Below are 56,245 nucleotides of genomic sequence, written 5' to 3'. Positions count from 1 at the left end.
CATGATAGGATTCTGAGTGGAAGCCAATAATTAGTCTGGTGGCATTATTATCATCAATGGCTCTTGCTTGAATAGCAATGCTGAGGATTACAAGTAAAAATATTCTTAATGACATGTTAATCATTTTTTAGGTTTTTCTTTATTTAACTCATCTTATGGGTATTGATTAATTTAATTCTTAATGCCGCTTTTACTTAGATATGGTGTCCATATCACATGTTAATGTTGTTAGTTTGACATTGAACAGTCTGTCCAGTGATTTCGACTGTTGAATGCGGGCAGATAAGATTTGGAATTCACCTAAGAAAAAAGTATGGTTGAAGGATATAGAGGCTTCAAAGTATTTTGGATGATTGATGGCTGAGCTGATATTGGATGTCACTAAGCACCCTCTGATACTGGCAGGTTTGATTTTACTGTCAACTTATCTTCTGGAAGATGCTGCCATTATTTCGGCGGCATTGATCAGTCTTGATGGTTTTATCTCACCAGAACTGGCTTTTCTGGCACTTTTTATTGGTATTTTTACTGGGGATCTTGGTCTCTATGGACTGGGGCGACTTTTAGGGCGATGGGCGTGGTTAGACGAAAGAATACCCAGGGGTAAGATCAACAAGGCCGGCAAGTGGCTTAAACGGCGTGCTGTTTGGACGATTTTAGTCGTCCGCCTGGTGCCGGGTCTCAGGCTTCCCTCTTATGTTGCTTGTGGCTTCTTCCGCTATTCATTTTTTTCTTTTTCGGGTTGGGTCTTTCTGGCTTCTCTGGTCTGGACTGGTGTTATTTTTCTTGGGCTTTACTGGTTTGGTTCGATGTTCTGGAGCGAACTCTCTTCAGTAAAGTGGGGATTGCTGCCCTTTGTCATTATTGTCATCCTGTTATTACACCGAAAGTTCAAACCTTCCATCGAGAAGATGGATATGAATGGTGTAGAAGAAGAAACAGAACATATTGAGAAAAGCCAGTTTTGATATTGTGAGTAAATCAGCCCATGGAAGGTGGTCAGAGTAGGTATGGAAGTGTTAGTTCACGAAAAAAACAGTGCATCAACTCAATTATTTGTTGAGCGAACATCACCTGATAAGCCAATACATCCGGGTATGCCAGACTTGGAACCAGTTGATAAGCCTATTTCTTTTTTTGAGTTCTGGCCTGGGTACATTTTCTATATTCCTGTTGCTTTTCAATGGCTTTGGCAGTCAATTCGATTGCGGGGGGGAGGGTTGCCACTGATCGCCAATCCTTCAATTCCTCTGGGTGGTATGGTGGGAGAATCAAAGTCCGATATTTTTTCCAGAGCATCGGGTGAAGCTAAAGCCAGAATTGCACCCTGGGCTTTACTGGATGGGTGGGAAGATGCTGATCAGGGGGCTAGCCGGGCACAACGACTCTTCAAACATGCCGGGTTGAGCTTACCGCTGGTGGCCAAACCTGATATCGGTTGTCGTGGTGCCGGTGTTCAGTTGATCAGAAGTAAGGATGAATTGGTCAGGTACATCAATAAATTTCCTTCGGATGGGAAAATCCTTTTCCAGCAATTAGTTCCCCATGAAGCCGAAGCCGGTGTTTTCTATATTCGCTATCCAGGGACTGAAAATGGAGAAATTGTTTCTATAACGTTGAAATACCAACCTTATGTTATCGGGAATGGCAAAAGCACGCTGAAGGAACTGATTATTAAGGATCCCCGGGCAGGTAAACTCACTCACCTTTATCTTCCCCGGCATCAGGATCAACTGGATACAGTCCTGCCCAAGGGGCAACCTTTCCGTCTTGCATTTACCGGTAGCCACAGCAGAGGGTGCATCTTCAGAGATGGTCGGAAATTTATTACTCCTGAGCTAACCAAAGCCTTTGACCGACTTTGTGATGATTTGCCGGAATTTTACTATGGGCGTTTTGATATCCGTTTTAAAGACATAGAGTCTCTAATGAAGGGAGATGATTACTATATACTTGAAATTAATGGTGCCAGCAGTGAAGCTGCACATATATGGGATTGCAGAGGCTCACTGACAGATGCCTTCAAGACACTCTTTTTTCAATATCGAACGCTGTTTAAACTGGGAGCAATAAACCGCCGTAGAGGGTTTTCTACTCCTCCGTTGAGAGAGTTGATTAAGGCATGGAGAAAGGAAAAAAAGCTGGTCAGCCGATATCCCGAGACAGAATAGGGTAGACAACTGAAGAGGATGGAGCCTCATGAATAAATTGCTAAGGATTGCTACGGTCTTGTTGATGGCATTCAGTGTCAACTCCTTTGCTGACAAGCATATTTATACTGGCTGGTTTAGCAGTAAGGCCGTGAGTGGTTATGATGCCGTTGCTTATTTCACTGAAGGAAAGCCAGTAAAAGGGAGTGCCAAGTATAAATTTGAGCACTTGGGTGTGGAGTGGTATTTCTCTTCTGAAAAACATTTGAGCCTTTTCAAGGAAAGCCCTGAGCAGTATATGCCTCAATACGGTGGTTACTGCGCATGGGCTGTTGCTGCAAAAAAACAACGGGCACCGGGAGACCCGAAATACTGGAAAATTGTCGATAACAAACTGTATTTGAATTACGACAGTAGCGTTCAGGAAAAATGGCTAAAAGATATTCCGGGCTTTATTGAGGCTGCAGATAAGCACTGGCCGGAAATGAACTGAGTTTACTATGCCAGGAGGCACAGATGGTTTATAAGGGATTTACCTGGGCGCTAAGCCTTTATATTGCAGTGGTATTTGTTCAGTCATTGTTTTTTAAGTTTACCGACGCTTATGAAACCTTGCATATTTTTGGCGTTCTGGGGGCATGGTCCGGGTTTCAATGGTTTGCTGATTATGGCGCTTATGGCGTTGGGGTTGTTGAGCTGATTGCTTCAATATTACTTTTGACCCCTTTGCGCCTGTATGGAGCAGCTATCGCTTCCGGGGTAATGACCGGTGCTGTTTTTTTCCACTTATGCACCCCGCTAGGTATTGCGATGCCTGAGTTTGATGATATGGGGAATATCATTGGTGATGATGGTGGTCTGCTATTTTATAACGCCTGCGGCTTGCTGGTTTCCGGAATTATTTTGACGATCTTGGAGTTTATAAATACTGATAACAAGGTTAAACAATACCTGCAGAGTTAGTTTTTTGTTGAAGGCTGGCTGTTTCCTATCAGGCGACAGTGAGTCTTCATTCCCTCCTTCATAAAAATATCACTTCATTTTCACTTTTTTGTCATTTCCCATGAATATTCTGGTTGTCCATTGAAGGTTGCTTCGACATTATAGAAAGAAAGACCTGTGGTCATTGCCATGGATATTAGCACTTAAAAGCATCTTTCAATGTTCGGTGTTAAGGCAACATATTTCTTAGCCTCTGTAATAGACAGAGCTCTGAGCATCTGACACAGGCATAATAAAAATGAGTGTAATTGAGCTTGGAAAAAACTCAAGGATAGAGGACAACATGCTGAACTCACCTTTTCGTTTACCACGGCGCACACGTTTAGGGTTGATTGAAACTGCAATCGAGAGGTTTCTTGGCCTACGCACTCTTGAGAAACTTTATGAGCCAGAATACAAGTGTCAGTTTAATGGAAAAGCATTTCTCCGGCGGGTTCTGAACATTTTTGATGTGGACTATAAGGTTACAAAAGGCTCTATTGCGTCAATACCTACTTCCGGTTCGTCCATTGTTGTTGCCAACCATCCTTTTGGTGGAATTGAGGGCGTTGCTCTGGCTGACCTGTTACGGGTGCTCTCTCAATTTGATAACTGACTCATAGGTTAGCTTCAACCTTTCCAGTCATGAACTCAGACCAAAGTTGTTCCCAGCGCCCCTTACTCTGGATCAGTGCTCTTGTTGTCAAAAGCACTTCCGCTCCTGTTGCTTTCCACCTCATTCCAGAACCACATAATCGTTGCTTTACCAGAGTCTTACAAGCCGCTTCAGTAACTCCTGAACCTATTGGCCAATGGCGTTTAAGCGCCTGATGATAATTCATTAACTGGTGATTGTTTGTAAAATAGCTCACAGCTTTGTAGCGCTTCTCTGTCAGTGCGATTGTCTTTTTCGGGAGCTCGGCTGATTCAATTTCCTGAAGGATTTTTTTGGCTGCTCCACGCTTGTTTTTCAAACTATGTAGCCTGTCTTCAAGCCACTGGTGTCGCTTCGCCTTACTGGTTGGAAACAGTGCTTCCGCTGCTCCAGCTAAATATTCAGATGCATGATAAAAATCGAGTATCTGCCCAGAGGTATGTTGTTTCAAATAACTCCAGTTTTCTCTAGCCCCGTCAGCTACCCCGATGTATGTGGCATTTGGGTAGAGTCGTTTTAGATCTGCAATCTCCTCGTCGAGCTTGCTCATAAAGCTTTGTTTACCATACTCTGGCGAACTGGCTGTATATATCGTGTGGAGCCTGTCTCCATCTGCAGAATATAGGCTCAATGTCCCACACATGGCTTCCCTCCAGCCTTCTTCACAAAGCAGCATGCAGGTTCCATCCAGACCAATGGCTATTGTTTCAACAGGCTCTTTTAGTGGAGGAAGGTGGTAGTGAGTGTCTTGCTGGTCTTCAATTAATGCACCTACTCTGTCCGATAAATGCTTGATATAAGAATTTGAAAGCGTCCTTTGATGGTTGGTCTCAAAATCTTCTTTTACCGCAGGCGCTGGCATCTGGCTGTATTTCCAGGCGATAGACTTGGCAAATTTGGGGGTAGCTGAACCAATAATACCGGCACGAAGATCAAGTGCTGCCAGAGTACTGCCACCTCTGACACCCTGATATACGGAGCGCTCCAAAGGTATACGACCGTATAAGGTTTCATAGTGCTTAAGAACCTTTCCTTTGTAGTTCCACTTCTGCTGATTAACGACGATAGGTTCTTTATTGGGTGATTCAAATAGCCCCAATAACTCTTTTGTTCCAAGCTGCCCGGCTTCATTGAGTGCACGCTGTAAACTATCTTCAAGATTCAGCATGTTGCCTGAATCTATAGAAACTTCAATTTGCAAAACGATGCTTTTGGTAGAGCTGGAAATAACAGAAGCGGGCATGACAGTTAACTATTATGAGTGGTGTTCCCATAGTAGCTGTGAAAATAGAGCACTATTGTTTCAATCATTCAGAGAGAGCACCCCCTGTTACTGCAAAGGCGAAGTGACGTAAAAGTTCTCACTAATGAGCTGCTTTGCCGAATTCCAGAGTTTGAGGATGTTTTTATTGGTGTTGATGTCTTAAGCAAACAGGCAAAAGAAAAAAATAAAAAGGCTATATCAGAAGCTCAGGCATGGGTTGATGATGGTCATCAACTGCTTATTTTCCCTGCTGGTGAAGTATCCAGTTATAACAAATCGTTAGGGGCTATCTGTGACCCAGAGTGGAGAAATACGGCAAGCTCAATCGCGTTAAATACCTGCGCCAGTATTACACCCATTTTTGTGGAAGGAAGTAACAGTAAGCTCTTTCACTGGCTTGGCAGACTTCATCCACGATTGAGAACCGTTAGACTGGTTCGTGAACTGATTAATAAGCAGGGGTCTACATTAGCTTTCAGAATTGGAAAAACGCTGGATACAAAAGAGTTACACTCTTTTTCATCAAAGAAGGCTCTGACTCATTATCTTCGTTTATGTACTTATCTGCTTTCTCCGCAGCAGAATCATTCTGGGCCGTTAAAGGAAATAAAGCCTCAGCGTGAAGAAGAGGCTATAGCGGATGCCGTTTCCAGTCTTGCTATGAAGGCAGAAATTGAAAGCCTGCCAGAGTACACCTTGCTTCTTGAAAAAGGAGAGATGGCTGTATATTGCGCTCCTGCTAGTGACGTGCCATATGTTCTCAGCGAGATTGGCCGCTTGAGGGAGATTACCTTTCGTCAGGTGGGTGAAGGCAGCGGCCGATCACTTGATCTTGATCAGTATGATCAATACTACCTTCACCTTTTTCTCTGGAATAGAGAGAGGTCCGAGGTTGTTGGAGCCTATCGAATAGGATGTGTTGATCAAATACTCAGTAATCATGGTATTTATGGGCTTTATTCAAGGAGCCTGTTCAATTACAAGGAACCGTTTCTTCATAAGCTGGGCTGTTGTCTGGAAATGGGGCGATCCTTTGTTCGTCCGGAATATCAGAAAAGTCTCAATGCACTCCTTATGTTGTGGAAGGGAATTGGGGCTTATGTTGCAGCGAATCCGCAGTATCGTGTTTTGTTTGGCCCGGTAAGCATCAGCAGTGACTATAGCGAAGTGTCGCGTCAATTAATGGCAGGCTGCCTTGGAGCGAATAATTGTGATCAGGCACTGGCCGATCTGGTAACGCCGACAATGCCATTAAAGAACTCTGGCCAGCTTTGGTCCAGAGGGGACTTGCAGGGTATTAACACTATTGAGCAGCTGTCTTCTCTGGTTCAGCAGATTGAAAAAGATAACAAGGGCGTTCCAGTTTTGCTCCGCCAATACTTAAAATTACAGGGAGAACTGGCTGCATTTAATGTTGACCCCGACTTTAATAATGCCTTGGACGGATTGATCATTGTTGATTTATTGAAAGTTGATGAAAAGATGCTGTCAAAATATATGGGTGCTGAGCGTTGCAGTGACTTTGTTAAGTACCATAGAAAGGCGGCCTAGTTTTCTGAAGACGCCTCCTGCTGCTTTCGATAAATCAGCGTTGAGGTGGCAACGCCAAGATCCTTGGGGGGGGAATGACCTGATTGTTGCAACAGCAGGTTGATCATTGCCATGTGATGTGTGGCGTGACTTTGCAAAAATAAAAGCTCGCGAATTACGGATGTTTCAGTATTAACGGCATTTCCAGTGGTATCAATGTTGGCATTGAACGTTAGATTAACCTCTCTCAAGGTGCTTGTTGTGAGCTTTGCCAGACACTCCTTAATACTCAGTATAGTATCTACCGCAGAAGAAACACTCCTCTCACATTCAGGGTCTCTTGTCCTGTTGTCGTAGTTAATGTAGCTACTTTCAAGACCTGATAAAAAACAGTGATAAAACTCAATGATATGACGTACATGAGCCCCTATAGTTTGAGGATTGTCAGGAGCGGCAGGCTTCTGATAAGCCTCTGAGTGAAGTGTTTCAATGGCCTGAATCAACTCAGACAACAGCTGTTCATTACAATGGCAGGCATTTTGTAGTGACATTCGATCCTGAACCTTATCACTTAATTTACTGTGAAACTGCGTCGTAGTCGCTCAATTCCAGACTCACGGCTTACTTCGGGCTATCCTGCCCTGCCACTTCAGTGTTGCATAGGCTCTAGGTTTTTGTATAGACGAAAATTAGATCAGAATAACCATCGGATGTTTTATTAAATCAGCTATCCGGGGAGGTGCTATGTAAACTTCTCATTAAACTCGTTAGAATGCTCGTGCCAGTCAGTCATGAGCTCTTCAACAGTAATGAGCCAATAAACAGCGTTTAACTTCACCGCATTGTCTTCTGGGAGGGGGCAATAGGGTGAGGCGCCTTAGCTTTACAGTGAGTCAACCGAGGATAAATAGATGAGCAATATACCTTCTGAGTTACGGTATCTGCGTTCCCATGAATGGGTCAGGTTGGAGGAAGACGGTACCGTCACCATTGGTATTACAGATCATGCCCAGGAAGCCCTGGGTGACGTGGTTTTTGTTGAGCTGCCAGAGCCCGGTGCTGTTCTCGCTGCAGGTGACGAAGCTGGAGCTGTCGAGTCTGTAAAAGCTGCTTCGGAGATCTATGTACCACTGACAGGGGAAGTTCTGGAAGTTAATGGCATACTGGAAGAAACTCCAGAAACTGTTAACAGTGACCCTTATAATGATGGTTGGTTCTTCAAAATGAAGCTTGAAGATGACGGTGAACTCAGTGATCTGATGGATGCAGAAGCCTATGGGGAGTTTGTTGAGTCAGAGTCTTGAGTCTGTGAACGCTGGCCCCTGCATCTAAAATCGTTACCTTTTACGAATAACCCACTGCAAATTGGCAGTGGGTGTGTCATCGGATTGATTCTCTCCTTATACTTCACTCTTTTAAAAAATATCTTGCTTCTTTATGGCCACGGGCAGTCTATCTCTCAAGCTTTTTTTGTTAAGGACAGCAACCGCTAATGAATGATGAGCAGTTACTCCGTTATAGCCGACAAATTATGCTCCCTCAGATTGATATCGAAGGGCAGGAGCGGCTGTTGTCATCCAGAGTGTTAATTCTTGGTCTAGGTGGCTTAGGCTGTCCGGCAGCTCAGTATCTGGCTGCCGCTGGCGTGGGGGAAATTGTGCTAGTTGATCCTGACACCGTTGATACTACTAACCTGCAGAGGCAGTTACTTTATTCTGTAGATGATCAGGGAACTGCAAAAGTAACAGCTGCAAAGGCCCGGCTGGCAGCAGTTAATGATGGTATCGAGATTGAGACTGTCCATGGATGTCTGGAAGGAGAGGCGCTATTCGCTCAGGTGAGAAGAGCTACTGTTGTGTTGGACTGCACGGATAACTTTACCAGTCGGTTTGCAATTAATGCTGCCTGCGTCAAGGCTTCTGTTCCTCTGGTTAGTGGTGCGGCAATCAGGCTCAATGGTCAGCTTACGGTCTATGACCATCGTCAGCCTGCAGCTCCCTGCTATCGGTGTTTATATGATGAGCAGAGCAATGAAAACCTCAGCTGTTCTGAATCAGGAATTCTGGGCCCTGTCGTAGGAACAATAGGAACAATGCAGGCATTGGAAGCTATCAAGCTGATGACAGGATTTGGAAAAACATTGAATGGGCACCTGATGATTTTTGACGCAATGACTATGGAGTGGCAGACAATGGGGCTGCAGGCAGACCCAGAGTGCCCTGTCTGCGGCCAGGCTTAAAAAATGCTGGGTATGTAGAACTTGGGATCAAGATGGAGGAGGGCTGTCTTCGACGGCTTCCAAAAGGCGGGTTTTATAGTCCGGATCAAGGTCATTCCAATGAGCTCCAATTAAGGCTCCTTCCAGAGCATAGAGCAAAACTTTTGAAACCTTAAAACCACGATCACGAACTTTACAGTAAGCTGCGACAGAGCCTACCTCATGAAGTTGCTCGAGAGTTCTGATGCCTACAGCGTTTAACCATTGTACGGATGTTTTGCCAAGGTTTTTTAATTCGATCAGATCAGTTGCCATGTACTGGATCCCTAACTCAACTCTAGCGTCCGTACCAGAGACAGCATGATTATTGAAAGTCAGAAGTCATTTTCTCTTAAGAATAGACCAGACTTTTGAAGTCCTCCCATAGAGTTATCAGTTATTACTGGAGCAATGGTATTTTGACACCTTGTTGGTACTTATTAGCAAATTCCCAGAGGTGTCAGCTGCTCTTTTAACCTGCCCTGCCAATTTGGGAAGTCAGTGTTCAGCCTGATCAGAAAAGGCTTCTCTGGAGCGCAGGGTTCTTCAAGCCACTCTTTTTGCTGCTCCATAACCTTAACTGTGGCCTCTGAAGGTTCTTCAGGTTGCTGGAGGCGGTTATGCAGCCTTGTTTTGATCGTATCTTCTCTGGCCATACAGTAGATAATGACAAAGGAGGTGTTGAGAGCTTTAGCCAGGGTTATAAATTGTTGCCGATCCAAGCTACGTAGTGCGGCGGAGTCGATGACGACTGGGTATCCTGAGCACAGGAGCTTCTCCGTTAGAGCAGTTAATTGTGAGAATGTTCTTTTATGAGCACCTGCCGAGTAAATATCCAGCCCGGATTCTGCCGAAGACTGCTCTGGATTAAGGCCATAAAGGCATTTCCGAACGACATCGGAGCATAACCATGCAGCCTGTAACTCGAATGTGAGCCAACGGCTTACGGTACTTTTGCCAGAGCCAGACAGTCCCATCATGATGATCAGGAAAGGATTAGTCCTTCTTGACAAACTAAACGGCTGATAGAGCCACTTTTTATCCACCGGAAGAGACATTTATCCAGCCTTTTCTAATAAACCGTCATTATCAGTATCAATATACGTCCCAAAGGGAAAGAATATATAGGACTTTCGCATTGACAGGCAGCTGTAAAAATTGCTAGATCAGCAAAAAATAGCGGATGTCGTCGTGCGTAGAAAGATAACAAGACCTACAACAGCTGGGTGTGATTTGCCGAAATATACAGGGTTTCTATTGTGTGAGCCGAAATCAGCAACCTGTACTCGCCTTAGTGAGATCGGAGATATGTCACACCACAGCGTTAACCGTTTTCTACAACGTGAAGACTTTGCTCCCAATGACCTTTTCATGGAAGTAGCCGCAAGGCTGATTCTTGATGGGGGCACGCTATCGGTTGATGATACGGTGCTGGATAAGCCGTACAGTAACTACACGGCATTCATCGGCTATCATTACTCGGGCAAGCATCATAAAGCCGTCAAGGGCATTAATCTCATAACGCTCTATTACACCGATATCAAAGGCTATAGCCTTCCTGTCAATTTCCGTATCTATGACTCTGCGGACGGAAAGTCCAAAAATGATTATTTTCTCGAGATGCTGAAAGAAGTACTTGTATGGGGCTTACGACCTGCATTTGTTACGGGGGATTCCTGGTATAGCAGTGCCGCAAACCTGAAGACTGTGAAAAACAACGGTCTGGGTTTTATGTTTGCCGTTAAAAGCAACCGTACTGTTTCTATCCAAAAGGGTGACTACCAACAAGTGCAGAGCCTGGAGATTCCTGAAGAGGGAATAACCGTTTGGCTACGTAATTTTGGTTCTGTGCGTTTGTACCGGACGCGGCTAAAAAACGAGCTGCGCCATTACGTCGTCTACACACCCCATGCTGGATCAGAGGTATCACCACAGGTAGGCTTTAATGAACTTCACCTGCACCATTGGGCGATCGAAGAGTATCACCGGGCGCTGAAACAACTCTGCAGTATTGAGCGCTTTCAGGTGAGAGGAAAGCAGCAGGTCAGGAACCATATTTTTGCCTCTATCTTTGGGTATGCCTGCCTTCAGGCCAAGAAAGTATCTGAATCTCTCAGTAGCATCTATCGCGTTAAGAATGATGCGCTCAAGGATGCTATTTGGGACTTCATTAAGAGCTTCTCTGATGGTAAAGACTGGCTGAGACCATCTTTTATCAGAGCTGTCAATGCGTAAGTTCTAATATAGAAATTTCTCGATCGCTTTCGTTTTCCGAAAAAGATCATAAACAGGCTCTAGCGTATAATCGCCAACATGGTAAAGAAATCGACGACTAAAAAAGGCAAGCCTGCCAAAAAGACCAAATCATCCTCAAAGCAAAAACAGGGTAATCCGGTATCTTGGAGATCCATCCTGTTCAAGCTCGGCTTGACGCTGGTGGCCCTGGTTTCCGCTTACGCTGTCTATCTGGATGCCGTAGTCACTAAGCAATTTGAAGGCAAAAAGTGGGCAATACCAGCCAAGGTATTTGCACGTCCTGTTGAATTGTATGTGGGTAAGCTGATAACGCCAGGTGATCTACAGTCCCAGCTCAGGCGTCAGGGCTATCAGGCGGTTCAGGATGTGAGCCGCCCAGGTACTTTTGCCCGGAATGGCAGTCAGTTTGTTATTTATAGCCGGGGGTTTCACTTTCCTGATGGGGCTGAACCATCGCGTTATGTGAAGGTTAACTTTCAAGGCAGTGAGGTTATTCGCCTCGCAGGGCGAGATGGTAAGAGCCTGCCTCTGTTAAGGCTTGATCCTCAGCCCATTGGTGGTATTTATCCAGCCAGTTATGAAGATCGTTTATTGATTCGAACCGCTCAGGCTCCCCGATATCTGATTCCTGCACTACTGGCCATTGAAGACAGGGACTATTACGACCATTTTGGTATCTCTCCCACCTCCATTGCCCGAGCCATGGTCGCCAACCTGAAAGCTGGCGGTGTCGTCCAGGGGGGCAGCACTATTACACAGCAATTGGTGAAAAACTTCTTTCTGACCAATGAGCGCACTTTGGTTCGGAAAGGTAAAGAAGCCATTATGGCGCTGCTGCTTGAGCTGCATTACGACAAAGAAGAGATTCTTGAAACCTATCTAAATGAAGTTTACCTGGGGCAGCATGGGCGCAGGGCTATTCATGGCTTTGGTCTGGCCAGCCAGTTTTACTTTGCCCAGCCTCTCAAGGAGTTAGACCTGGCAAGGACCGCCTTGCTGGTGGCCATGGTCAAAGGACCCTCCTATTACGACCCAAGGCGATATCCTGAGCGCGCCCTTGAGAGAAGAAACCTGGTGCTGGATGTCCTGGCTGAGCGCTCGATTGTCCCAGTTGCGGAAGTTGAACGCTCCAAAAAGCTCCCATTAGGCGTTGTCAGTCGAGAGCTGGTCAGTACCAACGATTTTCCTGCCTATATCGATATGGTTAAGGAGCAGCTGCGCAAGGATTATGATGAGAAGGATCTGACCTCCGAGGGACTCAGGATTTTCACCAACCTGGACCCGGTGATTCAGCGGGAGGCACAGAACAGTGTTACCCGTACGTTAAAGGCTTTGGGTAAGGACAATCAGCTTCAGGGGGCGATGGTGGTTAGCTCTGCTCAGACGGGCGACCTTCTTGCTGTTGTGGGAGATCGGAACCCGGGGTATGCCGGATTCAACCGTGCCATTGAAGCTCGCCGACCGGTTGGTTCCCTTTTGAAGCCAGCTATCTACCTGACAGCCCTTGAACGGCCCAGGCAATACACATTAACGACTCCCGTCAATGATACGCCGGTAAAAATCAGTGATGGTCGTGGTGGTTACTGGGAGCCACAGAATTACAGTCGTGAATCTCATGGGCAGGTGCCACTCTATCTGGCACTGGCGAAATCCTATAATCAGGCAGCAGCCAATACCGGTATGGCTGTTGGTTTGTCATCGGTACTGGATACCCTTAAGAGACTGGGTATTGAGCAGGAGTTACCACCTTATCCATCGGTATTGCTTGGCTCTCCATCAATGGCTCCGATTGAGGTTGCCAAAATGTACCAAACCATTGCCAGTGGTGGCTTCCGTATGCCGTTGCGGGCGATTGATGCTGTGGTTGACAGTCAGGGTAGGCCACTCAGCCGTTACAGCATTTCCGTAGAGCGGGTTTTTGAGCCGGGACCAATGGAATTGCTGCGTACTGCTTTGGGTATTGTCATGAAAGACGGCACGGGGCGCAGGGTATACCAGTATGTGGATAATGATATTAAGCTGGGTGGTAAAACAGGAACCACCAATGATCTCAGAGATAGCTGGTTTGCCGGTTACTCTGGTGATCTGGTGGCGGTGACCTGGATTGGTCACGATGACAATAGCCCGACAAAATTGACTGGCAGCAGTGGTGCGTTGAAGATCTGGGGTAACTTTATGTCGAACGTGCCGGTTCAGTCCGTAAAATCATTGGGTGCCAGTAATGTGACAAGCATCTGGGTGAACCCATCTGCAAATGGTCGCAGTCATCGTTACTGTGAAGGCGCTATGCAGTTACCCTATATCAAGGGTTCGGAACCGCAGGCTTACGCCGGTTGCAAGGCCGATGTGAAGGATTCCCTGTTTGACAAAATTAAAGGGTGGTTTGAATGACGTATTACACCATCTCCCGTACTGAACGGTGTGGAGAAGCGGTATCTTTTCCACCCCGGCTTTTAGTTGCCCTGCTCTTTGCTGGAGCTCTGGCGGGTTGCTCTACACCAGTATTGATAAAGGAAGAGCAGCCTGAAGTGTCATCGTCACCCTATGAACAGCGTCAGGATGCACTGGGCACATTATTGAATCAGGCCTGGAATGCCCGAGAAGCTGGCAGTTTTGATGAAGCTGAAAGCGCACTTGGACGCGCGATGCGCATCAGCCCAACGGCTCCGGAAGTTTATTACCAGCTGGCCTTGCTTCGACAGGATCAGGGGCGCTTTGAACAGTCCCGACAACTGGCTGAGCGAGCATTGAGTCTGGGGCCAGGTTTTATGCTGGAACGAAAAATCAATCATTTGTTACGTGCGTTAAATAGTTGATATGTCTGAAGAAGTTATTGTTTTGCTGGAAGCCATTGAGTCAGAGCTGCGCAGGCAGGATGTCTGGCTTCCCATGCCTCCATCCGTTGAAGCCATGGCCAGTACCACACCTTTTTGCATGGATACCATGGCATTCAGCCAGTGGTTACAGTGGATTTTTGTTCCCCGTGTCAGGGCGATTATCGATGGGGGAGGCTCGTTGCCAAAGGGTTCAAACATCAAGTCCTATGCAGAAGAGGCTTTGCCTCTTGAGCGGCTGGAAGGTGAGAAGCTGTTGCTGATTATTGAGCAGTTTGATTTGTTGATGAGCTGACCTGCTGCCAAGCAGGCCAAAGACTTTATGCCATCAACCGGCAACGCAGAATCTTATGTTCCGGCTGCTGGATGAGGTTTAGTCAGTCGTTCTCTAATACCTGTAATACCACAGCAGCTAAATAGAGATGAGTCCCTTCTGGACTCTTCAACATCTGTTTCTGGGGCTTTTGGCAGCTCGACAATGTCATCCTCAGAGGCTGCTTTGTTACCGACTGCCTCTGGTTGTGAGCCTGAAGCTGAGGTTTCTTTATCCTTGGCTTCTGTAGGCTTCTCACCTGTTGTAGTTGATGACTTTTCTGGTAGGTCGGCTACACGAGTCATCGAAAGAGAAACCTCTGCTGAAGTGTTAGTTGGAATTGGGTGTAAGTACGCAGCAACATGATTTGCATCATTTTTAAGGTCAATGTCTACATAATGCTCATTTGCATCAGAATCCCATCTAATGGGTATAGGATTTTTACCTGCTATATGGGTAGATTTTGCAGAAGTATAAAAGTGAATGTAGCCTAGCTTTATCGTGGGCTCTTTCTCTGGCGAGCCAAGTAGTTCAGCAATTGTCATACCAGGAATATGCTTGTGTTCAACAGATAGCCTGTACCTGCCCTTCAACTTTCCTGCTGTTGTATAATCAGGTTTTTCGTCTTCTGTCGTGTCCTTACGATTTGTGTTTTTTCTGAGTAGAAAAGTATGGTCATCAGGTTCTGGAGCTTTCCCACTCAACCGAAACATCATCACAATTTCATCCTCTCTCATCGGGAGGTTTTTAGTTGCCGTAATAAGCTCTCCTTCTAATGGAGACTTACCTTGTTCACTCTTCGATACTTTTGAATCACTGATCGGTGCAGCTTTATCCGTAGCTGCCTGATGGCTTTCAGCTTGAGTTGCTAAGGCAGTGTTATCAGATTCAACAGTATCACCTTGAATTGATTTGACCCCATGCTCAGTAGCTTTCGCTTCTGGTAAAGGTTCTGCTTGTGAAGTATGAGAGGCTTGTGATTTGCCATCCGACTCAGATTTACTTACATCAGCCTCATGATCTGATTCTGGTGTTGCAGCTACTGTAGAGTGAACAGGTGAGCCTTCTATTGTCATATCTTCAGCACTAGCCATAGCTACCATTTTATGAGGGGTGGCGAGATGAGGCTCAACAGTATCTCCTGAAATTATGGTGATACCATGATCATTAGCTTTTGTTGTTTTGGGAGCAGATGCCAGATCATGGGGATTTGGAGTTGGTAACCTGTTTTCTAGTTTCTCTGTGTTTGTTGATCCCGATTTCTCAACAGGAGATGAGGCAACAAGCATGTTTCCTTGCCCAGTTATGCTTGAGGTTGAACTGCTAGCGTAACTATTCAGCACCCAGCAAAGGCGTATTGTTGTAATTTCGAACCGCTTTAAGAAGCGCCTGAAATATGTTCAACCCCTGCTTTTTAGCAGATGATAAATAGCTTCGGATTCGGGTAAACATGGTACCTCCGTCTTCGCTTCTGAAGCAGCCTGAGATCTTCTGCTTAAGTTTGGCCATCCTGGCATCACGTTCACTGCCATTGTTATCGAAGGGAATTGAAAAGTCCGACATGAAGCGCAACGTTTCAACCTTAAACTCAATAAGCCTTTTGAACAGGTTGTAGGCCTTGGTATTCCTGACCTTCTTACGTCCAAGCACCTGTCGTTGTTTTTCCATATAAGCGGTTTCCTTCGTGAGAGCCCTTTGAAGGATTTGGTCGTATATCGTCTCAATGCGAAGCTGTATTGCACCAGGCATTTGAGTCAGACCGGCTGCTTTGTATTTCTTGCAGAAGTGCCAGGAGAGCGTAAGCAATTTCATCAGCCGCAGAGCCAGCTTATTCGCATCCCTATCGACAACTCCCTGAAGCTCTCTCAGATGATGGGCATTACAAAGCACATGCACTGCCGCATAGGCAAAGTAGGACTTCCAATGATCGTGAACCAGAATGCCTGCAAAAGTCAGCAGGATGCCCATTGCATCCATTGCTTCACAACCTCGCCTTTCTGAGAGGTAGTAAAGCGTCCATTGGTCATCTCGCATAATGTGTAACCACCACAGTGAACCGTCAACCCGCATGCCAGTTTCATCCGCTCCTGCAACCGGACTTTCTTGTAAAGCATCGCGGATACTCTGCTCAGTAGAGGCCAGGTTCTCATGGGTATAGGCAACAAAATTGGCAACAGAGCCTGCGCTGACACTCATGCAATAAATAGTATTGAAATACTCAGACACCCGGTGATATGGGATGAAGTGATACTGGTTTAAATGAACAGCCATTGCCTGAGTCACTTCTCCGTATTGAGCAGCGGCTTTCACTCCTTGGGGAAACTCAGCGGTGTTCCGTTTACCACAAGGACATACTTTAACGTCTGCCCAGTACGCGGTAACTTCAAATTCTCCGGGTCTACCTGGATCAAAAACCTGTCGCTCAATGTATTTGGTGGGTTTAATATCGATAAGCGAAGACTGGCAACAGCAACATTTTTCAACCTTCAGATGCCTGACATAATCGGGTAAGGCGACACGTCTCAAACAAGAGCCTTGATGACCTTTCTGGCCACCTGGTTTATTGCCTGAAGATGGTCTAAGGCTTTTGGGGTTCGGTGTTTCCTGTGAGGAGCAGGGGGCTTCTTTGGAAGATGTATCACCTTTATCACTCCCTTTTTTACTGGGCTTTTGATAACCATCTGACGATGGTGGCTTACTACTGTTTTGACTGTTTTTATTAACCCTTTCTTCCAGTTCGCTGCAACGTTCCCGTAAAAGCGCATTCTCGGTCCGAAGCTCTTCATTCTCTTTAAGGAGAGCTTCGGTAAACGGAGTAGCTGGGAAGTCTGGTTCCATACTGGAGATTTGTTAGAAAAATTGAGTATAAGATGATGGTCGAAAAATCAGAAAATTCCAGATTTATATGAAGGGTGCTGAATAGTTACCTGCTAGCAGAAGAATCCATAACTACCTCTCAGACATTCAGAAAGCTCTTGTAGACCAGAAATTTACTAATTGGTTTCTGATTATTTACGCTTTATGGATAACTTAAATGAATTAGTCTAAGAGTCAGACTTCATATAAATACAACACATAGGATGGGTGCTCTCTCTGAATGATTGAAACAATAGTGCTCTATTTTCACAGCTACTATGGGAACACCACTCATAATAGTTAACTGTCATGCCCGCTTCTGTTATTTCCAGCTCTACCAAAAGCATCGTTTTGCAAATTGAAGTTTCTATAGATTCAGGCAACATGCTGAATCTTGAAGATAGTTTACAGCGTGCACTCAATGAAGCCGGGCAGCTTGGAACAAAAGAGTTATTGGGGCTATTTGAATCACCCAATAAAGAACCTATCGTCGTTAATCAGCAGAAGTGGAACTACAAAGGAAAGGTTCTTAAGCACTATGAAACCTTATACGGTCGTATACCTTTGGAGCGCTCCGTATATCAGGGTGTCAGAGGTGGCAGTACTCTGGCAGCACTTGATCTTCGTGCCGGTATTATTGGTTCAGCTACCCCCAAATTTGCCAAGTCTATCGCCTGGAAATACAGCCAGATGCCAGCGCCTGCGGTAAAAGAAGATTTTGAGACCAACCATCAAAGGACGCTTTCAAATTCTGTAACTATTCAGCACCCTTCATATAAATCTGGAATTTTCTGATTTTTCGACCATCATCTTATACTCAATTTTTCTAACAAATCTCCAGTATGGAACCAGACTTCCCAGCTACTCCGTTTACCGAAGCTCTCCTTAAAGAGAATGAAGAGCTTCGGACCGAGAATGCGCTTTTACGGGAACGTTGCAGCGAACTGGAAGAAAGGGTTAATAAAAACAGTCAAAACAGTAGTAAGCCACCATCGTCAGATGGTTATCAAAAGCCCAGTAAAAAAGGGAGTGATAAAGGTGATACATCTTCCAAAGAAGCCCCCTGCTCCTCACAGGAAACACCGAACCCCAAAAGCCTTAGACCATCTTCAGGCAATAAACCAGGTGGCCAGAAAGGTCATCAAGGCTCTTGTTTGAGACGTGTCGCCTTACCCGATTATGTCAGGCATCTGAAGGTTGAAAAATGTTGCTGTTGCCAGTCTTCGCTTATCGATATTAAACCCACCAAATACATTGAGCGACAGGTTTTTGATCCAGGTAGACCCGGAGAATTTGAAGTTACCGCGTACTGGGCAGACGTTAAAGTATGTCCTTGTGGTAAACGGAACACCGCTGAGTTTCCCCAAGGAGTGAAAGCCGCTGCTCAATACGGAGAAGTGACTCAGGCAATGGCTGTTCATTTAAACCAGTATCACTTCATCCCATATCACCGGGTGTCTGAGTATTTCAATACTATTTATTGCATGAGTGTCAGCGCAGGCTCTGTTGCCAATTTTGTTGCCTATACCCATGAGAACCTGGCCTCTACTGAGCAGAGTATCCGCGATGCTTTACAAGAAAGTCCGGTTGCAGGAGCGGATGAAACTGGCATGCGGGTTGACGGTTCACTGTGGTGGTTACACATTATGCGAGATGACCAATGGACGCTTTACTACCTCTCAGAAAGGCGAGGTTGTGAAGCAATGGATGCAATGGGCATCCTGCTGACTTTTGCAGGCATTCTGGTTCACGATCATTGGAAGTCCTACTTTGCCTATGCGGCAGTGCATGTGCTTTGTAATGCCCATCATCTGAGAGAGCTTCAGGGAGTTGTCGATAGGGATGCGAATAAGCTGGCTCTGCGGCTGATGAAATTGCTTACGCTCTCCTGGCACTTCTGCAAGAAATACAAAGCAGCCGGTCTGACTCAAATGCCTGGTGCAATACAGCTTCGCATTGAGACGATATACGACCAAATCCTTCAAAGGGCTCTCACGAAGGAAACCGCTTATATGGAAAAACAACGACAGGTGCTTGGACGTAAGAAGGTCAGGAATACCAAGGCCTACAACCTGTTCAAAAGGCTTATTGAGTTTAAGGTTGAAACGTTGCGCTTCATGTCGGACTTTTCAATTCCCTTCGATAACAATGGCAGTGAACGTGATGCCAGGATGGCCAAACTTAAGCAGAAGATCTCAGGCTGCTTCAGAAGCGAAGACGGAGGTACCATGTTTACCCGAATCCGAAGCTATTTATCATCTGCTAAAAAGCAGGGGTTGAACATATTTCAGGCGCTTCTTAAAGCGGTTCGAAATTACAACAATACGCCTTTGCTGGGTGCTGAATAGTTACCAAATTCTTATATCAAGCATTTATCGGACAGAGTAGGTGCATTAATTGAAGACCAGCAAGACACTCACTACCACCTTCCTCCACTAAAAGAGCCTGTTGAAACAATAGCCATTGGTCTGGATGGAACCTGCATGCTGCTTTGTGAAGAAGGCTGGAGGGAAGCCATGTGTGGGACATTGAGCCTATATTCTGCAGATGGAGACAGGCTCCACACGATATATACAGCCAGTTCGCCAGAGTATGGTAAACAAAGCTTTATGAGCAAGCTCGACGAGGAGATTGCAGATCTAAAACGACTCTACCCAAATGCCACATACATCGGGGTAGCTGACGGGGCTAGAGAAAACTGGAGTTATTTGAAACAACATACCTCTGGGCAGATACTCGATTTTTATCATGCATCTGAATATTTAGCTGGAGCAGCGGAAGCACTGTTTCCAACCAGTAAGGCGAAGCGACACCAGTGGCTTGAAGACAGGCTACATAGTTTGAAAAACAAGCGTGGAGCAGCCAAAAAAATCCTTCAGGAAATTGAATCAGCCGAGCTCCCGAAAAAGACAATCGCACTGACAGAGAAGCGCTACAAAGCTGTGAGCTATTTTACAAACAATCACCAGTTAATGAATTATCATCAGGCGCTTAAACGCCATTGGCCAATAGGTTCAGGAGTTACTGAAGCGGCTTGTAAGACTCTGGTAAAGCAACGATTATGTGGTTCTGGAATGAGGTGGAAAGCAACAGGAGCGGAAGTGCTTTTGACAACAAGAGCACTGATCCAGAGTAAGGGGCGCTGGGAACAACTTTGGTCTGAGTTCATGACTGGAAAGGTTGAAGCTAACCTATGAGTCAGTTATCAAATTGAGAGAGCACCCCATAGGATTCTGTATATGGTGCGGCCACATTTACCAGACTTTTTGCTTCCTGGAAGCATAAAAAGGTCGAGTTGTGAAAAGTAAACTGCCTATCAGACAACAGCTTATGCAGTTTTAACATCAGACAGACTGCATCGCTGACCTTTTGACATACGCTTTTATTGTCTGACTCTTGTCCGAGGCCTTTATGGTTCCGAGATAGTTTGCAATTCTCAGTGCATCGACAAGCTCAAGGTTTGTTTCTGTATTGGGTACCGAAAACTGGTAGCTCTTACTGGTTAACTTATCAAAGCCTGCGATACTGACTTTTGACAGTAGTGTTGAAATCTCTGGCCAGGACAAATGTGGAATTTGCTGAGCCAATAGACGAACTTTTTCTTTTTCTGTTGCTACGGATTCAATCAAAACCTCAAGTCGATCAAAACCGATTTTTAAATTGAAATTCTCATAAGGCTGAGAGGTAATCAATGAAAGCATTTCAGTGAGAATCTTGTCATCTGTTTCGTTCTCATGGTTTAACAAATCACACAACCAGAGCTTCTCATCCAGTGAAATATCATTATTGGAGAGCAGTTTCAGTACAGTACTCACCGTTAAATGGTTAGTCCCTTTTGCCTTGTGCTTATATTCATCCCAGAAACGTAGCAGGTATTGATAAGCATCATCAGTGAACCTGTCCTCAAACCGAGCAAACCAGTTAAGTGTCTCCAGAGTGAACTGGCAGCTGGGCAGTTGGCGAAGCAAGGTCATTCTGGCAGGGGAAATGTGTTCTGGTTCCAGCTGCTCGATAAGAATGGCTGGAAATGCTGAAAGCAAACTGCTCAGGGCTTTCTCTGTGATTTCTTCATTGCAGATCAGGGCGGAAAGCAGGTTATCCAAGCGATGGTTATAAGATAAAGACTGTTGAGAAAGTTGCTCAGAGTTATTGGGAGCTGAAATAAACGCCATCAACATTGGGCTGATGGTCGTTTTATCACCCATTTCAAAGAGCGCCTGAACATTATTCCAGCTCGCTGCAACCAGGTGTTCTTCAAATAGCCTGACTTTCAGTGCCTTATCTGTGATTTTATTGATATTGCTAACAGCCTGGCCTGAAAGTGATGCTAGTTTGATGCGGTCAGAAAGCTCAAGCTTCTGGCTATTAAGCAGGTCGATGAGATAGGGCTGCTCTTCATCAAGCTGAGGCAGGTTAAGCAGTACCGTTTTAACAAATGCATCTAGCTGGTCATGAACCTGGCTAATCAGGGTTGGATTTTCAGAAGAACAAATGGCTGAGTAACTGACTTTGGCTGGAGTTGATGGCTTATCCTCGCTCGAAAATGCCAATAAGACAGCCATCATGTGTGTGTTCAGCTGATACATTGAGTCTTCGATGACTCGTGAGGCGATTTCCGGTGAGCAGTGTTTGAGCGACAGTCGATCAAATTTGATCGCATTGTCCTGCAGCCATTGCCGTACTTTCGGATGATTATTGCTGATTTTGAACACAGGGCGAATATCTTCAAGTGCATTGATCACCGGAATTACCTTAATGTTCAAATCCCTGTGATCATTTGAAATAAGAACTGGCAGGATCTCTGCAATAAGTTCAGCCTTTGGCAGACTGACTGAACTGCTGCTAGTAATACAGCGGATAATCAGTGACTGATCGATGGTAAATATAGTGGAAAACAGCTGTCTCAGATTGTCATATTCGCTAAGCATATACTGACAGATAAAGTCTCGCAGTTGTCCAAATCGTTCCTCTGATACATCAAATATTTCATAGAGAAAGCTCTGGGCTGAGTAGCCGTTATAGTTGGCTTCAGGGCTATCCAATAGTTGAGAAACAATGGCGTTAATCAGTCCTCGTCCTTCGGAGAGGTCAGAAGGTGTCAGATGATTCAGTAATGCTTTTGGCGAATCAATTTTCTGAGAAAACTCGAATGACTGCCCTTCGCCTAACCGGAGAGAGAGTCGTTTGTCATCTCTGCTGATTGAACCAGGGTAGAAGTAGGAAAGGTAATCTTTATAGTCTTCAGCAAAATACCCCTGCCTGATCAGGTAGAGTACAGGACCAAACTGCTCTTCTGTTAATTCTCGAAGGAATGAATCGCCGATTGTTCCTTCCGAAAGGGCTTCAGACAGTTTGCTGCTAAGCAGCTTATTTTTGGTGCGTTCCAGTACCTCAATATAGGCTTTGGTGAGCTGTATATCTTTACTGATCAGCTTAGCCCTGTCTTCATACGTTGGTTTGGTGCTGTTGGCTATCTCACTGAGTGTTAAGCCGGTAGGTATTGATTTCTGACCATAGCGGGTCGTTTTTTCGATGTGAATGATATCGTTGGTTTGGTATGCCTGCTCCCAGAAATGATTTTCTACAAAATCACAAACTGTTATTTTTCCAGTGGTTCTAGTGGAGATTTGACCTGAATCGCTTTTTATAGTTTCAAATATCTTCAACCAGTAGGTCGCTCTGAGGTCTTTTATATTTTTGATATAAGCATTCTCATAACTGCCAGCTTCTTCCTGATACTGCTCAACCTTAAGGCCATATTCTTCTATTGTGTCCCTCTTCTTCCTGGCAAACTCATTGAATATTGCCCATAGAATACCCCGATGATGCGTAAGTTCAGCATGCTCTTTGGGGTAGAGGTTTTTAATAACCATCATCGCAAAGAGCTTGTTTTTGTTCAGTTCTTCAATGTTATTGGTGATTTTGTGGAGGTAGATATCAAACTCATTGGCGATATTGGTAATGACTCTCATATCATCAATATAATCGGCTACTTTATAGATCAGCTCTTTATTGAGAAGGTCTGTAACGTTTTGCCCACCCATTTTTATGGTTTCCAGCTGTTCATACAACTTTGGTCCCGCATTCGCCATGTTAATGACCGGCACGATAGGGATAATCAGGTCAAATAAACGGGTTCTATCTCTCGCTGTGAGTGCTTCATCTTCCAGAGCGTAGATAAAATAGATGGGCTGCTTAAGTTGAGCTGAACCATTAAGGTGTCTGTTTATACGATATAACGCCTCAAATGCCTGAAGCTGATTAGCGCAATCTTCTATGATCACTACACTCTGCTTGCTTTGAGCAAAGGCTTGCGTGATCTGATCAAGGTAACTGCTGGATATCGTGGGTACTTCGGTCATGTGTTGTCGATTGGCTCTGCCAGTCCAACCTGCACTCAACTTCTGCAACCCTTTGAATAAAAACAGAACCAGAATGGTTGCCATAAAGAATAATGAAAACTCTGCCAGTAAAGGGGCATACTTCTTTAAGAAAATGATCAGATGGTCGGGTAGATACAGCCTGAGAGCTTTCACGGTTGTACTTTGATTAATACCCAGGTTTCCACTGACATAACTTAGCGTTGCTATGGATGAGCTGGTCAGAAACGCAGCCAGAATACCGGAGTACTTCTTCCATCTGCCGGCTTCAGTCTGCAGCGGGGTGTCAGTTGCAAGCTGTTTACCGGAGGTACTGGATAAGAGCTGCTGTATTATGTCCTGCTCGATATCACTCATTTTTTCATTCTGAGTACTGTTAACCGGCTTTATGTCGTTAAACCGGCCCAGAGACATTTTTGCGTAATTGTATTGTGGGTTTCGTTCAGTAAATGAATGGAGGAATGAGCTTTTACCCGCCGAATGAGTTCCGGAAATTGCAATATTCCGGGTATTCGGTTGTTTGTCGATATCCAGTGCTGCGAGCAGTTCTCTTTCATACTTCGCGATCTGGTCACTTCTGAGTACAACTGGGGTCAGTGGTTTGAGCGTCGAGTGACCATCATGACTGTGCAGGTATTGGGAGAACTCCGCCTTGGCTTTTGTAAGTGCCATCCTTGCGGCGGTATGCCCACGCTGTTCACCAAGAGCATATGTGAACTCTTTACTGGCTGCCTTCCAGCTGGCTCTGGCTGCATTAGAGTATTTGGTTTTAAGGCGGAATAATCCTGTCTGTCGAATAAGAGCCATCATTTCCCTGCAGCCTTTCTTATTTGCCGATATTTATGATCTGACGGATATGTAGCCCAATTTGGGAGCCATGGCATATCGTGATCAGTCAGCATCAATACATTAAGTATTCAAAATCGGCAGATTTCAGGCTCGGTTGACCCGTTATGACAGGTCAACATGCTCTTTTCTTCAGGAAGGTTGCGATTATTTGGGCCAGCTGGTTCGGTAGTTACTTAGCAGGCCTGATAGATTTGATCGAACAGTCATCTGTGCCTTTTCTGCAGAGAAGTCATAAGTTGTTGCTCCATAGCGGGCATCCAGCAAGCTGATAGCGACAGCGCCTTCTTCAACCTTTTTGCCTTCCGCATGAGCATTGTTATCTTTCGGAGCACTGCTTCGCTCATAAGAGGTAAATACAATGCCGGGTTCGGCGGGCAGGTTGATTCCATATTCCGGTACGGAGTAAGGCGACATATCGGTGACGAAAACAGGCACATTGGCTGAATAATCGCTGGCGGTTGTCAGCTCGTAGGTTACGCTCTCGATTGAAAACTTCCGCAGACTTGGCAGGTTGATATTCAGACCATACCCTTCAGGTAGCACTGGGTTCTTGCTTTCCAGAGCCTCAATAATTGGAATTACCAGTTCCGCCAGTGAGGAAGAGGTACCGTCGCGATCGCTACCATGGGTACCGCTGAGGGCAATGGCGGGTACTCCACGACGAACAGCCGTGACCGTTGCTCCCACCGTACCAGATGTTGGGTTAATCAGTCCGACGTTGTGGCCAGAGTTAATGCCTGACAGAACAAGGTCCGGGTTGCGTCCCCAGCGTTTTGGTGCCAGAACATCCAGACCGTAAAGAAGGGCCATCATTGGCGTACCTTCCACATAATGAATGTCAGTGTCGTTGGGGTCCTGACCAATGGGGGTCGGGCTGAAGTAGTTAAACGATGCCGCTTTACCGCTTTGCTCCCCCGCTGGAGCAGAAACAACAACGTCATGACCTTGAGTTTTCAGTGCGTTATAAAGCGCACGTAGGTTGGCTGAATGATAGCCATCATCATTCGTAATCAATACATTTAACGCATTGGCAGAAACACTGAGACTTCCTGCAACCACAAGGCTGGCAATTCTGAAGATAAGCTTTTTCATTATTATTGTTTCCCTGCTTTATCATTCTGTTTCAGCTTACATACCCAATATGAAGGGTTTGTGAGGAGGCTATTGCTCCTTTTTCAGAAGCAAACAAAAATCATACGGAAGTTGAATGTTGGCAGGTATAGTCTGAATTGCTGAAATTTTGAACAAAAGCATGTTGCAGACAGGAAGGTATTTGCTCCCTGTCTTTATATCGTGGAAGCTAGTTTTTACAGAAATCATTCAGAAGTTTGTTAATACGGGTGATTTCCTTTTGGCGGGCTGCATCGTCAAGAATTTCATACTCTCCGTCTTTATTTTTGATGCGAACCCGTGGGCTGCTTTTTAGCATGCTCATATTTCCTTGCAACGTGTTGCAGTAGGCAAGTTCGTCTTTTGTCTTTGGTAGAGATTTTTCATCAGCGTCTACTGCCTGTTTTTTGACAGCGGTCTCATTATTCTCTTCATCTTCTGACATTTGGCTGACGTCGTTTGAGAGTTTTTGAAGCTCAGGTTTTGCTATAGCCTCAGTATTTTCCTGCTTTTTTGGTGGTGTTGTGGAAAAGTGCACAACTCCCTGGTCGTCTTTCCATTTATAGATAGGCTCAGCTGCCCCAGCTATTGGCAGAAGTAGGGCAAATAAAAACAGTAGTCGCTTCACGTTACCGATCCCTGATCTTTTTAGTGTCATTAGTTAATTATCGTCTTTCTGTGAAAAAAATTCGTATTCACCGAAGCAAAACCCGTATTTGTATTGACTGATGGCTGCTGAAAGTCAAAAATGGCATCTCCTGAAGCTGCCCAAGAAGCTGCGTTGGGAATTATGCGACAATTTGATGCCGTTTATCTGCGGCTCAGATGAGAGTGTTCCTTAGTGTACCGACTTCTCGATCTTGCGCTGAGATGATTTGTTGGTGCACTGCTCCTACCCGCACAGGAATGTAGCAGTTCTGCAAGCCAGAATTGTGAGTCTCAGGCAGCCCGGAGCTGCACTTGTTGGTGAAGGCTGTTAGCTAAGGCTTTTAGTTAAGAGAATACTTTCGAGTTCGCCAATTTCTAATGCGCCCTGTTTTCAGTAATTCGGGGCGATATAAAAATTCATTCCAAATAATGAGCAAAGCCGAGGGTTAGCAAGTGGAGCTATTATCCGGCGCGGACATGGTGGTCCGATCACTGGCTGATGAGGGAGTCGAGTATATATACGGGTACCCGGGTGGTGCTCTTCTGCACGTCTATGACGCTATTTTCCGGCAGAAGGCCATTACACATATCCTGGTACGTCATGAACAGGCTGCAACCCATATGGCGGACGGTTACGCAAGAGCAACCGGTAAGCCGGGTGTGGCTCTGGTAACCTCTGGTCCGGGGGCAACCAATACCATTACCGGTATTGCAACTGCCTACATGGACTCCATCCCTATGGTGGTGATCTCTGGCCAGGTACCGTCTGCCTTCATTGGCAGCGATATGTTCCAGGAAGTGGATATGGTGGGTATTTCCAGGCCCATTGTTAAACACAGCTTCCTGGTCAAGCGGGCTGAAGATATTCCGGAAGTTATCAAAAAGGCCTTCCATCTGGCGCAGACTGGTCGCCCAGGGCCTGTTGTGGTTGATATCCCCAAGGATATTACCGACCTGAGCAAAAAGTACGAATACCACTATCCGGAAAAAGTACGGCTGCGTTCCTATAACCCACCGGTTAAAGGTCACAATGGCCAGATTCGCAAAGCGGTTGAACTGTTGGCAGAGGCTAAAAAACCGATTATTTATGCGGGTGGCGGTGTTGTTCTGGGGTAACTATTCAGCACCCTTCATATAAATCTGGAATTTTCTGATTTTTCGACCATCATCTTATACTCAATTTTTCTAACAAATCTCCAGTATGGAACCAGACTTCCCAGCTACTCCGTTTACCGAAGCTCTCCTTAAAGAGAATGAAGAGCTTCGGACCGAGAATGCGCTTTTACGGGAACGTTGCAGCGAACTGGAAGAAAGGGTTAATAAAAACAGTCAAAACAGTAGTAAGCCACCATCGTCAGATGGTTATCAAAAGCCCAGTAAAAAAGGGAGTGATAAAGGTGATACATCTTCCAAAGAAGCCCCCTGCTCCTCACAGGAAACACCGAACCCCAAAAGCCTTAGACCATCTTCAGGCAATAAACCAGGTGGCCAGAAAGGTCATCAAGGCTCTTGTTTGAGACGTGTCGCCTTACCCGATTATGTCAGGCATCTGAAGGTTGAAAAATGTTGCTGTTGCCAGTCTTCGCTTATCGATATTAAACCCACCAAATACATTGAGCGACAGGTTTTTGATCCAGGTAGACCCGGAGAATTTGAAGTTACCGCGTACTGGGCAGACGTTAAAGTATGTCCTTGTGGTAAACGGAACACCGCTGAGTTTCCCCAAGGAGTGAAAGCCGCTGCTCAATACGGAGAAGTGACTCAGGCAATGGCTGTTCATTTAAACCAGTATCACTTCATCCCATATCACCGGGTGTCTGAGTATTTCAATACTATTTATTGCATGAGTGTCAGCGCAGGCTCTGTTGCCAATTTTGTTGCCTATACCCATGAGAACCTGGCCTCTACTGAGCAGAGTATCCGCGATGCTTTACAAGAAAGTCCGGTTGCAGGAGCGGATGAAACTGGCATGCGGGTTGACGGTTCACTGTGGTGGTTACACATTATGCGAGATGACCAATGGACGCTTTACTACCTCTCAGAAAGGCGAGGTTGTGAAGCAATGGATGCAATGGGCATCCTGCTGACTTTTGCAGGCATTCTGGTTCACGATCATTGGAAGTCCTACTTTGCCTATGCGGCAGTGCATGTGCTTTGTAATGCCCATCATCTGAGAGAGCTTCAGGGAGTTGTCGATAGGGATGCGAATAAGCTGGCTCTGCGGCTGATGAAATTGCTTACGCTCTCCTGGCACTTCTGCAAGAAATACAAAGCAGCCGGTCTGACTCAAATGCCTGGTGCAATACAGCTTCGCATTGAGACGATATACGACCAAATCCTTCAAAGGGCTCTCACGAAGGAAACCGCTTATATGGAAAAACAACGACAGGTGCTTGGACGTAAGAAGGTCAGGAATACCAAGGCCTACAACCTGTTCAAAAGGCTTATTGAGTTTAAGGTTGAAACGTTGCGCTTCATGTCGGACTTTTCAATTCCCTTCGATAACAATGGCAGTGAACGTGATGCCAGGATGGCCAAACTTAAGCAGAAGATCTCAGGCTGCTTCAGAAGCGAAGACGGAGGTACCATGTTTACCCGAATCCGAAGCTATTTATCATCTGCTAAAAAGCAGGGGTTGAACATATTTCAGGCGCTTCTTAAAGCGGTTCGAAATTACAACAATACGCCTTTGCTGGGTGCTGAATAGTTACGTTCTGGGTAAGGCCTCTGAACAACTGACAGCGCTGGCAAAAACGCTGAATGTACCAGTCACCAATACTCTGATGGGGCTGGGGGCGTACCCAGGTTCGGACCGTCAGTTTGTGGGTATGCTCGGTATGCATGGCAGTTACTGCGCAAACCAGGCGATGCACAACGCTGACCTGATTCTTGCAGTGGGTGTTCGGTTTGATGACCGGGTGACCAATAACACGTCAAAGTTCTGCCCGGATGCAAAGATCATTCATATTGATATCGATCCAGCCAGTATCTCCAAAACCGTTCAGGCCGATGTGCCGATTGTAGGCCCGGTTGACGCTGTCCTGGATACGATGATCCGTCAGGTGGAAGAGACAGACACTCGTATTGGTCAGGATGCACTCGACAGCTGGTGGCGTCAGATCAATGAGTGGCGTGAAGGCCGGGGGGGACTTTTCCCTTACGACAAGGGTGATGGTTTGATCCTGAAACCTCAGCAGGTCATTGAAACTCTGTATGAGGTGACTAAGGGCGAAGACACCTACATCACTTCTGATGTGGGTCAGCACCAGATGTTTGCTGCCCAGTATTATCCATTTGATAAACCTAACCGCTGGATTAACTCCGGTGGCCTGGGAACGATGGGCTTTGGCCTGCCTGCCGCCATGGGGATTAAGCTGTCATTCCCGGACAGTCATGTTGCCTGTGTCACCGGTGAAGGCAGTATCCAGATGAATATTCAGGAGCTCTCGACCTGCCTTCAGTACGATTTGAATGTCAAAATCATCAACCTGAATAATCAGGCTCTGGGTATGGTGCGACAGTGGCAGGATATGCAGTATGACAGCCGTTACTCCCATTCTTACATGGAGTCACTGCCCGATTTTGTCAAGCTGGCGGAATCTTATGGGCATGTAGGCATGAGGATTACGGATCCAGCCAAGCTGACGTCAGCTATGGAAGAAGCGTTCTCTCTGAAAGACCGACTGGTCTTTATGGATATTCAGGTGGATACCAGTGAGCATGTTTATCCCATGCAGATCAAGGACGGCAATATGGCCGATATGTGGCTCAGCAAAACGGAGAGGACCTGATGAAACGGATTATCTCTGTACTGGTTGAGAACGAACCCGGTGCACTGTCGCGCATTGTTGGACTCTTCTCCCAGCGTAACTACAACATTGAAACATTGAATGTTGCGCCAACGGAGGACAATACACTGTCCCGCCTGACGCTGACCACCGTTGGTAATCCTCAGGTCGTTGAGCAGATCACCAAACAGCTGAACAAGCTGGTGGATGTTGTGAAGCTGGTGGATCTGACCGAAGGTGCCCATATTGAGAGGGAGATGATGCTGATCAAGGTACGTGCCAGTGGGCCACTGCGTGCTGAGGTGAAGCGGACAGCGGACATCTTTCGTGGTCAGATTGTCGATGTGACCAGCTCTGTTTATACCATTCAGCTGACGGGAACCGGTGAAAAACTGGATGCCTTTATCGAGGCAATTGGTCAGGCACAGGTTCTGGAAGTGGTTCGAAGTGGAGTGACAGGTATTTCCCGCGGGGAAAAAGTGCTGTCACTGTAAGCGCTGCAGCAAACAAAAAACGCCCCTACGGGGCGTTTTTTATAGTTCATCCAAAGACCGCTGCAAAATCAGGGCCATAGAGAGAGCGTGTCGTTTTACTAAAAGCGGTGCGACATAATCCCCCCTCAATAAAGCTGACTTCAAAAAGCGCCATTTGGCCAGAAGCGTAGCGTCCTTAACCGGATGTGTCAGTAATGTGCTATCGATAGACTCAACCAGCTCGTTGATATTATATACCTCGGTTATGGGGAAACTGGCTTTGGGCTCAGTCGCCATAAAGACATAGATCGATGAAAGGGTGAGTAATGAGTTAATCTGACGGGCGCGCAAGTCAACGATAGGTGAGCCACTCATATTGCTGATCAGGAAATCAGAAAATGCTTGTTGGGTTTGATCAAGTTCTCTGGCGACACCCTCACTGGGCACTTTATTTTTCTGCCAGTCTACAGAATAGTTCTGGAATGACTTTCCAAGGTTAGTGATTGACTTCTCTAGTAGCCCGTCATATTCATCAAGATGCAACAGGCTTTGTTGCATGTGTAACTCTTTTGGGCGAATGTCGATACCTGAGCCCTCCTGCGTGTAGGCATGCTTATCTGTCCAGGTAATCATTTTCAGTTCATAACTATCGATCATTAAGTCGAGCAGGGATACATCACTGCCTGTGACAGACCAGCTACCAGTGGAGAAGAGGCAACCGATGGAAAACAGGAGAGACTGAAAGGTGGACTTTAAAGATCCATTGCCCTTGAGTTTAAGCACAATTACATCCCTTTTTTATTTATTATATAAATGCAGCGACAATTACGTGTTCTCAGTTAGTGCTGCACAAATGGCTTAAGGTTGTTTCGCACAAGAATAAATTCTGAAGATATTTGGTATCTATGACAAAAAAGGCCAGAATCCAAGGCCAATAAAACTAAGTGGTGGGTGTTTAAAAAGCAAGTACTCCCACGTCATATCCGATAACGGGTGTGATGTATTCACTCGGTGTCTCATAAGTATCAGACATTACTATTGGAAACGTTTAGAGTATCTCGGACAGCTGATTCCATAATGCCGCAATCAGTGGGTTCCTTAGTTTCTTTTCCAGTACACAAAGCCCCACTTTATACGGCTTAAGCTCCGGGCTGACTTTTAACACTTGAACATTGTCAGCCAGTGGGCTGTTATTCAGGACAATCTCCGGGACAACACCGACACCAAAACCAAGGCTCACCATGCTGACAATGGCCTCATTACCTGCAACCTGGGCATAGATTTTTGGGGCTCGGCCATGAGCCTGAAACCAGGAGTCCAGTCGCTGTCTTGCAATTCCCTTCTCCTGAAGGATCATGGGAATGCCTTGAAAATCATCAACGGACAGTTGCTTTTTAAAAAGATATTCCGGTAGCTGAGAATTCACTGGAGCAATAAACAGTAGAGGTGAAACCGCTATTTGCTGAAATGCCAGCCCTGTGGGAAGGCTGTCGGGCCTGGCTGCAATGGCCAGATCTTCCTGTTCTGTTAATACTCTTTGTATGGCTGGCTCAGGGTCACCGGTATGCAGCTTTATTTCAATGCCCGGATACCGTGGTCGAAACTGGCTGAGGATTTCATACAGGAAGCTATAACTGGCGGTGACTGAGCAGTACATGCTTAGCGAGCCGTGAAGCTCTCTGGCTCCTGCCATCAGTTCATTATGAATAATTTCCCATTGAGAGAGCGCTTCACGGGCATAGGCCTGGAATCGTTTTCCTTCCGGGGTTAATGAGACACTCCGGTTGTCCCTCTCGAAAAGTGCCACGCCCAGCTGCTCTTCCAGCTGCTTGATACTTCGGCTAAGGGTCGATGGGCTGACATGGCAAATGAGGCTGGCCCGGTTAAAGTGCAGGGATTCAGCCAGCGCGAGGAACTGTTTTAGAGGGCGAAGGTCTATAGCCATATATAAGTAAAGGTTATTTCATTTTTTGCAATTCAAGATTGCAAATATATCACTAAATGCAACTATACGCAGAACCACCTATCGGGTATGGTGTACTCCAAGTTGAGAGAGCGGCTCCTGCGTGCAGCCGCTGTGTAAATAAAAAGCCTAAATTCATCAGCTAGCCAGCTATCGCCGGGCCGGTGTTTTCTTTCAGGAGTTATTCGATGAAAGTTTATTACGATAAAGACTGTGACCTCTCCATCATTCGTGGCAAGAAAGTCTCTATCATTGGCTATGGCTCTCAGGGTCATGCCCATGCTAATAACCTGAAAGACTCTGGTGTTGAAGTAACTGTCGGCCTGCGTAAGGGCTCCTCTTCCTGGGCCAAGGCGGAAGCTGCTGGCCTCTTCGTGGCAGAAGTACCTCAGGCTGTTGCCCAGGCTGATGTCGTTATGATTCTGACGCCTGACGAGTTCCAGTCTCAGCTTTATAAAGAAGTGGTAGAACCGAATCTGAAGCAGGGCGCAACTCTGGCCTTCGCCCATGGTTTCTCCATCCACTACAACCAGGTGGTTCCTCGTGCTGATCTTGATGTCATCATGATTGCACCAAAGGCTCCTGGTCATACTGTACGTTCAGAATTTGTTAAGGGTGGTGGCATCCCAGACCTGATTGCTATTTTCCAGGACGCTTCCGGCAAGGCCAAGGACGTGGCACTTTCCTACGCTTCTGGTGTGGGTGGTGGTCGTACCGGTATCATCGAAACTACCTTCAAAGACGAGACTGAAACTGACCTTTTTGGTGAGCAGGCCGTTCTTTGTGGTGGTGCTGTTGAACTGGTTAAGGCAGGTTTCGAAACCCTCACTGAAGCTGGCTATGCACCGGAAATGGCTTACTTTGAGTGTCTCCACGAACTCAAGCTGATTGTTGATCTCATGTACGAAGGCGGTATTGCCAACATGAACTACTCCATCTCCAATAATGCGGAGTATGGTGAGTATGTGACCGGTCCACGTGTTATCAACGATGAGTCCCGCAAGGCGATGCGTGATGCACTTAAAGATATTCAGAACGGTGAGTATGCCAAGAAGTTTATCTCTGAAGGTGCTCTGAATTATCCATCCATGACCGCCTATCGTCGTAACAACGCGGCCCACCCAATTGAGAAGGTTGGTGCCCAGCTACGTGAAATGATGCCCTGGATCACAGCTAATAAGCTGGTTGATAAAGAGAAAAACTAAGCTCCAAGGCGCTTTTTGACGCTAAAAGTTTATGTTTAAAAAAACAGGATATTTCTTACGAAATATCCTGTTTTTTTATGAGTGATACATTGTCTCCGAAGAACATGAGTGAATGATGATTTGGGTAGTCTACCGTTTCAGGTTGTAGCCAAAGCCAAGCTCTCAACCTGCCACCGTCGTTTTGATAACCTCTAGCATTTCATTCACCGATGAACACATCTGGGAAGACATACCGGAAGGTGTCAATGGCACTTTGGTGCGTGCAGTACTTGATAGTGACTTCGTCCCCCGCACTCTTAAACAGCTCAACAGCAGTGTTGTGTTCCACCGCCGTGAAATCATGACCATTCACAGCAAGGATATAGTCCCCTACACTCAAGTTGCTATTTTGGGCCGCGCCACCGTCACGAATTTTGGAAATATGAATACCAGGATGCTGATATCCATGACTATCAAGTAATGGAACACGTTGATCTGTACCACCTCTAATATTAAACCCTAATCCAACATCCCCTCGAGATAATACTACCTCTTGAGCGCTGTTAAGAATGGCATCATTGTATCTCTGGAGTTTAATCCAGCCTGGGTCACTCTCAATCCGCACCGTAATGACTCTTTCATAGAGACTCTTCGCCTGACTGGGAGTATCTTGATTCTGCTGAATAAACTTTTGAGCTTCACAGGTATTGAGCGTGCGCCCAAAAATAAGGGCATGACATGCGTCTTTCAACTTGGTGAAAAAGCTACGATTTCCCTCCTGAGCCTCTGGCCCATAGAGGGAATGTAAAACACTTCCCAAATAGCCTAAGGATACATTGGGAGCCAAAACATCCATAAAAACCTCCTTATACACGGACTTTGAAAAAACTGTTCCAAATTCGACTATCAATTTGGTGTTTTGTTCCCTTGTCTTCGTTTTCCAGAACAGTAGAAAAGGCCCTTAAAATCAGAAATAAAGTACGATCAATCAACAATATGAGAACCCGGCTGAGGCTTTATGCTGAAAAACCGTAAGGCTTTCGGAAGCTTGGGCATTCGGGGGGAGGGCAAAACGGTAAATGTTTTGTAGAACTTTCAGTCATTATTTCTGGCCTATACTTGCCCAAAATCAAATTCCATTGAGAACCCAGGTTGAAAGAATATGAGCAATAGTCACTGCTTTGCACAGTCCAAATAGTACATCAGCTTTCCATGAGGGAAGTCAGTATCTTCCTGAAATGTCAGTTCGACATGCTCTTCAATCTAACCTGTGGTCTGATTATGGCCGTATTGCTAAATATCGGTTCGATAGCCGCTGCCAAAATAGCTACAGGTGAGCAGATCAAAAATATGGTCATGACCGTCGAAGTTGGAAAGCAACTCATCTGCTGGCATTTCGCTTATTGGCGTTGAGCTTTTACATTCAGAAAAACAGGGTATTTATTTCCAGAAATACCCTGTTTTTTTATGGGTGCTACATTGTCTTCGAAGAACATTTGGTGATTTGGATAGACTACCGTTTCAGGTTGCAGCCAAAGCCAAGCTCTCGGCCTGCTACCGTCGTTTTGATAACCCGCTTATAGGCACTGGCAAGGCTGACTTGCTGATCCAGTTTCACAAAGCCTTTTTTCAGCTTTCTGCCGGAAGATTTCATTGCTGATGCTCCCTTGCTAATGGTTGGGTGTCATAGACAGTAGACACCCTTCGGTTCGGCTGTCTTATGACTGCCGATGGTATCCAGAACGGTCTGCTTCACATAAGAGTGAGAATCCTGCATGGCAAGATTGAAAAAATCGTCGGTAATACCCTCCATATTAAACAGAGTGGTCCAGGCAAGACCCCGGGTTCTAAAGCAGGGATGATGACTGGCAATACGCAGTAGCAGATCGATACTGTTGTCATTACCAATCGCTTCCACCGTCTTAAAGACAGGATTGCGCATGGTGAGATCATTCACGTAGCCAGTGATGACTTGCTTTTCAATATCAAAAAAGAACTGCAGCTTTGGCTCACCCGGTCGTGGAATGATCAGGTTGACGGAGATGGACAGCTCATCCGGAGGATACTGGGTATGAACATCTTTGCTTGAGAAGTAGTACATCAGCTTTCCATGAGGGAAGTCAGTATCCTCCTGAAACGCCAGATCAACATGCTCGCCAATGTAGCCTGTGACCTGATTGTGGTCGTATTGGTAAATGACAGTTCGATAGCCGCTGCCAAAATAGCTGCAGGTGAGCAGATCAAAATTATGGTCATGCCCGTCGAAGTAGGAAAGCAGCTCATCTGCTGCCAGTTCACTCATTGGCAGCCAGACAATGACCCGAATAGCAAAGTAGGATCCGTAATAGAGAACAAAGTTTGGCGGCTTGAAATCATTCTTCTGCTGGAATTGGTTCAGACTTTTCAATCCATCATTAAGGTAGTCCGTAAAAAATGATGGGTTGTGACACAACTGACCAAGCTTCCCTGCATGCTCAATGGCAGCATCCGGCTCTTTCATTTCGGGGTGACTCTCACAGAAGTCAATGTACTCTTCCAGAGAGATGGCACTTTCTGTGGATGGCTCAATTGTACAGGCCATGGACTGATTCCTCGGCTTGATGGGTCTCATCCGACAGCATGGCCAGTGTCTGTTTCGCGGCTTTTGCTATTTCAGGATTATTGTCGTGTACCAGGTGCTCTTGCAGTAATCTTGTTCCTCGCCACTCATCCAGTTTGTAAACGCTTTCTGCTGCTTCCCAGCGAACAAAGTAGTCAAAGTCAGACCTGGACAGGCTATCCAGAGTATCTATGTGGTGCTGTTCCCCCAGCTCCCCAAGAATTCGAACCGCCAGAAGGATTCGTGATCTTTGCAGGCTATTGTCTGTAAGCATCAGTGGTTCAAGACTGTTCCGGTCAAACACCCAGGTCACTGATGCCAATGGGCGGGAATAAATAATCAGACAGGGTGCCTGTAATGCCGCTTCATCCAGAACGGCGATATCTTTATACGCTTGGAAAATTGTTGGGGTATAGGGTTTTAGCTCCTGAAGAGGGAGCGTTTTGAGCGGTGCCGGACGATTATAAACCGATGAGGGCCTGATGGTGGTCTCATAGCGGGGCACTGCGACCGTTTCAGGCAGCATATTGATGACCATCATATCGAACTCACTGGCGCACAGTGTGTTATCAGTGTTTTCCCGTTGACCAATCACATTCAGTGTCAGGTTGAAGTCGCCTGCGGCAATCAGATGAATCTGATCCGAGTAAGCCGGCTTTTTATCATGCATTTTCTGCAGCAGAATTTCTTCAAGAATACTGTTGAATAGCTCATTCGCTTTCTGCTGGTTAAAGCCTTCAAATAGACGGCTGAAGTCAGAAAAGTATGGGTTTTGACCAGAGGTCAGTTGATTGGCTTGCTGAGTAAGGGTTGATAGTGTGAAGTGGGAGTTGTTCATGCTTACCCCTCTCTGTACTTGGGATTCAGGTATCAAATAAGCGACTGATTCCAGTGTAGAGTCATATTTATTAACCCAAAATACAGATTTCTCATAACCGCTTGTCTCTAATGAAATTATTTTTCCGACATTGATTTATCTGTCGTTTATTCTACAGATCGAACGTACATAGTCGTGTGGATCCTGGTTGGCCTGACGCAGGAAATAATGTTGATCAGAAGGGACGATCTCTATCAGACACTGAAAACACATTGCCCGTGTTCTTGGGCAGTGATGATTGAGCGCAATATCTTGTAATAGGGTAGTGGTGTCATCATTGTGCATAAACCGGGCAACAGCCATCAGGCTGTTTGTTGCTGGCAGAGTATCCAGGTGTGCGATCAGTTTGCTGCTTTCAGGGTCAATGGCACATTGAATACCGGCATCAGGATGAGTAGGAAAAACCAGATTGATTGAGATGGACAGCGACTCAGGTGGCAGCTGAACATGGAAGTCCTCGGTGTGGTGGTAAAACATCAATTTGCCTTCAGGCAGGAGAGTCTCTTCCTGAAATATCATCTCCATACTCTTGCCAATGATTCCATGCTGCTTTTCCGCTTCACAGGTATGAATAATGGTTCGATAACCCGGACCAAAATAGCCACAGGTCAGAAAGTCAAAGTGATGGTTATGGGTTACACCATAACCTTTGGCAATGTCACCGCCTTCACTGTCATCGGTTAGCCAGACAGCAGCACGTACAGAGAAGGTCGGGCATTGATATAAGTAGAAACTGGGGGGCGTAAAGTCGGTTTTGACGTCGTACAGGGAAATGTCTTTCAGCTTGTTATTCAGAAAATCCAGCAGAAAATGTTTATTGTTTGCGAGACGTCGCAGCATGAATGCTGTGGATAGTACCTGCTCTCTGTCATGAAGTTCCTCTTGGCTGTGGCAAAAGGCGACATACTCAGCCAGATCTATAGCCTCGGTATCATTGCTCTCTACCGTGATGGTCATAATTCAGGAGCCTGATTTGATTCTCTGATAGAGAAGATAGGTCAGAATAAGGATGAGCATGGAAACCATCGATAACACCCTGGGAGTGCCATCATGCAGTGCAATCAACGCAATATTAAGCAGACTGGCGGTACCTGAGAACACGATAAAGAGCAGGGCAGATGCCTGCATACTGCAACTCTCATGGTTTTTCAGCACACCGGTTAACGCATTGGTAACGACCAGACCGGAAAGGGCAAAAAAAGCAACAACCAAAACCAGGCTGGGTGTCAGAGCTGCACCATAAAACCAGTCAAGCAGCAGCATGCAAAGCGCAAGTATCATCAGCACCGGAAGGGACAGGTCTATCAGTTGTTTATAGAGAACGTGCTTTAGCAGCAGACCATTGATCAAAGTTATAGCCGTTCGGCTTACATACAATGCACTGATCAGGTAGCTGTAGGAGATTTCTGTGAGCTGGTAATAATCCAGAAACAGAAAGGCTGAATTACTGATGTAGATCTGGCCGACAACGGCAATGCCCGTATGGCAAACCAGAAAGGCCTGAGTCTCTTTGTCCTGCACCATTATCTTCCAGTGATACAGGCCCTTTTTTAATGGTTCAATAGTCATCCTGTTTGCTGGTGGTGTTGCTTTCCCAATACTTCTTCGGCAGATAAGGAAAGTGATCATGCTGTAAGCCAGCATAAAGACAAAGACTGAATACCAGCTCCAGTGCTGGCTTGCCAGCGTGCTGAGCTCAGGACCAACAATGGGAATCACAAAGCCAATGGCAGTGACGTAGGAAAGAATCCTGGCGACTGAATTGGTGTCGTAACACTCATTAATCAGTGCGGGGATCACCGTCATCAGTGTTGCTGCAGAAAATGCCTGTAATACCCGGCCTGTACAGAATAACCAGAGACTTGGCCAGCCGATGCACAACACCGTTCCGAGAATAAATACCATCAGAGCCCAGTAGAGCGCCTGTAAGCGATAGCCAGTATCCGACAGCATGGCCGTTATGGGCATGGCTACTACCTGAGAGATGATAAAGAGCGGCAGGGTCAGCTGAAATATCTCGGTGTCATAACCAAATTGGCTGGCGATGTGAGGAAGAATAGGGATATACAGGGTAATGGGAAGCATCGGGATAATCGCGATGGCACCCATTAGTAAAATGGTATTTGTCTGAGAGAGCGTGGAAAGCGGTGAGTGATTCACTGTAAGCCCGTGACTGGATTGCTCTCTCAGTCTAGCTGCAATCTCAAACCGGGCTTTCGGTGAGGGGGGAAGAATAAGGTCTGCTGGAGATCTTTCATCTCCAGCAAAATCGCATGCTAAGGCTGCTTGATTGCTTTAATAAACTGTCGTGACTGGTCAATAGAGACCTGCATATCACTGATCAGACGATCAATATCGGCCTTGATAGTATTGAATTCACCTTTCAAAGCACTGATGGCCCGGGCGTTCAGGTTATGCTTCAGATAAAGCACCTGATCCTGAAAGGCATCCAGTACTGGCTGCATCCGTTGTTCAGATTTTTCCAGACTGACCATCATTCGCTGATACTGACGTCGGGTGTCTTTCAGCTTTTGGGCACTGGCTCTGCGCAGGCTGTCACTCTTATATAGGTTGAGTTCTTCTTCCCACTCGTCAAACAGTGCATCAGAAACACTCTGGACGCTGGCAATACGGTCTCTTACTTTTTCTGCAGCGGCCAGGCTGTCTTCGTATTCAGCATTCAGATCGTTGTAGGCTGCTTCGAGGTCGCCACCATCAAAGTTGATGACACTCTGGAACTGCTCCAGTGCGCTTTGGAACTGCTCCTGTGCCTGCTCCTGTGCACTCTGGGTATCTTCAATGCGATCTACCATTATATCGCGTTTATGAATGCCTACTTTTTCCATGGCGCTGTAATAAGTGCTCTGGCAGCCAGCCACCATAAACGAAATAACCAATGCTCCGGCAATCTTCAGACTGCGGGACAGAAAGGCATGGTCAGACAGCGAAGTTTGTATGTTCATACTCAATCTTTTTTCTCAATAGCGTCGATCAGCTCTTTGTTACGCTTGTCGGCCAGATGATTATTCACAACAAAAAGTGCATGAATAACACCGGGAATCCAGCCCAGAATGGTAAGAATGATATTCAGAATCACCTGAAATGGTTTACCGCAGAGTAGCACGGCTAATGGCGGCAAAATAATTGCCAGAAAATAACGCATAGAGGCTGACCTTTTCTATGGAAATACCAGTTTCTCGTACTTGGAAGTGCTCAGAGTAATGAGTATTTCAGGTTCTTGGTAATGTAAATTAATCGTTAACGGTTTTTGTACCACAAACCTCTGAGGATAGCGAAGGTAGTGTAGCCAACAGGACCTATGCCATTTCGGCATCATTTGACCGTTTTAGGCATTTCACAACTACCTGCCCTATGGAAAACACTGTGCTTAGAGACCAATTCTGGTGTGGAGCAGAATGATGTTGGGGATTCTTGGGGGAATGGGGCCACTGGCAACAGTGGATTTTATGCAGAAGGTGATTGCCCTGAGTCAGGCAGCGACTGATCAGGATCATATCCCGATGCTGGTACACAATGTGCCGCAGATACCGGATCGCAGTGCCTGTATCCTTCAGGGAGGAGAAGACCCGTTTCCGGCCCTGCTGCAAGGGCTTAAGAGGTTGGAAAATGCAGGAGCACAATGCGTGGTTATTCCCTGCAACACCGCCCATTACTGGTTTGATGCTCTGAAAGAACATGCCTCAGTTCAGATGATCAGTATTGTGGATGTCGTCTGCAAAGAGCTGGCTCGACGAGGCATTCTGAATGCGGGACTGATGGCAACCAACGCAACCGTTGCTGCTGAAATTTATAAGAACCGCATTCACACAATGGGTGGTCAGTGTCTGGTGCCTGATGACCTTGCCCAGCAGCAGGTTATGACCGCTATCTATGACATCAAGGCGGGTCGTCTTGAGCAGGGTGCCCAGGGCATGGAAATGGTTTTTGACGCATTGATCAATGAGGGTGCTGAAGCCGTTATTCTCGGTTGTACTGAAATTCCGATCGGCCTTGCCAGTATTGCCAGACAGAAACCTGAACTCTGTGTTGATGCTACTGAGCTGTTAGCCAGAGCCTGTGTCGACTGGTATTACACTGGCCACGACAATCACTACCAGGGCGACGTTCACCAGCAAGCCGCATGATACATGGACAATAGCGCCTACTTTGGAAGCTGCCTAAACTGATTCAGGTTGTTCTAAAGGAGGTTGCTCCATGTCTGAAATAAAAGATGCTCTGAGCCATAGCCTTTATCATGAGTTTCCAGAGCATCATGATCAAATCAACCGATTAAAACAAACGGATAGCGTCTTTGCTGAAAAGGCAAATGAATATCACAAGCTGGATCATCAGGTGCGCGGACTTGAAGACAGTGATGTGCCCGTAACCGATGACGTTTATAACGATTTGAAACAGCATCGTGCAAAGTTAAAAGATGACCTTTATCAGATGCTGACCGCAAATCAACCACCTTAAATATGAGCTGAAAAAAGAGGCTGATTAAGAAAGCACCTTTTCAGGTGCTTTCTTTTTCTCTGGGGGAAAAATGTTTCTGCTGTTGAAGAATGCTGAGCTGTATTCACCGGAGTATCTTGGGAAAAAAGATATACTGGTTTGTGGAACTAAAATCGTTGCCATTGAAGATAAAGTGGATCAGGTTCTGCCTGGTCACTGTCATGTGGTCGATATGCAGGGCGCGATTGTTGGTCCGGGACTCATTGATCAGCATGTGCATTTAATCGGTGGTGGCGGTGAAGGAGGGTATGCTACCCGTGTACCTCAGCTGATGCTTTCTGATCTGGTAAAAGCGGGCCTGACCTCTGTTGTGGGCATTCTTGGAACGGATGGTATTACCCGTTCACCAAAGGATCTGTACGCAAAGGTGAAGGCACTGGAACTTGAAGGTTTGAATGCCTTCATGCATACGGGTTCTTATGAGGTGCCAACCCGAACCATCACCGGTTCCATCCGTGACGACATGGTTTATGTGGATAAGGTCATGGGGGTTAAGGTTGCCCTGGCAGACCACCGTTGTTCATTCCCTTCCACGGAAGTTCTCGCTCAAATGGTGTCTGACATCCGTATCGGGGGAATGGTGTCTGGTAAGAAAGGTGTTCTCCATATTCATATGGGCGAATTGCCAGATCCGATGGCTCAGATTAATCAGCTGATTACCATGGGTCTGCCGATTCAGCATTTTTCTCCAACCCATATTAACCGTAACGAAAGTATTTTTGCCGAAGCTGTCGATCTGGCAAAACGGGGTGGGCATATCGACCTGACCTCTGGCGGTGCATGGCTCGACAATATTGCAGACAGCGTTCGTTATGCTTTATCTCAGGGCGTGCCAATCAGTCAGTTGACCATCAGCTCAGATGGCAATGGCAGTATGCCTAAGTTTAATGCGAAGGGTGAGATGGTGGGTGTTACAGCAGCCAATGTGGATTCCAACCTTAAGACAATACCGAGACTGTTGGATATCGATCTTGGTCTGAGCGATATCTTTTCCCTCCTTTCCACGAATGTGGCAGACTCAGTGGGTATTGCAAAAGGTCGAATAGCGGTAGGCTGTGATGCTGATTTTACCGCATTTTCTCATTCCGCCCTGAGCCAGCATGAGGTTGTAGTCAGTCATGTTATTTCCCGTGGACAGTTATTAATGTCAGAAGGTGAATTACTGGTGAAGGGCACATTCGAATAGCTCTGAGTCTGGATGAACCTGGAAACCAAATGGCTGGAAGATTTTCTGGCTTTAGCGGAGCTGCGCAATTTTTCCCGGGCTGCGCAGCTTCGGAATGTCACCCAACCGGCATTCAGTCGCCGTATACGCAGCCTTGAGCAATCGCTCGGTGTTGAGTTGATTGATCGAGCTACAACGCCTCTGGCGCTTACGCCGGAGGGGCGATTGTTTCATACGACTGCCAGAAACCTGCTTCGACAGATGGAGGATGGTCTGCACCAGCTGAAAGGACAGAATGGTGTAGGGCCACAGCCGTTGGACTTTGCTGCAGCCCACTCCCTTTCCGTAACGCTGTTACCAGAACTGATACAGACCATGAGCAATGATGGCCATGTTCTGAGAAGTCGGGTCGAGAGTATTGATGTCGATCTGGCTGTTGAGGCCCTTCAGGAGGGGCGGTGTGATTTTCTCCTGGCTTTTGATATTGAAGCCCTGATGCAGCCTCCTTTCCTGTGCCTTTCCCTGGGTAACACCGAACTTCGACCGGTTTGTGCGCCAGGTGCCGATGGTTTGCCTCTCTTCAAGCCTGACCAGACTGAACCTGTCCCTATTCTGGGTTACAGCCCGGCAGCGTTTATGGGAAGGCAGGTGAATGGTTTGCTACGGGCTATTGATGACCTTCCCCGGTTTCAGCCGGTTATGGAGTCTTCTCTGACGAACCTGTTGAAAGTCATGGCATTGAATGGCAGTGGCATTGCCTGGCTGCCGGGCTATGCCATTGTTGATGAGCTGGCCAGCGGGCAGCTGGTGGACTTCGTCGACCCGGAAAAGCATCAGGAATATTGGGGCTCTGTTGAGATCAAGCTCTACCGTAACGATGTACGCCTGCATGCTGGTGCTGAACGATTCTGGTCTTCACTTCGTAAACGATGTCAGCAGGGTTGGTCTTTGACCTAGGGCCTGTTAACGTTTCGTTGCGAGCTCAGCGGATCAGGGCGCCCCTATGACGAGGCGTGGCATTGCAGTAAGGCTGGTTGCCTTTCAAAATGCCGCAACGAAGTCATAGGGGCGCCCTGATCCGCCCGAAGGGTGACCCAGAAAAGCGCCATCTGCTTTGTCAGACTTGCTTGATGTAGAATAACTACACGCTGCACAAGTCTTTCGCGCATATGACGCTTTTCTGGGTCACTGAGTACGCAACGAAACGTCAACAGGCCCTAATGTTTGATCTGACTGTATCCCTCAAAAAGGGTATTCGTGGTACAGTCTCACGCTGGTTCTGTAATGATGAGCAGATGTTTCAATGACTGAGAAAATGGAAAGGCCGGGGAGTAATAAAGATGCCGTCGACGGCTTTTTTCCTATAGACGAGCATGAAGAAGAGGTGATTGAAGAAGGGCAGGCGATCCGACGCAAAGGAATCTACCTGTTACCCAACCTTTTCACTACTGGCAACCTGTTTTGCGGTTTTTACGCCATTATTGCTGCACAGGCAGGTAATTTTTCCCTGGCCTGTATTGCAGTATTTGTCGCCATGATTCTGGATGGCCTGGATGGTCGCGTGGCCAGAATGACCAATACCATGAGCAAGTTTGGTGAGCAGTATGACAGTCTGGCGGATATGGTCACCTTTGGAGTTGCCCCTGCCATGGTGGCTTTTAGCTGGGCACTGCAGGATCTTGGTAAGTTTGGCTGGATGGTAGCCTTCATCTATGCAGCCTGTGCTGCTCTAAGGCTGGCCCGGTTTAATGCCCAGATTGAAGTCACAGACAGTCGTTATTTTACCGGTCTTGCCAGTCCTGCGGCGGCAGCCGTTGTGATCGGTATGGTGTGGGCATTAAGTGACTTTGGCTTCAATGGTGAATCGACCTTTGTTGCCTTACTTGGCTCGCTGATTACCGGTGGAGCCGGTGTCTTGATGGTGAGCAATATTCGCTATCACAGTTTCAAGAAAATTGATCTGAGAGGTCGGGTACACTTTGTGTTCCTGTTGGCGATAGTTCTGGCGTTTGCTGTTGTGTTTATGGACCCGCCCCGTACATTGTTGCTTATCTTTCTGGCCTATGCCTGCTCTGGACCAATCATGGCGATCTGGCGTATGGGTGAAAGCAAGAATGATCAGGAGGAGGCTATCTAGTTTTTCTTTCCCTCTTTATAAAGCCAGTATTGCTGGCTTTTTTTATGCCTAAACAATACGTATAGGGAATGCAATGATATGAACCGCACGTGGCGTAGCAGGTCTTTGAAGGAAAGATAAAATTGATGAGGAAAAATAAATGTCTGTAGGCCTGTCTGGGAGAGCAACTCCACCGCCATATAGTACAACGACCCAAGAGAAAAATGGCCAGCCTGAAAATACTAATAAGGATAGTGGTATCGTGGCAGTGGTTGTTGAAACCCAGTTATCTCAAGCCCAGTCAACAGATGAAAGCCAATTATCATTAGACACATCTAGAATACGTATTGTTCAAGTTGACCATAAGCTACGATCTCCTGGTAATGGACAGAGTGGCAATGCTAATGGGGCGTCTCAAGAATCTAAAAGCGAGGAGGGGGAGTTAGAGGATACTGTTTCTCAGTTAACAAAAGCTAAGAAAAAACCGGCTCGTTCGAGACGCGACCGGCAAAGCACAATTAATCCAGATGAGGTCCAAAAGGCGCGAGAACAAGCTCAAGGCTCTCAGGTCAGTATGAGGTCTGGAGCAATGAGGGTGGATTCTGACGGCAATAAGGCATCTGGCGTTACAATTACTAAGAGTGATGCAGGGGTATGAGTGCACAATAGAGTGATAAGGAGAGTTTGTACTTTGTGTCAGGGATGTTAAAAGATTAGCTTGCAATAGTTGAGCATATCTTCTTGTGTTGGCAACATAGCAAGAATGCTAGCCTTCAGAGTGAGGCATAATAAGAATATCGAAATGATCTTCAGGAAGGAGTGATCATGCTACGGGTGCTCTCTCAATTTGATAACTGACTCATAGGTTAGCTTCAACCTTTCCAGTCATGAACTCAGACCAAAGTTGTTCCCAGCGCCCCTTACTCTGGATCAGTGCTCTTGTTGTCAAAAGCACTTCCGCTCCTGTTGCTTTCCACCTCATTCCAGAACCACATAATCGTTGCTTTACCAGAGTCTTACAAGCCGCTTCAGTAACTCCTGAACCTATTGGCCAATGGCGTTTAAGCGCCTGATGATAATTCATTAACTGGTGATTGTTTGTAAAATAGCTCACAGCTTTGTAGCGCTTCTCTGTCAGTGCGATTGTCTTTTTCGGGAGCTCGGCTGATTCAATTTCCTGAAGGATTTTTTTGGCTGCTCCACGCTTGTTTTTCAAACTATGTAGCCTGTCTTCAAGCCACTGGTGTCGCTTCGCCTTACTGGTTGGAAACAGTGCTTCCGCTGCTCCAGCTAAATATTCAGATGCATGATAAAAATCGAGTATCTGCCCAGAGGTATGTTGTTTCAAATAACTCCAGTTTTCTCTAGCCCCGTCAGCTACCCCGATGTATGTGGCATTTGGGTAGAGTCGTTTTAGATCTGCAATCTCCTCGTCGAGCTTGCTCATAAAGCTTTGTTTACCATACTCTGGCGAACTGGCTGTATATATCGTGTGGAGCCTGTCTCCATCTGCAGAATATAGGCTCAATGTCCCACACATGGCTTCCCTCCAGCCTTCTTCACAAAGCAGCATGCAGGTTCCATCCAGACCAATGGCTATTGTTTCAACAGGCTCTTTTAGTGGAGGAAGGTGGTAGTGAGTGTCTTGCTGGTCTTCAATTAATGCACCTACTCTGTCCGATAAATGCTTGATATAAGAATTTGAAAGCGTCCTTTGATGGTTGGTCTCAAAATCTTCTTTTACCGCAGGCGCTGGCATCTGGCTGTATTTCCAGGCGATAGACTTGGCAAATTTGGGGGTAGCTGAACCAATAATACCGGCACGAAGATCAAGTGCTGCCAGAGTACTGCCACCTCTGACACCCTGATATACGGAGCGCTCCAAAGGTATACGACCGTATAAGGTTTCATAGTGCTTAAGAACCTTTCCTTTGTAGTTCCACTTCTGCTGATTAACGACGATAGGTTCTTTATTGGGTGATTCAAATAGCCCCAATAACTCTTTTGTTCCAAGCTGCCCGGCTTCATTGAGTGCACGCTGTAAACTATCTTCAAGATTCAGCATGTTGCCTGAATCTATAGAAACTTCAATTTGCAAAACGATGCTTTTGGTAGAGCTGGAAATAACAGAAGCGGGCATGACAGTTAACTATTATGAGTGGTGTTCCCATAGTAGCTGTGAAAATAGAGCACTATTGTTTCAATCATTCAGAGAGAGCACCCTCCTGCAGGGTAAGACTCAGGAACTCAGTGATCTGATGCAACTGTCGCAGCGATCGCGAACCTATTTACGACAATAACTTTCGTCGCTACCCGCTGTCCGCTCCCCGCTTCCCGTAAAAGCCAAACCAGTATCGTCTTTTACGGGTGGCGGGCAGCGGAAAGCGGGCGGCGAACAATGCCTGAAAGAACATGGACAAGCCCCGAGCCCCACGGACTTTCACAGGCGCAACCAATGTGGACAAGCCAACGAGCCCCACAGGGAGAGTGAAGATGGCCATAGATGCCGAAAAGCTGGATCAGGAAACTGACGCCGAACTGGCAGCCCTTATGGGTTTGACTACGGACGCCCCTGCCGCTTTTGCACAGCAAGAAGACGAGCAGGACAAGCAGACCGATCAGAACCCACCCGCTGATGAGTTACCCCCGCCACCCGAACCGGAGTCGGACGCTGATGACGAACCGTCAGAGCCGCCTGCTCCAGCATCCAATGACGATAACGGTGAAGACTGGCAGGACAAGTACACCAAGGCGGAAGAGTCCCGCAAGAATGCCCATGCCCTGATGACTCAGGCCACCCAGAAAGCCGCTGACCTGGAGCGGAGCAATACCGAGCTTCAGCAGCAGATGGCGTTGCTGAAGGCCAAGGTGGATCTGCTCAGTCAGCAGGGTACTGCTCAGCCAAACAGTGAGCCAGAGCCGTCCGACCAGTTCCAGGAACTCCGTAAGGACTACCAGGAGCTGGACCCGGTGTTCAACAAGCTGGATGAGTCGGAACAGCTCAACCGCAAACTGGAACAGCGGCTGGCCGCCATTGAGAAGGCTCGGCAGGAGCAGGAGGCGGAACGGGCACAACAGGCATTCTGGAACAAGTTGCGCAGTCTGCATCCGGATGTAGAGCAGATCTCAGCCAGTGAGGATTTTAAAGGCTGGTTTGCACGACAGGCTGCTGATGTTCAGGAGTTGAGTCGTGTCAGCCCATTGGGTGCAGCGCAGGTCATGAGTCTCTATAAAGAGGCCGCAGGTGTAAACAAGCCTGCACCGAAACCGGTACCTGATCCAGTACAGAAAATGCAGCAGGCAAAGCAGCTGAGTGAACCGCCGGTGCGGACCCACTCAGTCCCTAAAACCCGGGGGCACCAACCGACCCTGACGCTGGAACAGATTGCGGCCATGCCGCAGAAAGAGTTTAACGACAATGAAGAAAAACTCGACAAGATTCTGGCCCAGTGGATCAAGCAGGGAGGTCGCCTCTGAGGGGAGCGTTTAATCATCGTCGTTTAACCGCTTCCCGTGATTCAAAGGACTTGAATCATGGCAAACACTACGTTTCCAACGGGGGCTATGGCCAATGCCCTGTCCGTTATTTATTCCAAAAAGCTCAACGCGAAGTTCTATAAACGAACCGTGTTGGCGGCCATCTGTAACACCAAGTGGGAAGGCGAGATCCAGTCGGAAGGCTCCAAGGTGGTGATCCGTACCCGGCCTGATATTACGGTCGCGGATTATGATCGTGCCGTGGGGGTTGAGTATCAGGATCTGGAACCACCCAAGGTGGAAATGCCCATCGACAAGACCAAGTACTACGCCTTTGTGGATGACTACATCCAGAGTGTCCAGTCCAATATCGAGCTGATCAACGAGTCTTCTGCGGATGCAGCGGAAAACGTGAAGATCGCGGTAGACGGCGATGTACTGGGGAATATCTACACCGATGTGCATCCGGACAACAAGATCGACGGCGGTGGTACTGGCGTCGTTGTGGATAAGACCAATGTGCTGGATTACATCGTCGATATGGGCACGCTGCTGGACGAGAAGAACATTCCTGAGTCCGACCGCTGGCTGGTACTGCCACCCTGGGTGTGCGGGATGATCAAGAAGTCTGAGCTGAAAGATGCCTCTCTGGCTGGTGATGGAACCTCCATCATGCGTAATGGCCGACTCGGGATCATCGATCGCTTCACGCTCTATTGCAGTAATAATCTGGCCACTGCGTCGGGAGTGACTCAGTGCCTGGCGGGTGTGAAAGATTTTGCCGGGTTTGCGTCGCAGTTTATCAAGCATGAGAGCCTGACGCTGGAGAAGCACTTCGGCATGGGGCACCGTGGCCTGCAGGTGTATGGGTACAAGGTGCTGAAGCCGGATGCGGGTGTTTTGCTGGCAGCGAAGCGTTCTTAATTTTTTCGCTGCCCGCTTCCCGCTGCCTGCTTCCCGTACAAGACTCCATTCGTGGTGCTTTTGCGGGGAGCGGTCAGCGGGTGGCGGGATGCGTTTTTCAGAGGAGCTGAAAAAATGGCCTTTAACCTGGAAACCTGCCGCAGCAAAGATGAACTGGAATCCTTTGCCCGGCAGATGTTTAACGTGGAGCTCGATAAGCGCAAGAAGCTGGATGAGTTAAAAAACGAAATACGTCAGCTGATGAACGGTGGTGAACCACTGGAACAACCGGAAGAGCTGGAAGAATTGGAAGCGCCGGACGTGACTGAGGTGCCCACCGCGTTGGCACAGCCAGTACCATCACCACAATCACGTCACCGAAAGCCGCTGCGATTTGTGCTGAACAAGAACAACCATAGCGTCTTTATCTACAACCCGAGGCTGAAGAAACGAATAGGCGTGGATCTGGAGTTCTGTGATCAACAGGGTAACCGGCTGTAGGTGATGAAGGTTACTGCTATTATCCAGCGGGTTCGTGACCTGCTTCAGGACAACACGGCCGTTCCCCGCTGGACCAATGCCAACCTGCTGGATGCCTACAACGAAGCACTGCTGGCGGTGGTGCAGAACCGGCCTGATGTGAACTCTCAGCTCCTGCCCTTTACCTGTCAGCCGCAGGCGGTGCAGTCACTGCCGCCCGGCACTTACCGGTTGCTGGATATTGTGGACAATCCATCCACAGGCCGGACGGTGATTGCCTCCACCCGCAGCAGCCTCGACAGTCTGTTGCCCAACTGGACGACCGCCACCGGTACGGATGTGGAACAGTTTGTCTACGACCAGAAAAGTCCGTCCGTGTTTTATGTGTACCCTGTGCCCCCGGCGGATCACCCGCTTAATCTGCTGGTCAGCCAGGCACCCGCACGAATAGCCATTACCGATTTTGACACCGACACCCAGTTATTCAGTCTGGATGAGCTGTGGATCAACCCGGTGATCAACTACATGCTGTTCCGGGCATTCAGCATGGATATGGAAACGGAAGCCAATATGCAGCAGGCGCAGAGTTATCTGGCCATGTTTGCCAACGACCTGGGGCTGAAGTGGAATGTAGATCAGCTTTTCCGGCAAATGCTTCAGGGCAAGGTGGAGGGATAGATGGAACTGGACACCTACCTTTCCCGCATACGCCCGTATGCCAAGGGCTGCCCGGATCAGGTGATCCGCAATTACCTGATCATTACCCTGCGGGACATTTGCCATCGGGCCAATATCTGGCGGCACAGTGACAAGCTGTTTATGGTGAAGGGCATTAAGGACTACACCCTGACCGCCCCCGCTGGCAGTGAGATCGCCACGGTGCAGAACATCCTGCGGCAGGACGGCACCCGACTGGAAAGCCGTGATCTGCTGCCCCCTTATATATCTGCCAGCACCCCCTACTACTACCGCCATGTTGAAACCACTGCCCTGAGTGTTGCTCCGATCCCTGACAAGAGTGTCATGCACGATATTGAGCTGACATTGATGCCATCGTTTGCTGCCACAGAAGTGCCGGACGAGGTGGGCAATCTGACCCTTGAGTTTGCCTGCTGGGGTGTACTGGCGGATTTGCAGAGGATGCCCGATGAACCGTGGACCAACCCCCAGCTTGCAGAGGTCAACCGGCAGAAGTACGAACGGGAACTGAATAAAAAACGCATCCGTGGACTGGTGGGCGTCAGTGGTGGTGAGCAGTCGGTGACCCGCAGGCGGTTTGTCTGATGGCCATTCCTGCTTCCACCACCCTGCCTGCCTTTATCCGGGGTGACAGCTATTCCGTACCGGTGTCGTTCAGTGGTGAGGATGGCACGTCGCTGGACCTGACCGGGTGGACGCTGATCTTCACACTGAAGTTTCACCGGATGCAGCCGGATGACGAAGCCGCACTGCAAAAACGGATGACGGTATCCGGCACGACGGCGGTGATGTACCTGGCACCGGAAGAGACCAATGAGCTGACCCCCTACCGCTATGAGTTTGATGTCCAGGTCACCACGCCGGATGGTCAGGCGGTGTCGACGGTGGCCATCGGAACGGTTGTTGTTCAGGCAGGCGTCACCCACGCATTGAGATAGGAGCCCGCGATGGCCAACGAGACGACGGTGGTTGCCACCCTTGGTAACGGCGTGGCCGTGGTGGCTGCCCAGCAGCAGAGCATTGCCGAAGACCGACAGGCGATCGAGGAAGCCCTGGCCACGGGGTTGCCACAGATCGAAGAGGCTGTCGGGCGTGCCGATGCCCTGTCCAGCTCGCTGTGGGCGATGACCACGGAAAACCGGCAGCTCAACAGCGACATCATCCAGCACCATGGCGATATCCAACGCTGGCACGATGCCCATGAGGCCGACAAGTTGCAACTGACCGCCATGAAAAACGAGATGGAGGTATTGCATGACTCGGTGGCAGACCTGGTGAACCAGAGCCCTGCTGCCAATGTTAATGGCGGTTATTTCTGACCGCTTTTTTCCCCTGAACCGTCATAGATAGACAGGAGCGTCAACCATGGCGAACACCATTCAGATCAAACGCAGTGCCATTACCAACACCCCGGCCAGTCTGGCGGAAGGGGAGCTGGCCTACTCGGAGGCCTCCGGGTATCTGTTTATCGGTGAAACCGATGGCTCCGTGACCGCCGTTGGCGGTGAAACGGTGGTCACCAAACTGGCCGGGATCGACGACAACGCCAATAACTACAGCCTGCCCACGGCCTCTGGAGCGACCCTGGGTGGTATCAAGGTCGGGACCGGTCTGGCCATTGATGGCAGCGGTGTGCTCACCGCTACCGGTTCCGGAGGATTGAATGAGGCGCAGGTGGATGCACGAGTTCAGCTCGGTGTGGATGCCATTGTGGCCGGAGCCCCGGCGGCGCTGGATACCCTGAACGAACTGGCGGCGGCACTGGGGGATGATCCCGACACCATCAGCAACCTGACCACCCAGATCGGTACCAAACTGGCCAAGTCCTCCAACCTGGCGGATCTGACCAACGCCGCCACTGCCCGGAGTAACCTGGGGCTGGACAGCATGGCGCTTCAGTCTGCGGCCAGTGTCACCATCACCGGTGGTTCGGTGAACGGTGTGGTGCTGGATGGTGGCACCTTCTGATCCGGCAGCAACCAGAGGAATGGGCCTGTGTCCAACACCATCAAACTGAAAAGCTCGGCGACACCCGGCAAGGTTCCGCTGTCGTCCGATCTGGCCTCAGGGGAGGTGGCGATCAATACCGCCGATGGCAAGTTGTTCGCACTGGTGGGTGGGGTGGTGACCTCATTAACCGCGCCACCGGATCATATTCACACCATTGCTTCGGTAGAGAGCCTTCAGGACATTATTACCGACCTGACCGCACGGATAGAGGCATTGGAGAGCCAGGGCAATAACGCAGAGGAAGACGATATGAAACTGCTCAGTACGGTATCCCAGTCGGGTGTTTCAGAAATGGTGCTGGACATCGGTTTTGATGATGCGCTTTATGGCGGGTATCAGCTGGTCATTAATAACCTCGGGATTGATGACAACGGTGACTACCGGGAGAAAAAACTGGGCATGGCCTTTAAGCAGTCCGATGGCTCCTGGGTAACGGGGTACGGCTGGGCCAATACCTCGGTGATCAAGAGTGACGGGTATACGCTGTCGGGTGGCCAATACTCCGGCTATGCCCTGGTGAATGGTGAGATGGAGTCGGTCTTTCTGTCGGGGACGATGACGATCTCCGTGAACCCGAATGGTAAAGGCTCCTTCACTGCGCATCTGGACAGTGGCAACGGTGACCCGTACATCACGGCAACCCTGTCGGCACCGGTGAGTGGCTCGATCACGGGCATCAAGTTCTACGCGGAAGCCATGAACCAGAACAAACTGGTGGGCACGGTTTCGGTGTACGGCCTGAAAAAATAACCCACCATGAAACTCGACATCACCTCCTTTACCGGCGAAGTCCCCTGGCTGGACAGCCATCTGCTGGAAGATACTCAGGCGGAGGCAGCCATTGACTGTCGTTTATCCAATGGCAGCCTGAGAGCCTACTACCAACCCGCCGATGAAAAGTTCCTGAACGATACCCCGCAGTCCATCTACCTCTATCGCAACGAAGGCAACCGGTACTGGTTTGACTGGGCAACAAATGTGGACGTGATACGTTCCCCGGTGGCGGACGATCCCAATAATCGGGTTTACTACACCGGCACGGTCAAAGGTCCCCGCTACACCGATAATGGCCTTGCCCTGAGTGGTGGCAGTGACTATCCGGTTAATGACCATCAACTGGGGATGCCGGAGCCGGACGTGGCACCCGTGGTGACTCTCAGTGGCACACCGCTGGATGATGCTCAGGCAGTGGACGCCGAAACCCGCTTCTATACCTACACCTGGGTGGATGAGAACGGCCGGGAAGGGCCGTCGTCATTGCCTTCTGCTGAGATAAGCGTACTGCCCGGTGAAACTGTCAACCTGACATTGGCTTCAGGGCCGGGTGCGGTTGATATGAACATTACCCACTTCAGGGTTTACACCAGTACTCAGGTGGGCGTGTATCAGCTCTGTCCTCAGATCAACAACGCTGGAACAGTCTCTACCGATACCCCGGTGGGCGTCACCAGCGTGGTGGATCAAACCCCATGGGATCAACGGGGCGGCATCCTGAAAACCATCGGCTGGATCGCGCCTCCCAATGACCTGCAAGGCATGGTGCTGCTGCCCGGTGGCGTGGCGGTGGGTTTTTCCGGCAAAGAATTGATGTTCAGTGAGCCTTATCATTTATACGCATGGCCAGCGGCTTACCGGCTGGCGGTGGAGTATGAGATACAATCACTGGCGGTGGCCGCCAACAGTGTGATCATTGTCACTGACGGTTATCCCTATGTGGCATTCGGTACTGAACCCAGTGCCATGACCCTGGAACGGCTGGATACGGCCCATGCCTGCATCAGCAAACGCAGCATGGTGGATATGGGGGATATGGCACTCTACGCCTCCCCCGATGGGCTGGTGCGGATCGCTGGCGGCCGGGCTGACCTGATGACCCGTAACATCATCAACCCGGAAGACTGGCGGGAACGCTTCCAGCCGGAGACTATCCACGGCTGCTTCCACGATGGCCGGTACTTTGGTTTTTACGGTGACTCAATAAACGGCGGCGGTTTTATCTTCAGTCCTGACAGCGGCACCTTTACCGAGCTCGGCACTTACGCCGATGCCTGTTACCGTGATCTTCAGGATGACAGCCTCTATCTGGCCATCGGTGACACCATCAAGGCGTGGGACAAAGGCTCAGAGCTGATGCCATATCGCTGGCGAAGCAAAGTCTTTCGAGGAAAGCCTGCCCTGTTCAGTTCGGCAAGGATCATGGCGGACAGCTACACCGACCTGATGTTTCGGGTATTCCGTGATGAGCAGCAGGTACTGGAACTGCCGGTCACGTCTGACCGGGGCTTCCGTCTCCCCGCAGGCCGTGGCAGCCGCTGGCAGTTTGAGCTGGAAGGCACCGATACCGTGACAGCCGTGATTGTTGCCAGCTCGATGGCCGAACTCTAAGGACTGATTCCCTTTATGGCTAAATTTCCCGCACTGCCTGCAACGGTAGACCGCTACGTGCGTGAGTTCCTGAACCGCCTCGCCGGTCGCAGCGGCAATGCCGGAGACAAGGCGGTGCTGCACAGTGAGCTGGCAGAGCTGGGACTGGCCAAGGAGAAAGGGCAACGGTTGAGCCTGCCTGCCTCTGCTGTGGGTTCCATTACCGATACCCTGGAGCCGGTACTGCCAGATACAACGGTAACTGGTGATGGTGGAAATGGCGGTGGTGTTAACACACCGGACGTCCCAACTCCGGCCACCGGCCTGTCCTCCAATGGCATCTTTGGTGCTGTGATTCTGCAATGGGATGCCCCGGCCTATGATGGGCATAACCACACGGAAGTATGGCGAGCTCAGATAGATGACCGGGCGCAGGCGTCACTGGTCCACGAAGCCAGTGGCAGCCGCTATACCGATGTCACCGGCAATACCACGCTGCACTATTATTGGGTACGCCACGTCAACAGTGCCGGACAGGTGAGTGGCTTCAATGCACTGGCCGGAACCGCAGGACAAGGGACGGCCATTATCAATCTGGCCGACCTGATGCTGGAAAGCCCGGAGCTGTCGGAGCAGCCGTTTTCGGTGCGCAATATTGGCACCGAAGCAGAACCGGAGTATGTGTTGATCTTCAATGGCTATCTGGCCGTCAACGGCCCGGTGAATATCAGCCAGCTTCAGTCCGGTGAACTGCAAAACGGCACGGCGCTGACGGTGGGGCAGGGTTCCATCGAGCTGAGTACCGGCAGCGATGGATTTGGTCAGATGGTGATCACCGGCAGTGGTGGTATTGCTACCAATGATTACCTGGTGCTGAAAGAGGGGCGGATTGAGTCCTATATCTACACCGCCAGCTCTGGCCATGTTCGTTATAAAGAGGTGCGCCGCACAGAAAGCGGCATCGGCAGGCATAACAAGACCGTGGTGATTCCCGCCTATTTCAAAAGCCAGCCCACCATTAACCTCTATCCCCGCGATATTACCGTTTATAACGCCGACTACCCCGACCAGTCCCAGCGGCTGGAACTGTACCACTCATCCCCGATGCCTCACGGCTCCATTGAAGGGGCGTGGGTGTTCAAACCCTATGCCCGATTGCTGCTGGCGGATGGCAGCAAGACGGAGGTCAGGAACGCCCTTTACCAGGGGGCCAGCAATACCACCACCTTTACCAGAGGCGGTGTGGATCAGGTGAAAAAGGTCACCCTGAAAGGGCGGGTTGCCAGCCAGCGTTCCACCGGCAGCGGTGGTACCTGGCAGAACCGTAAGGTGAGCGTGACCCTCCGGTACCGGCAGCAATGGGGGGAGTGGATCGACGGGGAAACGGTGGCTGTGGACATCGACCAGTTCACCACCCACGACATCGAACTGAGCCAGACCATGACCCAGGGCCGCTATGAGGTGGGGTTGTATTTTTTAGCGGAAGACCGTGAGGGTACATTCAACAGTGGCAGCGTTACCTACGACTACCGGGATGAGAACAAGATTG

57 protein-coding genes and 3 pseudogenes (2 of these 60 cut by a window edge) are annotated in these 56,245 nt (G+C 48.0%); 38 read left to right on the top strand and 22 right to left on the bottom strand.

The genetic code is table 11. From position 1 onward, the window contains the following. Positions 1–115, bottom strand: partial view of a hypothetical protein gene (locus ACOCLE_RS20230; RefSeq protein WP_419533986.1) — the beginning only. The gene continues 245 nt to the left of window position 1, outside the view; the window shows 115 of its 360 coding nt (coding positions 1–115); it begins with the start codon at positions 113–115; the stop codon falls past the left edge of the window. A gap of 241 nt (positions 116–356) precedes the next feature. On the opposite strand from ACOCLE_RS20230, the gene ACOCLE_RS20225 reads away from it, so the two are divergent. The 5 genes from ACOCLE_RS20225 to ACOCLE_RS20205 all read left to right on the top strand — a co-directional run bounded on the left by ACOCLE_RS20225 (position 357) and on the right by ACOCLE_RS20205 (position 3,747). Further along, the gene (locus ACOCLE_RS20225) at positions 357–968 is read left to right on the top strand and encodes a VTT domain-containing protein (RefSeq protein ID WP_419533985.1); all 612 of its coding nucleotides are present in this window, start codon (positions 357–359) and stop codon (positions 966–968) included. Positions 969–1,010: 42 nt separating this feature from the next. Beyond that, positions 1,011–2,171, top strand: coding sequence for a D-alanine--D-alanine ligase (locus tag ACOCLE_RS20220; protein ID WP_419533984.1), 1,161 nt, complete (start codon positions 1,011–1,013; stop codon positions 2,169–2,171). A gap of 28 nt (positions 2,172–2,199) precedes the next feature. Then, positions 2,200–2,643, top strand: a complete 444-nt coding sequence (locus ACOCLE_RS20215) for a YHS domain-containing (seleno)protein (RefSeq protein ID WP_419533983.1) — start codon at positions 2,200–2,202, stop codon at positions 2,641–2,643. A gap of 23 nt (positions 2,644–2,666) precedes the next feature. Next, the gene (locus ACOCLE_RS20210) at positions 2,667–3,113 is read left to right on the top strand and encodes a MauE/DoxX family redox-associated membrane protein (RefSeq protein ID WP_419533982.1); all 447 of its coding nucleotides are present in this window, start codon (positions 2,667–2,669) and stop codon (positions 3,111–3,113) included. Between the two features lie 277 nt (positions 3,114–3,390). After that, positions 3,391–3,747, top strand: coding sequence for a GNAT family N-acetyltransferase (locus tag ACOCLE_RS20205; protein WP_419533981.1), 357 nt, complete (start codon positions 3,391–3,393; stop codon positions 3,745–3,747). Between the two features lies 1 nt (position 3,748). On the opposite strand, the gene ACOCLE_RS20200 is transcribed toward ACOCLE_RS20205, so the two are convergent. After that, positions 3,749–5,029 (bottom strand): ISKra4 family transposase, encoded by a 1,281-nt coding sequence (locus ACOCLE_RS20200; RefSeq protein ID WP_419532972.1) that lies wholly within the window; start codon positions 5,027–5,029, stop codon positions 3,749–3,751. Positions 5,030–5,083: 54 nt separating this feature from the next. On the opposite strand from ACOCLE_RS20200, the gene ACOCLE_RS20195 reads away from it, so the two are divergent. Continuing rightward, a complete protein-coding gene (locus ACOCLE_RS20195) occupies positions 5,084–6,601 on the top strand; it encodes a lysophospholipid acyltransferase family protein (RefSeq protein WP_419537238.1) in 1,518 nt (505 codons plus the stop codon). Here the strand turns inward: ACOCLE_RS20195 and ACOCLE_RS20190 are convergent. Continuing rightward, positions 6,598–7,131 carry a DinB family protein gene (locus ACOCLE_RS20190; RefSeq protein ID WP_419533980.1) on the bottom strand — a complete coding sequence of 178 codons (534 nt, stop codon included), beginning with the start codon at positions 7,129–7,131 and terminating at the stop codon, positions 6,598–6,600. The two genes, ACOCLE_RS20195 and ACOCLE_RS20190, sit on opposite strands and share 4 nt — an antisense overlap. A 360-nt stretch (positions 7,132–7,491) precedes the next feature. Between ACOCLE_RS20190 and gcvH the strand changes: the two genes are divergently transcribed. Beyond that, on the top strand, positions 7,492–7,884 hold the full coding sequence (gene gcvH, locus ACOCLE_RS20185; RefSeq protein WP_066014642.1) for a glycine cleavage system protein GcvH: 393 nt from the start codon (positions 7,492–7,494) through the stop codon (positions 7,882–7,884). Positions 7,885–8,072: 188 nt separating this feature from the next. Continuing rightward, the gene (locus ACOCLE_RS20180; protein WP_419533979.1) at positions 8,073–8,819 is read left to right on the top strand and encodes a HesA/MoeB/ThiF family protein; all 747 of its coding nucleotides are present in this window, start codon (positions 8,073–8,075) and stop codon (positions 8,817–8,819) included. Positions 8,820–8,846: 27 nt separating this feature from the next. Here ACOCLE_RS20180 and ACOCLE_RS20175 read toward each other — a convergent pair whose 3' ends face one another. Next, positions 8,847–9,113 (bottom strand): TfoX/Sxy family protein, encoded by a 267-nt coding sequence (locus ACOCLE_RS20175; protein ID WP_419533978.1) that lies wholly within the window; start codon positions 9,111–9,113, stop codon positions 8,847–8,849. Between the two features lie 164 nt (positions 9,114–9,277). Further along, on the bottom strand, positions 9,278–9,895 hold the full coding sequence (locus ACOCLE_RS20170) for an AAA family ATPase (protein WP_419533977.1): 618 nt from the start codon (positions 9,893–9,895) through the stop codon (positions 9,278–9,280). A gap of 133 nt (positions 9,896–10,028) precedes the next feature. Here ACOCLE_RS20170 and ACOCLE_RS20165 point away from each other — a divergent pair, with 133 nt between their 5' ends. The 4 genes from ACOCLE_RS20165 (at position 10,029) to ACOCLE_RS20150 (ending at position 14,222) form a co-directional block, all read left to right on the top strand. Then, positions 10,029–11,072, top strand: a complete 1,044-nt coding sequence (locus tag ACOCLE_RS20165) for a transposase (protein WP_419533005.1) — start codon at positions 10,029–10,031, stop codon at positions 11,070–11,072. Between the two features lie 78 nt (positions 11,073–11,150). Continuing rightward, positions 11,151–13,484 carry a penicillin-binding protein 1B gene (mrcB, locus tag ACOCLE_RS20160; protein WP_419533976.1) on the top strand — a complete coding sequence of 778 codons (2,334 nt, stop codon included), beginning with the start codon at positions 11,151–11,153 and terminating at the stop codon, positions 13,482–13,484. After that, positions 13,481–13,909: a tetratricopeptide repeat protein gene (locus tag ACOCLE_RS20155; RefSeq protein ID WP_419533975.1), complete on the top strand. Its 429-nt coding sequence runs from the start codon at positions 13,481–13,483 to the stop codon at positions 13,907–13,909. Before mrcB ends, ACOCLE_RS20155 begins: the two co-directional genes overlap by 4 nt. Position 13,910: 1 nt before the next feature. Next, the gene (locus ACOCLE_RS20150; RefSeq protein ID WP_419533974.1) at positions 13,911–14,222 is read left to right on the top strand and encodes a YqcC family protein; all 312 of its coding nucleotides are present in this window, start codon (positions 13,911–13,913) and stop codon (positions 14,220–14,222) included. Positions 14,223–14,275: 53 nt separating this feature from the next. Here the strand turns inward: ACOCLE_RS20150 and ACOCLE_RS20145 are convergent, their stop codons facing one another. Continuing rightward, a complete protein-coding gene (locus tag ACOCLE_RS20145; RefSeq protein WP_419533973.1) occupies positions 14,276–15,529 on the bottom strand; it encodes a hypothetical protein in 1,254 nt (417 codons plus the stop codon). Between the two features lie 43 nt (positions 15,530–15,572). Further along, positions 15,573–17,078 (bottom strand): IS66 family transposase, encoded by a 1,506-nt coding sequence (gene tnpC / locus ACOCLE_RS20140; protein WP_419532963.1) that lies wholly within the window; start codon positions 17,076–17,078, stop codon positions 15,573–15,575. 327 nt (positions 17,079–17,405) lie between these two features. Here tnpC (ACOCLE_RS20140) and ACOCLE_RS20135 point away from each other — a divergent pair, with 327 nt between their 5' ends. The 3 genes from ACOCLE_RS20135 to ACOCLE_RS20125 all read left to right on the top strand — a co-directional run bounded on the left by ACOCLE_RS20135 (position 17,406) and on the right by ACOCLE_RS20125 (position 20,293). After that, on the top strand, positions 17,406–17,891 hold the full coding sequence (locus tag ACOCLE_RS20135) for a hypothetical protein (RefSeq protein ID WP_419533972.1): 486 nt from the start codon (positions 17,406–17,408) through the stop codon (positions 17,889–17,891). A gap of 47 nt (positions 17,892–17,938) precedes the next feature. After that, complete coding sequence (gene tnpC / locus ACOCLE_RS20130) at positions 17,939–19,444, top strand: IS66 family transposase (RefSeq protein ID WP_419532963.1); 1,506 nt, start codon at positions 17,939–17,941, stop codon at positions 19,442–19,444. A 135-nt stretch (positions 19,445–19,579) separates the two neighbouring features. Then, positions 19,580–20,293: a hypothetical protein gene (locus ACOCLE_RS20125; RefSeq protein ID WP_419533971.1), complete on the top strand. Its 714-nt coding sequence runs from the start codon at positions 19,580–19,582 to the stop codon at positions 20,291–20,293. 147 nt (positions 20,294–20,440) lie between these two features. On the opposite strand, the gene ACOCLE_RS20120 is transcribed toward ACOCLE_RS20125, so the two are convergent. The 4 genes and pseudogenes from ACOCLE_RS20120 to ACOCLE_RS20105 form a co-directional block, all read right to left on the bottom strand. Continuing rightward, positions 20,441–24,286 (bottom strand): hypothetical protein, encoded by a 3,846-nt coding sequence (locus ACOCLE_RS20120; protein ID WP_419533970.1) that lies wholly within the window; start codon positions 24,284–24,286, stop codon positions 20,441–20,443. A 183-nt stretch (positions 24,287–24,469) separates the two neighbouring features. Further along, the gene (surE, locus tag ACOCLE_RS20115) at positions 24,470–25,417 is read right to left on the bottom strand and encodes a 5'/3'-nucleotidase SurE (RefSeq protein WP_419533969.1); all 948 of its coding nucleotides are present in this window, start codon (positions 25,415–25,417) and stop codon (positions 24,470–24,472) included. 208 nt (positions 25,418–25,625) lie between these two features. Then, a complete protein-coding gene (locus ACOCLE_RS20110; RefSeq protein WP_419537282.1) occupies positions 25,626–25,973 on the bottom strand; it encodes a hypothetical protein in 348 nt (115 codons plus the stop codon). After that, a pseudogene (locus tag ACOCLE_RS20105) lies at positions 25,974–26,093 on the bottom strand (DUF4124 domain-containing protein); the annotation flags it as partial. It abuts the gene before it with no gap. A gap of 443 nt (positions 26,094–26,536) precedes the next feature. Between ACOCLE_RS20105 and ACOCLE_RS20100 the strand changes: the two are divergent. The 4 genes and pseudogenes from ACOCLE_RS20100 to ilvN all read left to right on the top strand — a co-directional run. Then, positions 26,537–27,196, top strand: a pseudogene (locus tag ACOCLE_RS20100) (thiamine pyrophosphate-binding protein); the annotation flags it as partial. Between the two features lie 88 nt (positions 27,197–27,284). Next, a complete protein-coding gene (gene tnpC, locus ACOCLE_RS20095; protein ID WP_419532963.1) occupies positions 27,285–28,790 on the top strand; it encodes an IS66 family transposase in 1,506 nt (501 codons plus the stop codon). A gap of 4 nt (positions 28,791–28,794) precedes the next feature. Next, positions 28,795–29,874 (top strand): annotated as a pseudogene (locus ACOCLE_RS20090) (thiamine pyrophosphate-dependent enzyme); the annotation flags it as partial. Next, positions 29,874–30,365, top strand: a complete 492-nt coding sequence (ilvN, locus tag ACOCLE_RS20085) for an acetolactate synthase small subunit (protein ID WP_066014655.1) — start codon at positions 29,874–29,876, stop codon at positions 30,363–30,365. The pseudogene ACOCLE_RS20090 and the gene ilvN, both read left to right, overlap by 1 nt. Positions 30,366–30,404: 39 nt before the next feature. Here the strand turns inward: ilvN and ACOCLE_RS20080 are convergent, their stop codons facing one another. After that, a complete protein-coding gene (locus ACOCLE_RS20080; protein WP_419533968.1) occupies positions 30,405–31,127 on the bottom strand; it encodes a hypothetical protein in 723 nt (240 codons plus the stop codon). A 265-nt stretch (positions 31,128–31,392) separates the two neighbouring features. Further along, entirely contained in the window at positions 31,393–32,283 is an 891-nt protein-coding gene (gene ilvY, locus ACOCLE_RS20075) for an HTH-type transcriptional activator IlvY (protein WP_419537237.1), read from the bottom strand. A gap of 212 nt (positions 32,284–32,495) precedes the next feature. Between ilvY and ilvC the strand changes: the two genes are divergently transcribed. Continuing rightward, positions 32,496–33,512 (top strand): ketol-acid reductoisomerase, encoded by a 1,017-nt coding sequence (ilvC, locus tag ACOCLE_RS20070; RefSeq protein WP_066014658.1) that lies wholly within the window; start codon positions 32,496–32,498, stop codon positions 33,510–33,512. Between the two features lie 199 nt (positions 33,513–33,711). On the opposite strand, the gene ACOCLE_RS20065 is transcribed toward ilvC, so the two are convergent. Continuing rightward, on the bottom strand, positions 33,712–34,347 hold the full coding sequence (locus tag ACOCLE_RS20065; protein WP_419533967.1) for a PDZ domain-containing protein: 636 nt from the start codon (positions 34,345–34,347) through the stop codon (positions 33,712–33,714). Positions 34,348–34,703: 356 nt separating this feature from the next. Between ACOCLE_RS20065 and ACOCLE_RS20060 the strand changes: the two genes are divergently transcribed. Beyond that, complete coding sequence (locus ACOCLE_RS20060; protein ID WP_419533966.1) at positions 34,704–34,904, top strand: hypothetical protein; 201 nt, start codon at positions 34,704–34,706, stop codon at positions 34,902–34,904. Between the two features lie 100 nt (positions 34,905–35,004). Here the strand turns inward: ACOCLE_RS20060 and ACOCLE_RS20055 are convergent, their stop codons facing one another. The 7 genes from ACOCLE_RS20055 to ACOCLE_RS20025 all read right to left on the bottom strand — a co-directional run bounded on the left by ACOCLE_RS20055 (position 35,005) and on the right by ACOCLE_RS20025 (position 40,130). Beyond that, complete coding sequence (locus ACOCLE_RS20055; RefSeq protein WP_020582615.1) at positions 35,005–35,145, bottom strand: hypothetical protein; 141 nt, start codon at positions 35,143–35,145, stop codon at positions 35,005–35,007. A 30-nt stretch (positions 35,146–35,175) separates the two neighbouring features. Then, a complete protein-coding gene (locus tag ACOCLE_RS20050) occupies positions 35,176–36,072 on the bottom strand; it encodes a hypothetical protein (RefSeq protein WP_419533965.1) in 897 nt (298 codons plus the stop codon). Then, positions 36,056–36,928: a HEAT repeat domain-containing protein gene (locus ACOCLE_RS20045; RefSeq protein WP_419533964.1), complete on the bottom strand. Its 873-nt coding sequence runs from the start codon at positions 36,926–36,928 to the stop codon at positions 36,056–36,058. Before ACOCLE_RS20045 ends, ACOCLE_RS20050 begins: the two co-directional genes overlap by 17 nt. 135 nt (positions 36,929–37,063) lie before the next feature. Then, a complete protein-coding gene (locus ACOCLE_RS20040; RefSeq protein ID WP_419533963.1) occupies positions 37,064–37,924 on the bottom strand; it encodes a hypothetical protein in 861 nt (286 codons plus the stop codon). A 3-nt stretch (positions 37,925–37,927) separates the two neighbouring features. Continuing rightward, complete coding sequence (locus ACOCLE_RS20035; RefSeq protein WP_419533962.1) at positions 37,928–39,076, bottom strand: MFS transporter; 1,149 nt, start codon at positions 39,074–39,076, stop codon at positions 37,928–37,930. A 167-nt stretch (positions 39,077–39,243) separates the two neighbouring features. Then, entirely contained in the window at positions 39,244–39,930 is a 687-nt protein-coding gene (locus ACOCLE_RS20030; protein WP_419533961.1) for a DUF2959 domain-containing protein, read from the bottom strand. Between the two features lie 2 nt (positions 39,931–39,932). Next, entirely contained in the window at positions 39,933–40,130 is a 198-nt protein-coding gene (locus ACOCLE_RS20025; RefSeq protein ID WP_020582609.1) for a YqaE/Pmp3 family membrane protein, read from the bottom strand. A 253-nt stretch (positions 40,131–40,383) separates the two neighbouring features. On the opposite strand from ACOCLE_RS20025, the gene ACOCLE_RS20020 reads away from it, so the two are divergent. The 6 genes from ACOCLE_RS20020 to ACOCLE_RS19995 all read left to right on the top strand — a co-directional run bounded on the left by ACOCLE_RS20020 (position 40,384) and on the right by ACOCLE_RS19995 (position 45,421). Then, on the top strand, positions 40,384–41,112 hold the full coding sequence (locus ACOCLE_RS20020) for an aspartate/glutamate racemase family protein (RefSeq protein WP_419533960.1): 729 nt from the start codon (positions 40,384–40,386) through the stop codon (positions 41,110–41,112). Between the two features lie 70 nt (positions 41,113–41,182). Next, entirely contained in the window at positions 41,183–41,443 is a 261-nt protein-coding gene (locus ACOCLE_RS20015; protein WP_020582607.1) for a YdcH family protein, read from the top strand. A 70-nt stretch (positions 41,444–41,513) separates the two neighbouring features. Then, positions 41,514–42,668 carry a beta-aspartyl-peptidase gene (iadA, locus tag ACOCLE_RS20010; RefSeq protein ID WP_419533959.1) on the top strand — a complete coding sequence of 385 codons (1,155 nt, stop codon included), beginning with the start codon at positions 41,514–41,516 and terminating at the stop codon, positions 42,666–42,668. Between the two features lie 12 nt (positions 42,669–42,680). Next, positions 42,681–43,604, top strand: a complete 924-nt coding sequence (locus ACOCLE_RS20005; protein ID WP_419533958.1) for a LysR substrate-binding domain-containing protein — start codon at positions 42,681–42,683, stop codon at positions 43,602–43,604. Positions 43,605–43,950: 346 nt separating this feature from the next. Next, positions 43,951–44,784: a CDP-diacylglycerol--serine O-phosphatidyltransferase gene (gene pssA / locus ACOCLE_RS20000; RefSeq protein WP_020582604.1), complete on the top strand. Its 834-nt coding sequence runs from the start codon at positions 43,951–43,953 to the stop codon at positions 44,782–44,784. A gap of 139 nt (positions 44,785–44,923) precedes the next feature. Next, positions 44,924–45,421, top strand: coding sequence for a hypothetical protein (locus ACOCLE_RS19995; RefSeq protein ID WP_419533957.1), 498 nt, complete (start codon positions 44,924–44,926; stop codon positions 45,419–45,421). Positions 45,422–45,622: 201 nt separating this feature from the next. On the opposite strand, the gene ACOCLE_RS19990 is transcribed toward ACOCLE_RS19995, so the two are convergent. After that, a complete protein-coding gene (locus ACOCLE_RS19990; RefSeq protein ID WP_419532972.1) occupies positions 45,623–46,903 on the bottom strand; it encodes an ISKra4 family transposase in 1,281 nt (426 codons plus the stop codon). Between the two features lie 353 nt (positions 46,904–47,256). Here ACOCLE_RS19990 and ACOCLE_RS19985 point away from each other — a divergent pair, with 353 nt between their 5' ends. From ACOCLE_RS19985 to ACOCLE_RS19935, 11 genes are all read left to right on the top strand, one after another. Beyond that, a complete protein-coding gene (locus ACOCLE_RS19985) occupies positions 47,257–48,240 on the top strand; it encodes a hypothetical protein (RefSeq protein WP_419533956.1) in 984 nt (327 codons plus the stop codon). Between the two features lie 57 nt (positions 48,241–48,297). Then, on the top strand, positions 48,298–49,164 hold the full coding sequence (locus tag ACOCLE_RS19980) for a hypothetical protein (protein WP_419533955.1): 867 nt from the start codon (positions 48,298–48,300) through the stop codon (positions 49,162–49,164). A gap of 114 nt (positions 49,165–49,278) precedes the next feature. Beyond that, on the top strand, positions 49,279–49,644 hold the full coding sequence (locus ACOCLE_RS19975; RefSeq protein ID WP_419533954.1) for a hypothetical protein: 366 nt from the start codon (positions 49,279–49,281) through the stop codon (positions 49,642–49,644). Between the two features lie 3 nt (positions 49,645–49,647). After that, positions 49,648–50,301, top strand: coding sequence for a DUF6682 family protein (locus ACOCLE_RS19970; protein WP_419533953.1), 654 nt, complete (start codon positions 49,648–49,650; stop codon positions 50,299–50,301). Beyond that, positions 50,302–50,907 (top strand): hypothetical protein, encoded by a 606-nt coding sequence (locus ACOCLE_RS19965; protein WP_419533952.1) that lies wholly within the window; start codon positions 50,302–50,304, stop codon positions 50,905–50,907. Continuing rightward, the gene (locus ACOCLE_RS19960; RefSeq protein ID WP_419533951.1) at positions 50,907–51,260 is read left to right on the top strand and encodes a hypothetical protein; all 354 of its coding nucleotides are present in this window, start codon (positions 50,907–50,909) and stop codon (positions 51,258–51,260) included. The genes ACOCLE_RS19965 and ACOCLE_RS19960 overlap by 1 nt, the downstream gene beginning before the upstream one ends. A gap of 9 nt (positions 51,261–51,269) precedes the next feature. Further along, positions 51,270–51,641: a hypothetical protein gene (locus tag ACOCLE_RS19955; RefSeq protein WP_419533950.1), complete on the top strand. Its 372-nt coding sequence runs from the start codon at positions 51,270–51,272 to the stop codon at positions 51,639–51,641. Between the two features lie 46 nt (positions 51,642–51,687). Then, positions 51,688–52,290 carry a hypothetical protein gene (locus tag ACOCLE_RS19950; protein WP_066017966.1) on the top strand — a complete coding sequence of 201 codons (603 nt, stop codon included), beginning with the start codon at positions 51,688–51,690 and terminating at the stop codon, positions 52,288–52,290. Positions 52,291–52,317: 27 nt separating this feature from the next. After that, complete coding sequence (locus tag ACOCLE_RS19945; protein WP_419533949.1) at positions 52,318–53,082, top strand: hypothetical protein; 765 nt, start codon at positions 52,318–52,320, stop codon at positions 53,080–53,082. Between the two features lie 6 nt (positions 53,083–53,088). Then, positions 53,089–54,717, top strand: a complete 1,629-nt coding sequence (locus ACOCLE_RS19940; RefSeq protein ID WP_419533948.1) for a hypothetical protein — start codon at positions 53,089–53,091, stop codon at positions 54,715–54,717. 15 nt (positions 54,718–54,732) lie between these two features. After that, a protein-coding gene (locus ACOCLE_RS19935; protein ID WP_419533947.1) for a hypothetical protein crosses the window boundary here: on the top strand, positions 54,733–56,245 show its 5' portion. 620 nt of this gene lie beyond the right edge of the window; the window shows 1,513 of its 2,133 coding nt (coding positions 1–1,513); its start codon is at positions 54,733–54,735; the stop codon falls past the right edge of the window.

The sequence above is a fragment of the Endozoicomonas sp. genome (assembly GCF_965196975.1).
Classification (GTDB): Bacteria; Pseudomonadota; Gammaproteobacteria; order Pseudomonadales; family Endozoicomonadaceae; genus Endozoicomonas.
This window is presented reverse-complemented; position numbering and strand designations above follow the sequence as displayed.

What these genes read in the sequence shown, in the direction of transcription:
- ACOCLE_RS19995 (WP_419533957.1), top strand. Translation starts at nt 44,924, where the DNA reads ATGTCTGTAGGCCTGTCTGGGAGAGCAACTCCACCGCCATATAGTACA.
- ACOCLE_RS20215 (WP_419533983.1), top strand. Translation starts at nt 2,200, where the DNA reads ATGAATAAATTGCTAAGGATTGCTACGGTCTTGTTGATGGCATTCAGT.
- ACOCLE_RS20210 (WP_419533982.1), top strand. Translation starts at nt 2,667, where the DNA reads ATGGTTTATAAGGGATTTACCTGGGCGCTAAGCCTTTATATTGCAGTG.
- ACOCLE_RS20145 (WP_419533973.1), bottom strand. Translation starts at nt 15,529, where the DNA reads ATGCTTGTTGCCTCATCTCCTGTTGAGAAATCGGGATCAACAAACACA.
- ACOCLE_RS19985 (WP_419533956.1), top strand. Translation starts at nt 47,257, where the DNA reads ATGGCCATAGATGCCGAAAAGCTGGATCAGGAAACTGACGCCGAACTG.
- tnpC (WP_419532963.1), top strand. Translation starts at nt 27,285, where the DNA reads ATGGAACCAGACTTCCCAGCTACTCCGTTTACCGAAGCTCTCCTTAAA.
- ACOCLE_RS20200 (WP_419532972.1), bottom strand. Translation starts at nt 5,029, where the DNA reads ATGCCCGCTTCTGTTATTTCCAGCTCTACCAAAAGCATCGTTTTGCAA.
- ACOCLE_RS20015 (WP_020582607.1), top strand. Translation starts at nt 41,183, where the DNA reads ATGTCTGAAATAAAAGATGCTCTGAGCCATAGCCTTTATCATGAGTTT.
- ACOCLE_RS19950 (WP_066017966.1), top strand. Translation starts at nt 51,688, where the DNA reads ATGGCGAACACCATTCAGATCAAACGCAGTGCCATTACCAACACCCCG.
- ACOCLE_RS19975 (WP_419533954.1), top strand. Translation starts at nt 49,279, where the DNA reads ATGGCCTTTAACCTGGAAACCTGCCGCAGCAAAGATGAACTGGAATCC.
- ACOCLE_RS20030 (WP_419533961.1), bottom strand. Translation starts at nt 39,930, where the DNA reads ATGAACATACAAACTTCGCTGTCTGACCATGCCTTTCTGTCCCGCAGT.
- ACOCLE_RS20135 (WP_419533972.1), top strand. Translation starts at nt 17,406, where the DNA reads ATGCCCGCTTCTGTTATTTCCAGCTCTACCAAAAGCATCGTTTTGCAA.
- ACOCLE_RS20150 (WP_419533974.1), top strand. Translation starts at nt 13,911, where the DNA reads ATGTCTGAAGAAGTTATTGTTTTGCTGGAAGCCATTGAGTCAGAGCTG.
- iadA (WP_419533959.1), top strand. Translation starts at nt 41,514, where the DNA reads ATGTTTCTGCTGTTGAAGAATGCTGAGCTGTATTCACCGGAGTATCTT.
- ACOCLE_RS20175 (WP_419533978.1), bottom strand. Translation starts at nt 9,113, where the DNA reads ATGGCAACTGATCTGATCGAATTAAAAAACCTTGGCAAAACATCCGTA.
- tnpC (WP_419532963.1), top strand. Translation starts at nt 17,939, where the DNA reads ATGGAACCAGACTTCCCAGCTACTCCGTTTACCGAAGCTCTCCTTAAA.
- ACOCLE_RS20155 (WP_419533975.1), top strand. Translation starts at nt 13,481, where the DNA reads ATGACGTATTACACCATCTCCCGTACTGAACGGTGTGGAGAAGCGGTA.
- mrcB (WP_419533976.1), top strand. Translation starts at nt 11,151, where the DNA reads ATGGTAAAGAAATCGACGACTAAAAAAGGCAAGCCTGCCAAAAAGACC.
- ACOCLE_RS20065 (WP_419533967.1), bottom strand. Translation starts at nt 34,347, where the DNA reads ATGGATGTTTTGGCTCCCAATGTATCCTTAGGCTATTTGGGAAGTGTT.
- ACOCLE_RS20025 (WP_020582609.1), bottom strand. Translation starts at nt 40,130, where the DNA reads ATGCGTTATTTTCTGGCAATTATTTTGCCGCCATTAGCCGTGCTACTC.
- ACOCLE_RS19960 (WP_419533951.1), top strand. Translation starts at nt 50,907, where the DNA reads ATGGCCATTCCTGCTTCCACCACCCTGCCTGCCTTTATCCGGGGTGAC.
- ACOCLE_RS20040 (WP_419533963.1), bottom strand. Translation starts at nt 37,924, where the DNA reads ATGACCATCACGGTAGAGAGCAATGATACCGAGGCTATAGATCTGGCT.
- ACOCLE_RS19940 (WP_419533948.1), top strand. Translation starts at nt 53,089, where the DNA reads ATGAAACTCGACATCACCTCCTTTACCGGCGAAGTCCCCTGGCTGGAC.
- ACOCLE_RS20180 (WP_419533979.1), top strand. Translation starts at nt 8,073, where the DNA reads ATGAATGATGAGCAGTTACTCCGTTATAGCCGACAAATTATGCTCCCT.
- ACOCLE_RS20170 (WP_419533977.1), bottom strand. Translation starts at nt 9,895, where the DNA reads ATGTCTCTTCCGGTGGATAAAAAGTGGCTCTATCAGCCGTTTAGTTTG.
- pssA (WP_020582604.1), top strand. Translation starts at nt 43,951, where the DNA reads ATGACTGAGAAAATGGAAAGGCCGGGGAGTAATAAAGATGCCGTCGAC.
- surE (WP_419533969.1), bottom strand. Translation starts at nt 25,417, where the DNA reads ATGAAAAAGCTTATCTTCAGAATTGCCAGCCTTGTGGTTGCAGGAAGT.
- ACOCLE_RS20005 (WP_419533958.1), top strand. Translation starts at nt 42,681, where the DNA reads ATGAACCTGGAAACCAAATGGCTGGAAGATTTTCTGGCTTTAGCGGAG.
- ACOCLE_RS20125 (WP_419533971.1), top strand. Translation starts at nt 19,580, where the DNA reads ATGCTGCTTTGTGAAGAAGGCTGGAGGGAAGCCATGTGTGGGACATTG.
- ACOCLE_RS20220 (WP_419533984.1), top strand. Translation starts at nt 1,011, where the DNA reads ATGGAAGTGTTAGTTCACGAAAAAAACAGTGCATCAACTCAATTATTT.
- gcvH (WP_066014642.1), top strand. Translation starts at nt 7,492, where the DNA reads ATGAGCAATATACCTTCTGAGTTACGGTATCTGCGTTCCCATGAATGG.
- ACOCLE_RS20205 (WP_419533981.1), top strand. Translation starts at nt 3,391, where the DNA reads ATGAGTGTAATTGAGCTTGGAAAAAACTCAAGGATAGAGGACAACATG.
- ACOCLE_RS20045 (WP_419533964.1), bottom strand. Translation starts at nt 36,928, where the DNA reads ATGAACAACTCCCACTTCACACTATCAACCCTTACTCAGCAAGCCAAT.
- ACOCLE_RS20190 (WP_419533980.1), bottom strand. Translation starts at nt 7,131, where the DNA reads ATGTCACTACAAAATGCCTGCCATTGTAATGAACAGCTGTTGTCTGAG.
- tnpC (WP_419532963.1), bottom strand. Translation starts at nt 17,078, where the DNA reads ATGGAACCAGACTTCCCAGCTACTCCGTTTACCGAAGCTCTCCTTAAA.
- ACOCLE_RS20035 (WP_419533962.1), bottom strand. Translation starts at nt 39,076, where the DNA reads ATGGGTGCCATCGCGATTATCCCGATGCTTCCCATTACCCTGTATATC.
- ACOCLE_RS19955 (WP_419533950.1), top strand. Translation starts at nt 51,270, where the DNA reads ATGGCCAACGAGACGACGGTGGTTGCCACCCTTGGTAACGGCGTGGCC.
- ACOCLE_RS20060 (WP_419533966.1), top strand. Translation starts at nt 34,704, where the DNA reads ATGAGGGAAGTCAGTATCTTCCTGAAATGTCAGTTCGACATGCTCTTC.
- ACOCLE_RS20050 (WP_419533965.1), bottom strand. Translation starts at nt 36,072, where the DNA reads ATGGCCTGTACAATTGAGCCATCCACAGAAAGTGCCATCTCTCTGGAA.
- ACOCLE_RS20120 (WP_419533970.1), bottom strand. Translation starts at nt 24,286, where the DNA reads ATGATGGCTCTTATTCGACAGACAGGATTATTCCGCCTTAAAACCAAA.
- ACOCLE_RS20225 (WP_419533985.1), top strand. Translation starts at nt 357, where the DNA reads ATGGCTGAGCTGATATTGGATGTCACTAAGCACCCTCTGATACTGGCA.
- ACOCLE_RS20055 (WP_020582615.1), bottom strand. Translation starts at nt 35,145, where the DNA reads ATGAAATCTTCCGGCAGAAAGCTGAAAAAAGGCTTTGTGAAACTGGAT.
- ACOCLE_RS19970 (WP_419533953.1), top strand. Translation starts at nt 49,648, where the DNA reads ATGAAGGTTACTGCTATTATCCAGCGGGTTCGTGACCTGCTTCAGGAC.
- ACOCLE_RS19965 (WP_419533952.1), top strand. Translation starts at nt 50,302, where the DNA reads ATGGAACTGGACACCTACCTTTCCCGCATACGCCCGTATGCCAAGGGC.
- ilvC (WP_066014658.1), top strand. Translation starts at nt 32,496, where the DNA reads ATGAAAGTTTATTACGATAAAGACTGTGACCTCTCCATCATTCGTGGC.
- ACOCLE_RS19980 (WP_419533955.1), top strand. Translation starts at nt 48,298, where the DNA reads ATGGCAAACACTACGTTTCCAACGGGGGCTATGGCCAATGCCCTGTCC.
- ACOCLE_RS20020 (WP_419533960.1), top strand. Translation starts at nt 40,384, where the DNA reads ATGATGTTGGGGATTCTTGGGGGAATGGGGCCACTGGCAACAGTGGAT.
- ilvN (WP_066014655.1), top strand. Translation starts at nt 29,874, where the DNA reads ATGAAACGGATTATCTCTGTACTGGTTGAGAACGAACCCGGTGCACTG.
- ACOCLE_RS19990 (WP_419532972.1), bottom strand. Translation starts at nt 46,903, where the DNA reads ATGCCCGCTTCTGTTATTTCCAGCTCTACCAAAAGCATCGTTTTGCAA.